At 62.7% G+C, this 53,826-nt stretch carries 60 protein-coding genes; 30 read left to right on the top strand and 30 right to left on the bottom strand.

Translation table 11 applies throughout. The features are described from left to right. The first annotated feature begins 155 nt into the window (after positions 1-155). Genes AC0L2H_RS19140 through AC0L2H_RS19130 form a run of 3 tightly spaced genes read left to right on the top strand, consistent with a single transcriptional unit; the run spans position 156 to position 2,063 of the window. Positions 156-752 carry a cold-shock protein gene (locus AC0L2H_RS19140; protein WP_097577476.1) on the top strand — a complete coding sequence of 199 codons (597 nt, stop codon included), beginning with the start codon at positions 156-158 and terminating at the stop codon, positions 750-752. 25 nt (positions 753-777) lie between these two features. Beyond that, positions 778-1,287 carry a DUF192 domain-containing protein gene (locus AC0L2H_RS19135; protein ID WP_473591676.1) on the top strand — a complete coding sequence of 170 codons (510 nt, stop codon included), beginning with the start codon at positions 778-780 and terminating at the stop codon, positions 1,285-1,287. 8 nt (positions 1,288-1,295) lie between these two features. Continuing rightward, positions 1,296-2,063 carry an alpha/beta fold hydrolase gene (locus AC0L2H_RS19130; RefSeq protein ID WP_473591675.1) on the top strand — a complete coding sequence of 256 codons (768 nt, stop codon included), beginning with the start codon at positions 1,296-1,298 and terminating at the stop codon, positions 2,061-2,063. A gap of 55 nt (positions 2,064-2,118) precedes the next feature. On the opposite strand, the gene AC0L2H_RS19125 is transcribed toward AC0L2H_RS19130, so the two are convergent. Continuing rightward, on the bottom strand, positions 2,119-2,727 hold the full coding sequence (locus AC0L2H_RS19125; protein ID WP_473591674.1) for an HD domain-containing protein: 609 nt from the start codon (positions 2,725-2,727) through the stop codon (positions 2,119-2,121). Between the two features lie 195 nt (positions 2,728-2,922). Here AC0L2H_RS19125 and cysE point away from each other — a divergent pair, with 195 nt between their 5' ends. Both cysE and AC0L2H_RS19115 read left to right on the top strand, forming a co-directional pair. Continuing rightward, entirely contained in the window at positions 2,923-3,771 is an 849-nt protein-coding gene (gene cysE / locus AC0L2H_RS19120; RefSeq protein ID WP_473591673.1) for a serine O-acetyltransferase, read from the top strand. 239 nt (positions 3,772-4,010) lie between these two features. Beyond that, positions 4,011-4,214, top strand: a complete 204-nt coding sequence (locus AC0L2H_RS19115) for a DUF3126 family protein (RefSeq protein ID WP_013531334.1) — start codon at positions 4,011-4,013, stop codon at positions 4,212-4,214. A 50-nt stretch (positions 4,215-4,264) separates the two neighbouring features. Here the strand turns inward: AC0L2H_RS19115 and AC0L2H_RS19110 are convergent, their stop codons facing one another. Then, positions 4,265-4,996 (bottom strand): hypothetical protein, encoded by a 732-nt coding sequence (locus tag AC0L2H_RS19110; RefSeq protein ID WP_473591672.1) that lies wholly within the window; start codon positions 4,994-4,996, stop codon positions 4,265-4,267. 87 nt (positions 4,997-5,083) lie between these two features. Here AC0L2H_RS19110 and AC0L2H_RS19105 point away from each other — a divergent pair, with 87 nt between their 5' ends. After that, positions 5,084-5,485 carry a DUF6949 family protein gene (locus tag AC0L2H_RS19105; RefSeq protein ID WP_473591671.1) on the top strand — a complete coding sequence of 134 codons (402 nt, stop codon included), beginning with the start codon at positions 5,084-5,086 and terminating at the stop codon, positions 5,483-5,485. Positions 5,486-5,591: 106 nt separating this feature from the next. Then, the gene (locus AC0L2H_RS19100; RefSeq protein WP_473591670.1) at positions 5,592-6,119 is read left to right on the top strand and encodes a gamma carbonic anhydrase family protein; all 528 of its coding nucleotides are present in this window, start codon (positions 5,592-5,594) and stop codon (positions 6,117-6,119) included. Positions 6,120-6,325: 206 nt separating this feature from the next. Here AC0L2H_RS19100 and AC0L2H_RS19095 read toward each other — a convergent pair whose 3' ends face one another. From AC0L2H_RS19095 to AC0L2H_RS19085, 3 genes are all read right to left on the bottom strand, one after another. Next, the gene (locus AC0L2H_RS19095; RefSeq protein ID WP_473591669.1) at positions 6,326-6,934 is read right to left on the bottom strand and encodes a transglutaminase-like cysteine peptidase; all 609 of its coding nucleotides are present in this window, start codon (positions 6,932-6,934) and stop codon (positions 6,326-6,328) included. A gap of 304 nt (positions 6,935-7,238) precedes the next feature. Then, on the bottom strand, positions 7,239-7,856 hold the full coding sequence (locus AC0L2H_RS19090; protein ID WP_473591668.1) for a PilZ domain-containing protein: 618 nt from the start codon (positions 7,854-7,856) through the stop codon (positions 7,239-7,241). A gap of 114 nt (positions 7,857-7,970) precedes the next feature. Then, positions 7,971-8,609 carry a PAS domain-containing protein gene (locus AC0L2H_RS19085; RefSeq protein WP_473591667.1) on the bottom strand — a complete coding sequence of 213 codons (639 nt, stop codon included), beginning with the start codon at positions 8,607-8,609 and terminating at the stop codon, positions 7,971-7,973. 429 nt (positions 8,610-9,038) lie between these two features. On the opposite strand from AC0L2H_RS19085, the gene AC0L2H_RS19080 reads away from it, so the two are divergent. Together AC0L2H_RS19080 and AC0L2H_RS19075 are read left to right on the top strand one after the other, a co-directional pair. Next, positions 9,039-9,785 (top strand): rhomboid family intramembrane serine protease, encoded by a 747-nt coding sequence (locus AC0L2H_RS19080; RefSeq protein WP_473591666.1) that lies wholly within the window; start codon positions 9,039-9,041, stop codon positions 9,783-9,785. 96 nt (positions 9,786-9,881) lie between these two features. Continuing rightward, on the top strand, positions 9,882-10,313 hold the full coding sequence (locus AC0L2H_RS19075; RefSeq protein ID WP_097577376.1) for a CBS domain-containing protein: 432 nt from the start codon (positions 9,882-9,884) through the stop codon (positions 10,311-10,313). 48 nt (positions 10,314-10,361) lie between these two features. On the opposite strand, the gene AC0L2H_RS19070 is transcribed toward AC0L2H_RS19075, so the two are convergent. Continuing rightward, a complete protein-coding gene (locus AC0L2H_RS19070) occupies positions 10,362-10,619 on the bottom strand; it encodes a YjhX family toxin (protein ID WP_473591665.1) in 258 nt (85 codons plus the stop codon). Positions 10,620-10,900: 281 nt separating this feature from the next. On the opposite strand from AC0L2H_RS19070, the gene gatB reads away from it, so the two are divergent. Together gatB and AC0L2H_RS19060 are read left to right on the top strand one after the other, a co-directional pair. Beyond that, a complete protein-coding gene (gatB, locus tag AC0L2H_RS19065; protein ID WP_473591664.1) occupies positions 10,901-12,400 on the top strand; it encodes an Asp-tRNA(Asn)/Glu-tRNA(Gln) amidotransferase subunit GatB in 1,500 nt (499 codons plus the stop codon). Positions 12,401-12,404: 4 nt separating this feature from the next. After that, positions 12,405-12,893 carry a GNAT family N-acetyltransferase gene (locus tag AC0L2H_RS19060; RefSeq protein WP_473591663.1) on the top strand — a complete coding sequence of 163 codons (489 nt, stop codon included), beginning with the start codon at positions 12,405-12,407 and terminating at the stop codon, positions 12,891-12,893. A 30-nt stretch (positions 12,894-12,923) separates the two neighbouring features. On the opposite strand, the gene AC0L2H_RS19055 is transcribed toward AC0L2H_RS19060, so the two are convergent. Next, complete coding sequence (locus AC0L2H_RS19055) at positions 12,924-14,324, bottom strand: ArnT family glycosyltransferase (protein WP_473591662.1); 1,401 nt, start codon at positions 14,322-14,324, stop codon at positions 12,924-12,926. Positions 14,325-14,579: 255 nt separating this feature from the next. Here AC0L2H_RS19055 and AC0L2H_RS19050 point away from each other — a divergent pair, with 255 nt between their 5' ends. Further along, positions 14,580-14,729, top strand: coding sequence for a hypothetical protein (locus AC0L2H_RS19050; protein ID WP_473591660.1), 150 nt, complete (start codon positions 14,580-14,582; stop codon positions 14,727-14,729). 37 nt (positions 14,730-14,766) lie between these two features. On the opposite strand, the gene panC is transcribed toward AC0L2H_RS19050, so the two are convergent. After that, a complete protein-coding gene (panC, locus tag AC0L2H_RS19045) occupies positions 14,767-15,618 on the bottom strand; it encodes a pantoate--beta-alanine ligase (RefSeq protein WP_473591659.1) in 852 nt (283 codons plus the stop codon). Beyond that, on the bottom strand, positions 15,615-16,478 hold the full coding sequence (gene panB, locus AC0L2H_RS19040; protein ID WP_473591658.1) for a 3-methyl-2-oxobutanoate hydroxymethyltransferase: 864 nt from the start codon (positions 16,476-16,478) through the stop codon (positions 15,615-15,617). Before panB ends, panC begins: the two co-directional genes overlap by 4 nt. A 200-nt stretch (positions 16,479-16,678) precedes the next feature. Between panB and AC0L2H_RS19035 the strand changes: the two genes are divergently transcribed. The 3 genes from AC0L2H_RS19035 to AC0L2H_RS19025 all read left to right on the top strand — a co-directional run bounded on the left by AC0L2H_RS19035 (position 16,679) and on the right by AC0L2H_RS19025 (position 18,194). After that, entirely contained in the window at positions 16,679-17,077 is a 399-nt protein-coding gene (locus tag AC0L2H_RS19035; protein WP_097577237.1) for an NADH:ubiquinone oxidoreductase subunit NDUFA12, read from the top strand. 125 nt (positions 17,078-17,202) lie between these two features. Next, a complete protein-coding gene (locus AC0L2H_RS19030) occupies positions 17,203-17,733 on the top strand; it encodes a DUF2155 domain-containing protein (RefSeq protein ID WP_473591657.1) in 531 nt (176 codons plus the stop codon). Between the two features lie 74 nt (positions 17,734-17,807). Continuing rightward, a complete protein-coding gene (locus AC0L2H_RS19025) occupies positions 17,808-18,194 on the top strand; it encodes a hypothetical protein (protein ID WP_473591655.1) in 387 nt (128 codons plus the stop codon). Between the two features lie 12 nt (positions 18,195-18,206). Here the strand turns inward: AC0L2H_RS19025 and aat are convergent, their stop codons facing one another. The 6 genes from aat to AC0L2H_RS18995 all read right to left on the bottom strand — a co-directional run bounded on the left by aat (position 18,207) and on the right by AC0L2H_RS18995 (position 23,564). Next, positions 18,207-18,824, bottom strand: a complete 618-nt coding sequence (aat, locus tag AC0L2H_RS19020) for a leucyl/phenylalanyl-tRNA--protein transferase (protein ID WP_473591654.1) — start codon at positions 18,822-18,824, stop codon at positions 18,207-18,209. Between the two features lie 26 nt (positions 18,825-18,850). Beyond that, positions 18,851-20,194 carry an acetyl-CoA carboxylase biotin carboxylase subunit gene (gene accC / locus AC0L2H_RS19015; protein WP_097577241.1) on the bottom strand — a complete coding sequence of 448 codons (1,344 nt, stop codon included), beginning with the start codon at positions 20,192-20,194 and terminating at the stop codon, positions 18,851-18,853. Between the two features lie 19 nt (positions 20,195-20,213). Continuing rightward, a complete protein-coding gene (accB, locus tag AC0L2H_RS19010; RefSeq protein ID WP_107647930.1) occupies positions 20,214-20,675 on the bottom strand; it encodes an acetyl-CoA carboxylase biotin carboxyl carrier protein in 462 nt (153 codons plus the stop codon). A gap of 26 nt (positions 20,676-20,701) precedes the next feature. Further along, positions 20,702-21,136 (bottom strand): type II 3-dehydroquinate dehydratase, encoded by a 435-nt coding sequence (aroQ, locus tag AC0L2H_RS19005; RefSeq protein WP_107647897.1) that lies wholly within the window; start codon positions 21,134-21,136, stop codon positions 20,702-20,704. A gap of 144 nt (positions 21,137-21,280) precedes the next feature. Further along, positions 21,281-22,084: a DsbA family protein gene (locus AC0L2H_RS19000; RefSeq protein ID WP_473591653.1), complete on the bottom strand. Its 804-nt coding sequence runs from the start codon at positions 22,082-22,084 to the stop codon at positions 21,281-21,283. A gap of 85 nt (positions 22,085-22,169) precedes the next feature. Beyond that, entirely contained in the window at positions 22,170-23,564 is a 1,395-nt protein-coding gene (locus tag AC0L2H_RS18995) for a M48 family metalloprotease (RefSeq protein ID WP_473591652.1), read from the bottom strand. Positions 23,565-23,708: 144 nt separating this feature from the next. On the opposite strand from AC0L2H_RS18995, the gene AC0L2H_RS18990 reads away from it, so the two are divergent. Together AC0L2H_RS18990 and AC0L2H_RS18985 are read left to right on the top strand one after the other, a co-directional pair. Next, a complete protein-coding gene (locus AC0L2H_RS18990; RefSeq protein WP_473591650.1) occupies positions 23,709-24,857 on the top strand; it encodes a pyridoxal phosphate-dependent aminotransferase in 1,149 nt (382 codons plus the stop codon). Between the two features lie 11 nt (positions 24,858-24,868). Further along, the gene (locus tag AC0L2H_RS18985; protein WP_473591649.1) at positions 24,869-25,798 is read left to right on the top strand and encodes a glutaminase; all 930 of its coding nucleotides are present in this window, start codon (positions 24,869-24,871) and stop codon (positions 25,796-25,798) included. 60 nt (positions 25,799-25,858) lie between these two features. Here the strand turns inward: AC0L2H_RS18985 and rirA are convergent, their stop codons facing one another. Continuing rightward, positions 25,859-26,320: an iron-responsive transcriptional regulator RirA gene (gene rirA, locus AC0L2H_RS18980; RefSeq protein ID WP_097577247.1), complete on the bottom strand. Its 462-nt coding sequence runs from the start codon at positions 26,318-26,320 to the stop codon at positions 25,859-25,861. Between the two features lie 293 nt (positions 26,321-26,613). Between rirA and AC0L2H_RS18975 the strand changes: the two genes are divergently transcribed. The 3 genes from AC0L2H_RS18975 to AC0L2H_RS18965 all read left to right on the top strand — a co-directional run bounded on the left by AC0L2H_RS18975 (position 26,614) and on the right by AC0L2H_RS18965 (position 29,115). Continuing rightward, positions 26,614-27,912 carry a DUF445 domain-containing protein gene (locus tag AC0L2H_RS18975; protein ID WP_473591648.1) on the top strand — a complete coding sequence of 433 codons (1,299 nt, stop codon included), beginning with the start codon at positions 26,614-26,616 and terminating at the stop codon, positions 27,910-27,912. A gap of 113 nt (positions 27,913-28,025) precedes the next feature. Beyond that, positions 28,026-28,454, top strand: a complete 429-nt coding sequence (locus AC0L2H_RS18970; RefSeq protein WP_473591647.1) for a phasin family protein — start codon at positions 28,026-28,028, stop codon at positions 28,452-28,454. Positions 28,455-28,617: 163 nt separating this feature from the next. After that, positions 28,618-29,115, top strand: coding sequence for a MaoC family dehydratase (locus tag AC0L2H_RS18965; RefSeq protein ID WP_473591646.1), 498 nt, complete (start codon positions 28,618-28,620; stop codon positions 29,113-29,115). Between the two features lie 21 nt (positions 29,116-29,136). Here AC0L2H_RS18965 and AC0L2H_RS18960 read toward each other — a convergent pair whose 3' ends face one another. Continuing rightward, complete coding sequence (locus AC0L2H_RS18960; RefSeq protein WP_473591645.1) at positions 29,137-30,546, bottom strand: aminotransferase-like domain-containing protein; 1,410 nt, start codon at positions 30,544-30,546, stop codon at positions 29,137-29,139. A gap of 107 nt (positions 30,547-30,653) precedes the next feature. Between AC0L2H_RS18960 and AC0L2H_RS18955 the strand changes: the two genes are divergently transcribed. Further along, positions 30,654-31,547, top strand: a complete 894-nt coding sequence (locus tag AC0L2H_RS18955; RefSeq protein ID WP_473591644.1) for a DMT family transporter — start codon at positions 30,654-30,656, stop codon at positions 31,545-31,547. A gap of 95 nt (positions 31,548-31,642) precedes the next feature. On the opposite strand, the gene AC0L2H_RS18950 is transcribed toward AC0L2H_RS18955, so the two are convergent. Both AC0L2H_RS18950 and maiA read right to left on the bottom strand, forming a co-directional pair. After that, the gene (locus AC0L2H_RS18950; RefSeq protein WP_473591643.1) at positions 31,643-32,683 is read right to left on the bottom strand and encodes a zinc-dependent alcohol dehydrogenase family protein; all 1,041 of its coding nucleotides are present in this window, start codon (positions 32,681-32,683) and stop codon (positions 31,643-31,645) included. Between the two features lie 44 nt (positions 32,684-32,727). Then, on the bottom strand, positions 32,728-33,378 hold the full coding sequence (gene maiA, locus AC0L2H_RS18945; protein ID WP_473591642.1) for a maleylacetoacetate isomerase: 651 nt from the start codon (positions 33,376-33,378) through the stop codon (positions 32,728-32,730). 186 nt (positions 33,379-33,564) lie between these two features. On the opposite strand from maiA, the gene AC0L2H_RS18940 reads away from it, so the two are divergent. Further along, the gene (locus tag AC0L2H_RS18940) at positions 33,565-34,248 is read left to right on the top strand and encodes a response regulator (RefSeq protein ID WP_473591640.1); all 684 of its coding nucleotides are present in this window, start codon (positions 33,565-33,567) and stop codon (positions 34,246-34,248) included. Between the two features lie 343 nt (positions 34,249-34,591). On the opposite strand, the gene AC0L2H_RS18935 is transcribed toward AC0L2H_RS18940, so the two are convergent. The 3 genes from AC0L2H_RS18935 to AC0L2H_RS18925 form a co-directional block, all read right to left on the bottom strand. Then, the gene (locus AC0L2H_RS18935) at positions 34,592-35,932 is read right to left on the bottom strand and encodes an ATP-binding response regulator (protein WP_473591639.1); all 1,341 of its coding nucleotides are present in this window, start codon (positions 35,930-35,932) and stop codon (positions 34,592-34,594) included. Between the two features lie 9 nt (positions 35,933-35,941). Beyond that, a complete protein-coding gene (locus AC0L2H_RS18930) occupies positions 35,942-37,075 on the bottom strand; it encodes an FIST N-terminal domain-containing protein (protein ID WP_473591901.1) in 1,134 nt (377 codons plus the stop codon). Positions 37,076-37,350: 275 nt separating this feature from the next. After that, positions 37,351-37,728, bottom strand: a complete 378-nt coding sequence (locus AC0L2H_RS18925; protein ID WP_473591638.1) for a hypothetical protein — start codon at positions 37,726-37,728, stop codon at positions 37,351-37,353. A 532-nt stretch (positions 37,729-38,260) separates the two neighbouring features. On the opposite strand from AC0L2H_RS18925, the gene AC0L2H_RS18920 reads away from it, so the two are divergent. From AC0L2H_RS18920 to AC0L2H_RS18905, 4 genes are all read left to right on the top strand, one after another. Next, entirely contained in the window at positions 38,261-38,761 is a 501-nt protein-coding gene (locus tag AC0L2H_RS18920; RefSeq protein WP_473591637.1) for a (2Fe-2S)-binding protein, read from the top strand. 115 nt (positions 38,762-38,876) lie between these two features. Beyond that, entirely contained in the window at positions 38,877-41,225 is a 2,349-nt protein-coding gene (locus tag AC0L2H_RS18915) for a xanthine dehydrogenase family protein molybdopterin-binding subunit (protein WP_473591636.1), read from the top strand. A 124-nt stretch (positions 41,226-41,349) separates the two neighbouring features. Further along, on the top strand, positions 41,350-42,147 hold the full coding sequence (locus tag AC0L2H_RS18910; RefSeq protein ID WP_473591635.1) for an FAD binding domain-containing protein: 798 nt from the start codon (positions 41,350-41,352) through the stop codon (positions 42,145-42,147). Positions 42,148-42,396: 249 nt separating this feature from the next. Continuing rightward, positions 42,397-43,419: an acyltransferase family protein gene (locus AC0L2H_RS18905; RefSeq protein WP_473591634.1), complete on the top strand. Its 1,023-nt coding sequence runs from the start codon at positions 42,397-42,399 to the stop codon at positions 43,417-43,419. Positions 43,420-43,432: 13 nt separating this feature from the next. Here the strand turns inward: AC0L2H_RS18905 and AC0L2H_RS18900 are convergent, their stop codons facing one another. The 3 genes from AC0L2H_RS18900 to AC0L2H_RS18890 all read right to left on the bottom strand — a co-directional run bounded on the left by AC0L2H_RS18900 (position 43,433) and on the right by AC0L2H_RS18890 (position 45,326). Next, entirely contained in the window at positions 43,433-43,930 is a 498-nt protein-coding gene (locus tag AC0L2H_RS18900; protein WP_473591632.1) for a GNAT family N-acetyltransferase, read from the bottom strand. Then, the gene (locus AC0L2H_RS18895) at positions 43,927-44,706 is read right to left on the bottom strand and encodes a copper homeostasis protein CutC (RefSeq protein WP_473591631.1); all 780 of its coding nucleotides are present in this window, start codon (positions 44,704-44,706) and stop codon (positions 43,927-43,929) included. The genes AC0L2H_RS18900 and AC0L2H_RS18895 overlap by 4 nt, the downstream gene beginning before the upstream one ends. Before the next feature lie 188 nt (positions 44,707-44,894). Next, on the bottom strand, positions 44,895-45,326 hold the full coding sequence (locus AC0L2H_RS18890; protein ID WP_473591630.1) for a cupin domain-containing protein: 432 nt from the start codon (positions 45,324-45,326) through the stop codon (positions 44,895-44,897). Between the two features lie 190 nt (positions 45,327-45,516). On the opposite strand from AC0L2H_RS18890, the gene AC0L2H_RS18885 reads away from it, so the two are divergent. Both AC0L2H_RS18885 and AC0L2H_RS18880 read left to right on the top strand, forming a co-directional pair. Beyond that, complete coding sequence (locus AC0L2H_RS18885) at positions 45,517-45,846, top strand: ArsR/SmtB family transcription factor (protein ID WP_473591629.1); 330 nt, start codon at positions 45,517-45,519, stop codon at positions 45,844-45,846. Further along, a complete protein-coding gene (locus AC0L2H_RS18880; protein ID WP_473591628.1) occupies positions 45,846-46,304 on the top strand; it encodes an SRPBCC domain-containing protein in 459 nt (152 codons plus the stop codon). The genes AC0L2H_RS18885 and AC0L2H_RS18880 overlap by 1 nt, the downstream gene beginning before the upstream one ends. Before the next feature lie 118 nt (positions 46,305-46,422). Here AC0L2H_RS18880 and AC0L2H_RS18875 read toward each other — a convergent pair whose 3' ends face one another. Then, positions 46,423-47,241 carry an AraC family transcriptional regulator gene (locus AC0L2H_RS18875; protein ID WP_473591627.1) on the bottom strand — a complete coding sequence of 273 codons (819 nt, stop codon included), beginning with the start codon at positions 47,239-47,241 and terminating at the stop codon, positions 46,423-46,425. Positions 47,242-47,355: 114 nt separating this feature from the next. Here AC0L2H_RS18875 and AC0L2H_RS18870 point away from each other — a divergent pair, with 114 nt between their 5' ends. Further along, positions 47,356-48,543, top strand: a complete 1,188-nt coding sequence (locus AC0L2H_RS18870) for an amidohydrolase (RefSeq protein ID WP_473591626.1) — start codon at positions 47,356-47,358, stop codon at positions 48,541-48,543. Positions 48,544-48,580: 37 nt separating this feature from the next. Here AC0L2H_RS18870 and AC0L2H_RS18865 read toward each other — a convergent pair whose 3' ends face one another. Further along, on the bottom strand, positions 48,581-49,474 hold the full coding sequence (locus AC0L2H_RS18865; RefSeq protein WP_473591625.1) for a LysR family transcriptional regulator: 894 nt from the start codon (positions 49,472-49,474) through the stop codon (positions 48,581-48,583). A gap of 157 nt (positions 49,475-49,631) precedes the next feature. On the opposite strand from AC0L2H_RS18865, the gene AC0L2H_RS18860 reads away from it, so the two are divergent. Further along, positions 49,632-51,086 (top strand): FAD-binding protein, encoded by a 1,455-nt coding sequence (locus tag AC0L2H_RS18860; RefSeq protein WP_473591624.1) that lies wholly within the window; start codon positions 49,632-49,634, stop codon positions 51,084-51,086. 343 nt (positions 51,087-51,429) lie between these two features. Here AC0L2H_RS18860 and AC0L2H_RS18855 read toward each other — a convergent pair whose 3' ends face one another. The 3 genes from AC0L2H_RS18855 to AC0L2H_RS18845 form a co-directional block, all read right to left on the bottom strand. Beyond that, positions 51,430-51,936 carry a hypothetical protein gene (locus AC0L2H_RS18855; protein WP_473591900.1) on the bottom strand — a complete coding sequence of 169 codons (507 nt, stop codon included), beginning with the start codon at positions 51,934-51,936 and terminating at the stop codon, positions 51,430-51,432. A 212-nt stretch (positions 51,937-52,148) separates the two neighbouring features. Next, entirely contained in the window at positions 52,149-53,213 is a 1,065-nt protein-coding gene (locus AC0L2H_RS18850; protein ID WP_473591623.1) for an Acg family FMN-binding oxidoreductase, read from the bottom strand. A gap of 288 nt (positions 53,214-53,501) precedes the next feature. Next, positions 53,502-53,801 (bottom strand): hypothetical protein, encoded by a 300-nt coding sequence (locus AC0L2H_RS18845; RefSeq protein ID WP_473591622.1) that lies wholly within the window; start codon positions 53,799-53,801, stop codon positions 53,502-53,504. Positions 53,802-53,826: the final 25 nt, after the last annotated feature.

Below are 53,826 nucleotides of genomic sequence, written 5' to 3'. Positions count from 1 at the left end.
GCCGCCCGGCCAAAGGGCAATCGCTGCAACAAATCGGGTATTCCTGTATGGAACCGTGAAAAAAGGCACGTCAGGTCTTGCACACTTGGGAAGCCGCGGTGTTAATCTCATGTCAAGAATCAGTTGTGGTGTTCTTGGCAAGAGGGGGCGTTCTTATGGGGGAAAAAGCCTCTTTCATGGGGCGGGACGGGACCGGTAGCGACGCCTTGAATCGGGACGAGAGGGGCGATGCGGCCGATCTCGTTGAGATTGCGGGCGCCATCAAATGGTTCGACGTGGCCAAGGGCTACGGTTTCATTCTCCCTGATGACGGCTCTTCAGGCGATATTCTCCTTCACGTGACCTGTCTTCGCAAGGACGGCTTCCAGACGGCGCTGGAAGGCGCGCGCGTCGTTTGCCTCGTCAAGCAGGGCGAGCGCGGCTTGCAGGCGTTCCGCGTGCTCTCGATGGATGTCAGCACGGCGATCCATCCCGCCGAAATGCAGGATCAGCGCACGCATGTCTCGGTCACGCCGGAAAGCGGCCTCGAACGGGCGCTGGTCAAATGGTTCAACCGCACCAAGGGGTTCGGTTTCCTGACAAGGGGCGAGGGCACCGAGGACATTTTCGTCCATATGGAGACGCTGCGTCGCTACGGCATCACCGAGCTCAGGCCCGGTCAGGTCGTGCTGGTCCGTTTCGGGCGCGGTGACAAAGGCCTTATGGCTGCCGAAATTCACCCTGATATGGGGACCTTGCCGGTTTCACATTAGGACGATTTCCGGCCGAGGACTTTGGATGGCTCACAGGAACTGGCTGACGGCGAGCGCGCTCTGCGCCGCAATTGCCGTCATCGTCGCCGCCGGCGCTTTCTTCTATTCGCAGCAGCCGACCTCGGCCGATGGCCGGGCGATGATCCTTCCCGTCGACCCGCAGCCGCTGATTGCGGTGACCAAGAGCGGGGAACGCTCTTTCTCCATCGAGGTCGCCGACACCTCCGCCGAGCGCGAGGCCGGCCTGATGTTTCGCGAACAGATGGCCGACGATCACGGCATGTTGTTCGTGTTCGAGGCGCCCAGGGAAGTGAATTTCTGGATGAAGAATACGCCGCTGCCGCTCGACCTGATCTTCGTCGGCCAGGACGGCAGGATACGGGCGATCAAGCAAGGTGAGCCGCAATCCGAGGCGATCATCTCGCCCGGCGTGCCCGTGCGTTTCGTGCTCGAGTTCAAGGCGGGCACGGCTGCCAGGGAGGGCATCGGGGATGGCGACCTGTTGCGCCACCCGGCAATCGGCGGGAGCAAATGATTTAGCCGATGCAGTTCTTCTCTCACGATGGCTTCGACCTTGCCTTCCTCGATCGCCAGCCGGCGTCGGGCGAGGGCGATCCGGTGCTGATGATCCACGGCTTTGCCTCCAGCCACTACGTCAACTGGGTGTCGCCTGGCTGGTTCAAGACGCTGAACGATGCGGGCTACCGCTCCATCGCCCTGGACAATCGCGGCCATGGCTCATCGTCGAAGAGCTACGAAGAGGCCGACTATACGCCGGACCGGATGGCCTCGGACGCTGCGGCCCTGCTCGACCATCTCGGCATCGAGCGCGCCCATGTCATGGGCTATTCGATGGGCGCGCGGATATCGGCGTTCCTGGCGCTTTCGGACCCGGACAAGGTGGCCACACTGGTGTTCGGCGGCCTTGGCATCGGCCTGGTCGATGGCGTTGGCGACTGGGATCCGATCGCCGACGCGCTGCTGGCCGAGGACCCGAGCACGATCAGCCATGCGCGCGGCCGCTCGTTTCGCGCCTTCGCCGACCAGACCCGAAGCGACCGGCAGGCGCTCGCCGTCTGCATCGTCGGTTCCCGGGCATCGATGAGCGAGGACGATGTCGCGCGCATTGCCCAGCCGACCCTGATTGGCGTGGGGACCAGGGATGACATCGCCGGTTCGCCGGACGAACTGGCCGCCTTGATGCCGAACGCCAGGGCATTTCACATCGAGGGTCGCGACCATATGTTGGCGGTCGGCGACAAGACCTTCAAGCAGCGGGTGCTGGAGTTTTATGCGGAGAACCCGGTGTGAGTAAGGTCCGCCTCTTCCTTCTCCCACACAAGGGGATAAGGAAGAGGACTTGCGCTCATGCTTCTAGCGCCTTGAGCGATCGCGCCATGTTTTGCCGGGCCTGCGGTTCGAACCGCCGCCGGAATTCCTCGGTGTGGAAGATATGCGGGCGGGCGAGGAAGGTCTTCAAGACCGCGCCGCGGCCGGCGCGCCACATCGGTTCCTCGACCCAGCCATACTCCTTGCGGACCGCTTGCTCATAAGCGTCGAAGGCATCTGGCGCCGCACCCAGGATCGCCAGATCCATATCGAGGAAAAGCGCTGCATCGCGGATAAAATCGCCACCGCCAGGGCTTTGAACGCCGGGCAACTCATGCGTGGCGGTGGCTGATATCATCGCCGCTATGCGCTCCATGCGCTTCGCATCGGTGCGGCCGGCGAGTTTTGCCTCGGCAAGTGCCGCGCTCCTGGCCTCATTGTCCTTGGCCCGGCTGTCATAGATGGCGTCGTGGAACCAGATCGCCGCTTCGACCGCTTCAGGGTCGTTCAGTGAAGCCCGATAATCGCCGGCCAGCGCCAGCATCGCCTCGATATGGGAGAGATTGTGATAGTGACGGCTCTCTGCCTGATACAGCGCGGAGAGCTCGCGTTTCAACGGTTCGTCGATCAAGGGTTCGTTTTCCATGGCCGCTTGATTTTCCGTGAACCAAATCCATTTGATCAAGCACTAAGGAAAATTGAGTTCACCCGTGCTATGATCTGGCTTATAGAGCATGTCGCCCAAAGGTGCGCAGCGGTTTTGGGACAACGATATGCTCATGCGCATTATGCGGCCGGAGAATAGGCAAGCCGGAGACATTCAGATGGCCGGAGAGCTTTGATGAACAGCATTACCATTGCCCGCCCCTCGATGGTGAAGCCGATCGACCCGATCTGGCGCTCGATCCGTGATGAAGCGATGGAAGCGGTCAACCGCGATCCGTTGCTGGCGGCGTTCCTCTATTCGACCATCCTCAACCAGGAAAGCCTGGAGGAAGCGGTCATCCATAGGCTGGCCGAGCGCCTCGACCACCAGGACATCGGTTCCGATCTCATCCGCCAGACATTCAAGGCGATGGCGGCCGACGACAAGGACTGGTCGGCGACGGTGCGCGTCGACATCCAGGCCTATTACGACCGCGACCCGGCCTGCGACCGCTTCATCATGCCGGTCCTATATTTCAAGGGCTTTCACGCCATCCAGACCCATCGTCTGGCGCATTGGCTGTGGAACCAGGGCCGCAAGGATTTCGCGCTCTATTTGCAGAGCCGGTCGTCCTCGGTCTTCCAGACCGACATCAACCCGGCTGCGCGCATCGGCAAGGGCATCTTCCTCGACCACGCCACCGGCTTTGTCGTCGGCGAAACCGCGGTCATCGAGGACGACGTGTCGATACTGCACGGCGTGACGTTGGGCGGAACCGGCAAGGCCGGCGGCGACCGTCATCCCAAGATCCGCCGCGGCGTGCTGATCGGCGCCGGCGCCAAGATCCTCGGCAACATCGAAATCGGCCATTGCTCGAAGGTCGCGGCGGGCTCGGTCGTGCTGTCGCCCGTGCCGCACAACAAGACGGTTGCCGGCGTGCCGGCCCGTGTCGTTGGCGAGACCGGCTGCGACCAGCCTTCGCGGCAGATGGACCAGCTTTTGCCGTCGCAGTCGATGGAGCATGTCGTCAGCTTCGACATCTGACGTAAGGCGCGGACCACAGCTGAATCCGGTTGTAGGCCCGGGGGACGTTGTTTCTCTCGCCGGCTTGCCTTTACATCGCCATTGTCGACGTGTCAGAAGCGCGTCTCTAATGCGCGTCGCCCAAAAGTGCGCAGCGGTTTTGGGACAACGACACGCATACAAAACAAGATCTGAAGCGTGTCGTATGCATCCCCTCGGACGCCACGCGCTTTCGCAAGCCCGACGATCGGAGAGAACTGTTGAAGCCGGACGAAATCAGAAAGCTGGACGCCTATTTCAAGCGTGTCTTCCAGAATCCCAAGCTCGAGGTGAAGGCGCGGCCGCGCAAGGATGATTCGGCCGAGGTCTATGTCGGCGACGAATTCCTCGGCATCGTCTTCAAGGACGAGGACGACGGCGATTACAATTTCTCGATGGCGATCCTCGACATCGACCTGGCCTGAGGGCGGAATTGGCGGCCGGACCTTCGGCCGACCTGCCCGAACGGGCCGCGCTAACGCCCGGTTTTCAGGATACGTGCGGCCTCGGCGGCGATCGCCGCGTCAAGCGCCTGCCAGTCGCCGAGAAATTCCCGGGGAAAGCGGTAGCTGAGGCTGAGATTGTCGCCGACCTGGATGTCGCGTTCGCAAGGCGCCAGCGATTCCGCCGCGCTCGGTCCGCTCAGGCAGCGCGCCACGAACGGATCTTTGCCGGGGCGCCCGGCGACCGCCAGCACCTCGTTGAGGTAACCTGATTTCTCGGTGAAACCGTAGAGCGTGGTGCCGCCCGGGCCAGGCGTGCCGGGCTGCGCGATCAAGGCGCTGTAGATCGGCGCGAAACGGCCGCTCATGTCGCGCGACATCATCTGCTGCTCGAACGACAGGAAGACGATGTTCCCGCGGGGACCGATGTGGTTGAAATCGTCGCGCGCGGCCGTGCTGTAGCCGTCCATCTCGGGATAGCGCAGATAGAGGTCGAGGCGCGAGGCGATGCCGTCGCGGCGGGCCTGCTCGAAGCGGATGAAATTGGCCGGCACGGCGATGACATTGTTGCCGATAACGATCTTATGGATCATGGTGTCGTCCGTATAGCCGGCCATGGCGATCGAGCGACCAAACCATTTGCCGCCAAGGCTGATCGCCACCGAAAGCAATGCCAGCGTTGCGAAAGCGTAGAACACCCGCTTCATCAGCGTGGAATCGACAGCGGTGAGCTGCGGGCCCTTGGCGGCGGCTACTTGCTTCATCGTGATCCCCGACGTCGACCATCCGTCACAAAATGTTCCCCCTGGGTGTGGCCCTCGGGTGTCCCAGGGCGGCACATCAGGCGCGGCATGGCCCTTGCAGCGCTCGTGTCGAATGCGACTGTGCGATTTCATGGTAAACGGATGGTAAAGATGGGTCCGGTCGAACACACACTCTTCGCTTTTATGTTTGGGCTGACGGCGTGCGGCCTGGTCGGAGCGGCAATGGAGTTGATGTCGGGCCGCCGGCTCGCTTTTGCCGAACCCTATGTGTCGCCGAAGCACATGCTGCGCACGCTGCTGGCGACGGCATGCGCCGGTCCGCTGATGTTCATCAACGACGCCCTGGATTCCTGGCGGGAAGGCCATATTTCGACACTGGCGCTCATCTCTTGCGGCTGCACCGCGACGATCTGGGCGTTGGCTTTGGGCATCGCGCTGATCGACATTGCATCCCGGGCGGGTGCGCTTCTAGTCTCTGCAAGCTTTTAGTGCATGTCGCGCAAAAGCATGCCCTTGGGCTTGACCCGAGGGTGTGCAGCGGTTTTGCGGTAACGACATGCATAAGACGTAGTGTGAGACGATTCGGAGGCAAAAAGTGCCGCTCTATGCGATCGACGGAAAGACGCCCGGTTTCGAGGATGCCGACAGCAACTGGATCGCGCCCGACGCCACGCTGATCGGCGATATCAGGGTCGGCCGCAACGCGGGCTTCTGGTTCGGCGTCGTCATTCGCGGCGACAACGAGCCGATCGTCATCGGCGCCGACACCAATGTGCAGGAACACACGGTCATGCACACCGATCCAGGCTTTCCCCTGACCATCGGGCAAGGCTGCACCATCGGCCACCGCGCGCTGCTGCATGGCTGCACGATCGGCGACAACAGCCTGATCGGCATGGGCGCCATTGTGCTCAACGGCGCCAAGATCGGCAGGAATTCGCTGATCGGCGCCGGGGCATTGGTCACCGAAGGCAAGGAATTCCCCGACAATTCGCTGATCGTCGGCTCGCCCGCGCGCGTGGTGCGGGAACTGGATGAGGCGGCAGTGGCCAGGCTGCGCGCCTCGGCCGCGCACTACGTCGCCAACGCCAAGCGCTTCAAGGCGGGGTTGAAGAAGGCGTAGGCCAGAGCCGCTGCCGATCTTAAAAACGGCGGAGCCGGCCCGGGGACGGGGCCGGCTCCTAAAACCCGGTCGTTGGGGACGGGGAGGGTGGGGACTCGACCGGGTTTTCTCCTTAAGCGCGTCGCGCGACGCGCTTAACCTCTGTTTTATGCATCTCGTTGTCCCAAACCGCCGCGCACGTTTGGGCGATATGCATTGGCGTCCTTTTAGCGGACGCTGGCGACCGCGTCGGAGCGGCCGTTGTTGATCGTTACCCAAACGCCCGAATTCTGGGTCGATTGGCGCTTGAGGTAGGTGTAGTCGGTGGCGGTCCAGGGCAGCACCTTGGACTTCAGATTGTCGAGGACGAATTCGCCGAGGCTGGTGCGCACGGTCAGCACCGCGTGGCCGTCGCCATTCGACTGGCGCGCCACTGTCATCAACAGGTCGCCGGCCGGAACGCCGATAGCCATTAGTTCGCGGCGCTTCTCCAGCGCATAATCCTCGCAGTCGCCAAACCCGCTGTCGGGATAGGACCAGACTTCTTCCTTGCCCCACAGTTCCATGTCGGTGCGCGGCTCGATCCTGGTGTTGACCGAATTGTTGATGCTCACGATCCTCGCCCACAGCTTGCGGGTCAATTCGACCGGCGCCTGCTTCGGCGTCCTCTCGCTGCATTCCCGCGGCAGCTTCTGGCAGAATTCGTAATGGCCAACCGGCTGTGTGGTGCGGCCGCCGGTATGCATGAAGGCAGGTCCCGCTGCCTCTGCTGTCCCCCAGGCGGAAAGCTGCATCGCCATTGCCAAGAGCAACAGCTTGCCCCTCGTCCTCTTCATTCTTCAGTCTCCCCGTTTGAGGAGACAATGACACAAGTGGATTTATTCGGCGCAAAAGAGCGGAGTAGATATTAAGTAAAACGCCAGTAGAATAAACATAAAATTTGAGGTATTTGAGTATAGGATTGTTGAGGCATTCCTGGCTGGCCCGCGCTCGCTGCCGTCTACCCAAATCCGGCCCGATCAGGAAAGTCTCCTAAAATTAGGGAACGACTGAGTGCAAAGCGGGCGCGTCGGCCGGCGCGGGCCAATAAAAAAACCGGCCGAAATGGGCCAGTTCGGTTTGCGCATATGTTGCCGTCCGTCATACGCCGGGAGCGTTGAACTCGGAATCGAGTGTTTCCGGCCGCTGGATGACCGCGAACTCGATGGCGACACCGTCCTCGAAATGCCGCACCACCTGGCCGCGCATCGTGCCCAGCGTCACCTGGACGCCGATCGCCGGCTTGACGTCGATCTCGATCGCCGCACCTGAAAGCGACAGGTCGATAATGCGGCACTGGTACTGGCGCCCGTCGGTAAGCTGCAGCACGCTTGTCGGATTGCGCGGGGCGACGCGTTCGTGACGACGGTCTTCCGGCAGGTCGAGTTCGTGCTTGTTGGCGAGCCAGGTCAATTGCGCCGCCAGCTTGTCCTTCTTGCGCTCGGACGCGATGACCGTCATCGCGAAGCCGTCCTGAATGGTGCGGGTGACGACGCCCTCGATGCGGCCGATATGGTCGATATAGGCGATGACTTTCTCACCGGGCATGCCAATGCGCTCGCAGCGGAACGACACATTGCCAGGCGACATGTCGACGACCTGGCAAGGATACTCGGTGCGATCCTCCAGCATGAAGCGTCCGTAGATCTTCACGCGGACGCGCTGAAAGTTACGCCTTTCAGCTTGGGACGGCGCGGATTCGACCGCCGCTGACCTCATGACTGCCTGCACCCCGTTTGGCATTCCGCGCGTGATGCGGGAATTTCACGGAAAACTACAGCAAAGCAGGTTAATAAAGGGGAAAGCCTGCCCCCGTTGCTTCAGGATTTGGTGTTATTCCTCGCGTCCGCCGTCGAACACGACGAGATGACGGATGCGGCGCGCTTGGCCGAGCGCCGAAATCGTCTCTGGCGGATCGAACTCCAGGGGAACGAGCGAGGGGACGTCGATAGCCGGCCTGTTGTTCAGGAACATCGGTTCCTTCTCCGGATCGACGACCCGGACCGAATCGATCAAGGCGTCGGCGATCGGATCGGCGCCCAGCCAGAACGGTTTTTCCGCGGCACTTATGACGCCGAGGCAGCGCGGATTTTCGATACCGCCGTCGAGCGGCAGGGCGAGCAGCTCGAATTTGTTGGAGCGGCCGTTTCGGCTGAAGCCTTCATAGGTGACGAGCACCACCGATTTCTGATCGAAGACGCCATCGATCAGCCTTGCAACGAGCCGCTGGTCCTTGTCGCGCCACAGCGAGGGAAAGGAAAACCCTTTCAGTTCACGGCCATAGACCGCGCAAAGCCTGGTGCCGGCGAGCCGGAATACCGCTTCGCCGCGCGTATCCTTTTCCAGGATGAATGTGTCGGCCAGCAGCGACTTGATGTCGGCGGGCTCGACTTCCGAGCGCTTCGGGGCAGGGCGTCCGTCACGCAGCCGGTTCCAATAATGGAACAGCGTGATCGATCCGTTCTGGTTCATGCTATGCAGCTCCGCGCATTCTGTCGTCTGATGTCCCATCGGTGAACAGAAGGGCGCCCTCCGATGACCTACATGCGTTGCGGAGCAGGATGCGTGCCAGCGTCGTTAACACTTGTTCACGGGTCGGGGCCGTTAAGGTTAACAAGTGGTTTACGTTGCGTCCGACGGGGCCCTGTGGCACACCAAAACCACTCCAGAAGCGGTCGTTTTGCGACGATCGGCAGCAACTTCAGTCAAGAGTTTGGGGGTCGGGGGACTCGACCAGCCGTTCAAGGGAAACCTTGGACGGCTTCTTTTTGATTCGCGTCCGATTTTGATTCGCCCGACTTGATTCGCACCCCACTTTGACCCGCAGGGACGATTCGCCGTTTGTGATTCTGCCGGCCGTGGCCTAGATGCTCGCAATGTCGAATCTGGGACTGCGTGCAAATGAGTGAACCAGTAAGCCCGTCGGACATCGAACAGGGCGAACCGCGCGAGCCGGAGGAGCGGCGCCGTGAGCCGGTGTTCAATCTGCCGCCTGTCGTGCTGGCGGTGATCGGCATTTGCGTCGCCGTCCACCTGATCCGGGTCTATGGGCTGACCGAAGAGCAGGACCTTTCCCTGCTGATCCGGGCTGCCTTCATTCCGATCCGCTATTCCGGCCGCTTCGACCTCGATTTCTATGCATTTTCAAGTCCGTTCACCTATGCCTTCCTGCATGGCGGCTTTGCCCATCTTGCCATCAACATGGTGTGGCTGGCGGCTTTCGGCTCGCCATTGGCAAACCGGTTCGGCGCGTTTCGCTTCAGCCTGTTCTTCGCCGCGACGGGATTGGCGGCGGTGGTGCTGTTCTGGGCCGTGTATCCACTCGGCCAGGCGCCGCTGGTCGGTGCGTCGGGCGCGATATCGGGCATGATGGGAGCCGCCGCACGCTTTGGCTTCCGCATCGACCGCTCGCACGGCAAGGCCGCTTTCGCCGGCGCGCCATTGCCGATGGCCGAGGTGTTCCGCTCGCGCGGCGTTGTGACCTTTCTTGCGGTGTGGATGGTGATCAACCTCGTCACCGGCATTATCGGCGCACCCGGCGTCGAGGGCCAGATTGCCTGGGAGGCGCATATTGGCGGTTTTGTCGCCGGCTTCTTCGGGCTGCGGTTTTTTGATCGGCGCCAGCAGGCGGACGAGTTCATGGTCTGAGATCGCGGACTTGAAATGCAAGCGATCGCGGCGCACCATGTTCGCTCTTATGTGAAAGCCGGCCAGGGCAGGAGCCGGCAAGCTGAGGAGGACGCCATGACAGTTAAGGCAATTCTCGAGAAAAAAGGCCATGACGTGTTGACGTGCGGGCCGAACGACAAGCTGAGCGAGGCCATTCGCATCCTGACCGACCACAGGATCGGCGCGCTGGTCATTACCAATGGCGACCACAAGATCGTCGGCATTCTGTCCGAGCGCGACGTCGTGCGGGTGCTTGCCAAGGAAGGGGCCGCCGCACTCGATATCGCGGTGCGTTCGGCGATGACGCCCAAGGTGAAGATCTGCAATGAGAACCACACCGTCAACGAGGTCATGGAGATCATGACCAGGGGCCGTTTCCGCCATCTGCCGGTGGAAAAGGACGGTCTGCTCGATGGCATCGTCTCCATCGGCGACGTGGTGAAGCGGCGCATCGAGGATGTCGAGCGCGAGGCCGAAGAGATCAGAGCCTATATCGCCACGGCCTGAGCCCGGCGGAAAAAACCGCCGACCGGAGGCCGGCCGGCGGATTTGCCTTTACCTGTTGTCGAGTTCGGCGCGGACGAGTTCGAGCCCGCGCCGGGTGATGCGGTAAGGTCCGCCGCCCGCCGAGGAGACCGCTCTCTTCCGCTTCAGTTTGCGAAACAGATCGAGATCGACGCCAGGATAGTGCCAGCCATCGCGGGTCAGGCATTTGACGGAGGCGATCCGCTTCTTCTCGTTCTTTTCGATTTCTATGCGCCCGCCCTGCGCGAGCAGGTGCAGGATGCGCTGTTCAATACGCGAAATATCCATCTGGAGAATTCCCGGGAAAACGAAAAAAAGCCGCCGCCGCGAAAGTTCGCGGCACGGGGTTCAGGTTTTTTCTGCCCTGCCTCGCTGGGAGGTCAGGGCCTTACCGGGACTGAGCGTAAGTGGACATCCACTCTCCATTGGGATGAGCGGCATGTAGGCGAAAACGGCGGAAAAGACCAGTCAGCGGCTTTGCACTTGTCTCTTTTGGCGGTTTGCACTAGCGAGAACACACATCAAAATATGCGTTTGCGCATATTCCGCACTTCCAATTGCAGGCCCTCATGACCCTCATCGACACCCGCACGCCCGACGCCAAGCGCCTGATATCAGGCGCCACCGGCGACTGGGAAATCATCATCGGCCTCGAGGTGCACGCGCAGGTGACCTCGGAGGCAAAACTGTTTTCCGGCGCCTCGACGACGTTCGGCGCCGCGCCCAACGCCAATGTCAGCCTGGTCGACGCGGCGATGCCCGGCATGCTGCCGGTGATCAACGAGGAATGCGTCAAGCAGGCGATCCGCACCGGGCTGGGGCTCAAGGCTGAGATCAACCACAAGTCGGTCTTCGACCGGAAGAACTATTTCTATCCCGATCTGCCGCAGGGCTATCAGATCTCGCAGTTCAAGCAGCCGATCGTGGGCGAGGGCAAGGTGACCGTTTCGGTCGGCCCCGACCGGCAGGGCGAGTTCGAGGACATCGAGGTCGGCATCGAGCGCCTGCACCTGGAGCAGGACGCCGGCAAGTCGATGCACGACCAGCATGCGACGATGTCCTATGTCGATCTCAACCGCTCGGGCGTGGCGCTGATGGAGATCGTCTCGAAGCCCGACATGCGCTCCGCCGACGAGGCCAAGGCCTATGTCACCAAGCTGCGCACCATCGTGCGCTATCTCGGCACTTGCGACGGCAACATGGACGAAGGCTCGCTGCGCGCCGACGTCAACGTCTCGGTGCGCAGGCCCGGCCGCGAGTTCGGCACGCGCTGCGAGATCAAGAACGTCAACTCGATCCGCTTCATCGGCCAGGCCATCGACTACGAGGCGCGCCGCCAGATCGCCATTCTCGAGGACGGCGGCAAGATCGACCAGGAAACGCGGCTGTTCGACGCCGTCAAGGGCGAGACGCGCTCCATGCGCAGCAAGGAAGAGGCGCATGACTATCGCTATTTCCCCGATCCGGATCTTTTGCCGCTGGAGTTCGACCAGGCCTATGTCGACGCGCTGGCGAAGGACCTGCCGGAGCTCCCGGACGACAAGAAGGCACGGCTGATCTCATCGCTGGGGCTTTCGACCTATGACGCCTCGATCCTGGTCTCGGAAAAGGCGATCGCCGACTATTTCGAGAAGGTGGCCACCGGCCGCGATGGCAAGCTCGCCGCCAACTGGGTCATCAACGATTTTCTGGGTGCTCTGAACAAGGCCGGAAAAGACATTGAAAACGCACCGGTTTCACCCGATCAGCTCGGCGCTGTCATCGACCTGATCAAGGAAGGCACCATCTCCGGCAAGATCGCCAAGGATCTGTTCGAGATCGTCTGGAACGAGGGCGGCGACCCGCGCCAGCTCGTCGAGAGCCGCGGCATGAAGCAGGTCACCGATACCGGCGCCATCGAGAAGGCGGTGGACGAGGTGATATCTGCCAACCCGGACAAGGTCGAGCAGGCGCGCGCCAAGCCGACCATGGCCGGCTGGTTCGTCGGCCAGGTGATGAAGGCGACGGGCGGCAAGGCCAATCCGCAGGCGGTCAACGACCTGGTCAAGGCCAAGCTCGGCATCGAATAGGAAAATGTTCGTCCGCACTGCCAGCGAACGCGATCTAATTGCCATCCGGGCACTGCTGGTCGAGACATGGCACGCCACCTATGACGCCATCTACGGTGCCGCCAAGGTCACCGAGATATCAGACGAGTGGCATTCGATCGCCTCGCTCAAGGCGCGGCTTGCGCGGCCGAACTCCGAATTCCTGGTGGCCGACGATGGCAAGCGCCTCGGCGGCATGGCCTTCGCGGCAGCCACCACGGATCCGAAGATCATCCTGTTGAACCAGCTCTACGTGCATCCGGACTGCCAGAGGCGAGGGATCGGCCAGTCGTTGCTGGAAGAGGTCGAGGCCAGCTTTCCGGAGGCGCGCACGCTGCGTGTCGAGGTGGAAGAGGCGAATGCTCCTGCCGTCGCCTTCTACCGCGCGGAAGGGTTTCTGCCCGCCGGAAGCACTGCCGATTGCGGCGGCGGCTCCGGGCTGCCAGCGCTCATTTTCGAGAAGGTGATCGGGTAACAGCCGGCAGCAGCGGTGCGTGCCACGCCGTCAATGTTGTCCCTTGAGGACGACAAGATAGTCACGGTCCACGCGAAGGCGGAATGCGGTCTGCTCCGTTGTGCCGGGATCCTTGCGGGATTGCTCGATGACATAACCGCCCGGATGGGAGCGAAGCCATTCCTGGGCATTGTCGATCCGTTCCAGCGGCTTCTCGAGCCGGGCGAGGAAGCCGACTTGGGCCTGGTAGTCGAAGTCGACTGCCCAGTCCGCATCCTTCCGCTGGCTGATGAAATTCGCCAGCGGCATAAGATCGTAACGTTTGAAGGCGGTGGCGGATGCGATTGCATGCCCGACGCCGAATATGGCGAGCATGGAAAAGGCTGCTCCCTTGATCCTGGCGAGCGGCACTTCCGCCATGAAATATCCGAACATGATCGTTGCCAGCGGCAGGACCGGAACGAGGTAATGCGGCTGCTTGCCGGATATGGCGCTGAAGATCAGCACGATGGCGACGAACGACATCGATAACAGCCGCAGCGCCGGCAGGTCCCTTGACCGTGTCTTTATCAGGCCGCGTATTCGGGTCGGCAGTCGCAAGCGCCAGACATGCGGTACGAAAATCCACGGGATGAACAGCAGTGGCATCAGCAGGATGTAGAAATAGAACGGCCGGCTATGGGAATCATGCAACTTGCCGGTGATACGCCCGGCCGACTGGTTCCAGACGAGATCGTAGACGAAGTTGCCTTTCGTCAGGATGGTCGCCGGCACCAGCCAGACCGCTACTGGTATCAATGCGACGAGAATGGCCAGGCCTGCCCCCGCCAGGAATTTCGGGATCGTCAGCCCTGCCTGGCGATCGCGCCAGAATGGATAGAAGAGAACGGGCACGCCGACATGGATGAGCACGACAGGGCCTTTCGCCAAGATACCCAGCCCGATGAACAGTCCCGCCAAAACCGCCTGCCAATTGTTGCCGCTCCTGGCAAACGCCAGCAGCGACAACAGTGCAGCGATCACGCAGGCCGTCAGCAGCATGTCGAACAGGATCAACGTCGAATAAATGACGAAGACCGTACTTCCGGCGACCAGCCAGGGGATGCGGCTTGCGATGTCGTCGCGACCGGGAAACAACGTCCTTGCAAGCAATGTCGTCAGCCAGATGACGAGCGACGACGCGGCGAAGATGACGAGCATCGCGGCGACCCGGCTGGCGCCGAAAACGGTCCAGGCCAGGTCGATGAGCCAGAACAGCAGCGGCGGTTTCTGCAGATAGGGCGCGAAATTCATCGTCGGAACGAAGATCTGTCCGCTTTGGTACATTTCCCAGGTGACGCTGAGATATCGCGTTTCATCGACAGGCAGCAGCGGCCGAAAGGCGACCGCGATGCAGATCAATGCAAGCAGGAACAGATAGGGAAGCAGCCGCTCGACATATGCCGGTATCAAGATTGAGGATCCGCGCCAGAAATCATTCTTTCCAGCCGAGCTCTATGCGCTTCTGGAGCGCGCACGACCGCACCATGATTTTGGCCGAATTGTAACGAAGCCGGCTCAGTGTTGCAGATTTTGGCAATGAGGTCCGCAAAGGCTGCAAAACAAGCCGCCTGGATCCGGTCCCCGGCGCAAGATCAGTTCGAGCGCAGCGGTGGCGACAGCTCGCGCGTCAGGAGTTCGAGCCCGCGCTGATCGCCGGTGCCGCTCTTGTCGAAGATCGTCGCAAGTTGCGACTTGATGGTGCCGTCCGAGACGCCGCCGGCGGCGGCGATTTCCTTGCGTCAGACCGGCGGCAACGTGCCCGGCGACGCGCTGCGACAAAACGGCACTATGCAAGGCAGTCTATGCCTGCCGTGATGCAAGCTGGAACAAAGGCTGGTTGAAGCTCGCCGGATCAGACGGAGGGAACTTCCACATTGTCGATCAGTCTGGTCTTGCCAAGCCAGGCCGCGGCGAGCAGGCGGCCGTCGCGGCCGAGCCGCCACGGGGCAAGCGTCAGGCTCTCACGCGCCGCGACATAGTCGACCTTGTCGAAGCCGGCCTTGACCAGCGCGCGACGGGCCTCGGCGGTTGCGCTGTCTTCATTCGTGCCGGCCGCAAGCGCCACCGCCGCCCGGCGCAATATGGCGTTGAGCTGGCGCGCCACCTCGAGCTCGGCGTCGCCGAGATAGGCATTGCGCGACGACATGGCGAGGCCATGCGCATCGCGCACGGTCGGCGCGCCGATGATTTCCACCGGCAGGTCGAGGTCGCGGCAGAGCTGCCGGACCACGCAAAGCTGCTGGTAGTCCTTCTCGCCAAAGACCGCGAAGTCGGGCGACGCCTGCAGGAAGAGCTTCGCCACGACAGTCGCGACGCCGTCGAAGAAGGTCGGCCGGAAATCCGACTCCAGCCCGGCGGCAGGCCCGCCGACCGAGATTTTCGTGGCGAAACCGGCTGGATACATCTGCTTCACATCGGGCGTGAAGGCGAGCTGCGCACCGGCTTGTCGTAGCCGCTCGAGGTCGCGGGCGAGCTGGCGCGGGTATTTGTCGAGATCTTCGCTCGGCGCGAACTGCGCCGGATTGACGAAGATCGAAACCACGCAGCGATCGGCTTTTTCGAGCGCGATCTCGACCAGCGAGATGTGGCCGTCATGCAGCGCCCCCATGGTCGGCACCATCGCAACGCTGAGGCCGTCGCGGCGCCAGTCGCGGATTTGCGCGCGAAGCGCGGCGACGCTGTCGACGACGAGGGAACGGCTCATGCTTTGTCGCCTGCGTTGCTCTTGTTGGTAGCGGCGCGAAAGACATGGTCCGGGCCGGGAAACGTCCGGTTTCGCACCTCCGTCGCATAGCTGGCGGCGGCACCGGAGATGACGCTGCGCAGATCTGCGTATTGCTTGACGAATTTCGGCACGCGGTCGACGGTCAGGCCCACCATGTCGTCGATGACCAGGATCTGCCCGTCGCAGTCGCCGCTGGCGCCGATGCCGATGGTGGGGATGGAGATGTGCCGGGTGAGGTCGGCCGCGACGGTCTCGACAGTGCCTTCGATGACCACCGAGAACGCACCGGCCTTTTCGACCGCGTCCGCATCGCGAAAAAGTGCTGCCACATTCTCCTCGCTGCGGCCCTTGATCTTGTAGCCGCCGTCGCTTTCCACCGATTGCGGCAGCAAGCCGATATGCCCCATGACCGGAATGCCGGCCGCAACGATCGCCGCGATCTGCCGGGCAACAGCGACGCCGCCCTCCAGCTTGACGGCCTGGCAGCCGGTCTCCTTGACGATCCGCAGCGCCGAGGCAACGGCCTGGCGCGGCGAGTCCTCATAGCTGCCGGCCGGCATGTCGACCACAACGCAGGCCCTGGCGGAACCCCGCATCACTGCTTGCCCGTGGGCGATCATCATCTCCAGCGAAGCGCCGAGCGTGGTCTCGTGGCCATGCAGGACCATGGCGACGCTGTCACCGACCAGAAGCAGGTCGACATACTCGTCGAGCAGGCGCGCGACCGGATAGGTGTAGGCGGTGAGGCAGACGATCGGTACGCCGCCCTTGCGCTGGCGAATGGAGTTGGCGCTGATCCGCTGATCCGCGTCGGATGCGTCTGGGGCCAAAAGCGTCATCTCCCTCAAGACCAGTGACCATTGCCCACACCGGGCGCGCAGAGCTTTAGGAAGACGAGACAAGCTTGGCAAGCATGCGTCGGAACGAAGATTTGCATTGGCCACTGACGACCATTTGTACGGCACCTCAGGCAAAAGTCTTGCCTTCGCGATGGCCTGACGCCATAAGCAGGCAACGGGCGCCCGCCGCGAGGATTTGGATGAAAACTTTCCTTCTGCAGTTTTTCACCTGGTGGAACGGCCAGACGCTGGGAACGCGCTTCCACACCTGGCGGCACGGCAAGGAAGTCGGGCAGGATGAGACTGGCAACGTCTACTACGAGGGCGGGGTCGATTCGGAAGGCCGCACGCGCCGCTGGGTCATCTATCGCAACTATTCGGAAGCCTCGGAAATCCCGCCGGGCTGGCATGGCTGGATCCATCATCGCGTCGACGTCGCGCCGCCGAGCGAAAGCTACAAGCCACGCGATTGGCAGAAATCGCATCAGCCGAACCTCACCGGCAGTGCCGCCGCCTACCGCCCCAAGGGTTCCGTGCTGACCAATCAGCACCGCCCGCAGGTGACGGGCGACTACGACGCCTGGACGCCGGGGTCATAACCTTCGTCAACGCGGATCGATCCTTTATCGCCACAATTGGCGTTTAGCTGCTTGCTGATCCCGCAGCAGCGAATAGCCTTGGCGATCGACAGAATCACCCGGGCGCAAACAACCGGTATCCCCGTATGAGCATTTTCGGCCGAATCTCGATGGGCGCACTGACTGCGACCACTGTCGCTTTTGGTGCCTTTGGCGTGGCCGCCGCGCAGACCCCGGCGGCGCCGGAGGCGCCAGCCCCGCCCGCGACATCGGATCGCATCACCAATCCCGTCGCCGAGTTCGCCGGCATCGACAAGATTACCGGCCGCATCATCACCTTCGATGTCTATATCGACGAGACGGTGCAGTTCGGCGCTTTGCAGGTGACGCCGCGCGTCTGCTATTCGCGGCCGCAGGACGACCAGCCGAAGACCGATTCCTTCGTCGAGGTCGATGAGATCACGCTCGATCGCAAGATCCGCCGCATCTTCACCGGCTGGATGTTTGCCGAAAGCCCCGGCCTCAATGCCGTCGAGCACGCCGTCTACGACGTCTGGCTCAAGGGCTGCAAGCAGAAGTCGGACGTGCCGGCGCCCGACTCGGCCAAGGCCGATACCGAGAAAAAGGCCACGGCCAACCCCGATACCGCCGAACCGGATACCAGCAAGACCAACTGATCCTCCGGAACCGCCATATGCGCCATGCGTTAGGCCACGGACGGCCGCGCATCGATGCGCATGGAGGATCTTCGATGTCAGACAGCAAGCGGATCACGGCGAGCAAGAAAGAGCTCCTGGAACTCGAAAAGGGGTTCTGGACGGGCGACGCGGCCTACTATGCGGCCAATGCCGACACCGAATGCTTGGTGGCATTTCCGCAGATGGCGCAGGCGATGGACAATGCCGATCTCGCCAAGACCGTAACCAATCCAAATCGTTGGCGCGACCTCGACATCGAGCTCAAGGGAATAATCGAGCCGGGCAGCGATATTATCTTGTTGACCTACGAGGCGCGTGCGACGCGGGAGAACGGCGAACCGTATGCGGCGCTGGTCAGCACCGGCTATGTTCATCGCGTCAATGGCTGGAAGATGATGTTTCATTCGCAAATGCCAATGGAGGCGGCTGCGAAGGATTGACTGAGCGGCTCGTCAGGGGAAAAATACCGCTTCGCCTTTCAGCGCCTCGGCCAGCATCTTTTCGTATTTGCCGCGCGGCACATCGACGGCGCCGAAGCGCTTGAGGTGCTCGGTGGTGAATTGCGTATCAAGCAGCGCGAAGCCGCGTGCCTTCAACCGCTCGACCAGGCGCACGAGGCAGGCCTTCGAGGCGTCCGTTTCCCTGGCGAACATGCTTTCGCCAAAGAACACCCGCCCAAGCGAGACGCCGTAGAGGCCGCCGACCAGCCGGTCCGCGCGCCAGGCCTCGACCGAATGGCAATGACCCATGCGATGGAGCTCGACATAGGCTTCGCGGATCGGCGCATTGATCCAGGTCGAACGGCGCTCCTCACGCTTCTCGGCGCAGCCGTCGATCGTCGCCTCGAAATCGAAATCGAAACGGATGTCGAACAGGTTTTTCCGCAGCGTCTTGCCCAGGCTTTTGGGCGTATGGAACCCGTCGAGCGGAATGATGCCGCGTGTCTCCGGCCGCACCCAGAAAACTTCCGGGTCGCTGGCGCTTTCGGCCATCGGGAAAACGCCCGAGGCATAGGCCTTGAGCAGAAGATCTGTCGGGATGCGATAGCCTGGCGCGTAGGGACGGGTCATCGCGTCATCATACTAGAAGTTGATGGCTATTCCTCTTTGGCCAGGTATTTTTCCAGCCAGTGGATGTCGTAGTCGCCATTGGCGATGTCGGCGTTGCCGACAAGGTCACGGAACAGCGGCAGCGTCGTCTTGATGCCGTCGACGACGAACTCGTCGAGCGCGCGGCGCAGCCGCATCATGCATTCGACGCGGTTGCGGCCGTGCACGATCAGCTTGCCGATCAGGCTGTCATAGTAGGGCGGGATCTTGTAGCCGGAATAGACGCCGGAATCGACGCGAATGCCGAGGCCGCCCGGCGTGTGGAAATGCGTGATCGTGCCGGGCGAGGGGGTGAAGGTGCGAGGATCCTCTGCATTGATGCGGCATTCGATGGCGTGGCCGTTGAATTTGATGTCCTCCTGCCGCACCGAAAGCCCGCCGCCCGAGGCGACGCGGATCTGCTCATGCACCAGGTCGATGCCGGTGATCGCCTCCGTCACCGGATGCTCGACCTGCAGGCGGGTGTTCATCTCGATGAAATAGAACTCGCCGTTCTCGTAGAGGAATTCGATGGTGCCGGCGCCGGAATAACCGAGATCGGCGATGGCCTTGGCGCAGACGCCGCCGATATGCGCGCGCTCCTCGGCATTGAGCGCCGGCGAGGGCGCTTCTTCCCAGACCTTCTGGTGGCGGCGTTGCAGCGAGCAGTCGCGCTCGCCGAAATGCACGCCGCGGCCAGCGCCGTCGCCGAACACCTGGACCTCGATGTGGCGCGGCTTTTCCAGATATTTCTCGATATAGACGGCGTCGTCGCCGAAGGCGGCGCCCGCTTCCGAGCGGGCCGTCTGCAAGGCAATTTCAAGCTCGGCTTCGCTATGCGCCACCTTCATGCCGCGTCCGCCACCGCCGGCCGAAGCCTTGATGATCACGGGGTAGCCGATCTCGGCGGCGATGCGCCTGGCTTCCTTTTCCTCGGTGACCGCGCCGTCGGAGCCGGGCACGACCGGAATGCCAAGGCGTTTTGCCGTGCGCTTGGCCTCGATCTTGTCGCCCATGATGCGGATATGGTCGCCGGTCGGGCCGATGAAGGTGATGTTGTGCGCGGCGAGGATATCGGCGAACTTGGCATTTTCCGACAGGAAGCCGTAGCCCGGATGCACGGCATCGGCGCCGGTGATCTCGCAGGCCGCGACGATCTGGTGGATGTTGAGATAGCTGTCGCGCGACGGCGGCGGGCCGATGCAGACGCTCTCGTCGGCGAGCCTGACATGCATGGCGTCGGCGTCGGCGGTCGAATGGACCACCACGGTCTGGATGCCGAGCTCCTTGCAGGCGCGCAGCACCCTCAGGGCAATTTCGCCGCGATTGGCGATGAGGATTTTCTGGAACATGTCTTGCCTGTTCCCGGCTCTACTCGATCACGACGAGCGGCATGCCATATTCGACCGGCTGCGCATCCTCGAACAGGATCGCTGTCACCGTGCCGCCGCGAGGCGAGGGGATCTGGTTCATCGTCTTCATCGCCTCGATGATCAGCAGCGTCTGGCCTTCCTTGACCGTCTGGCCGACCTCGATGAACGGCTTGGCGTCGGGTGACGGCGCCAGATAGGCGGTGCCGACCATGGGTGAAGCGACCGCGTTCTTTGATATTTCGGCTGCCGCCGGCCCGGCCGCTGCGGCCGCGGGCTGGGCCGCCGCCGGCGCATAAGCGGGCTGCGGCGCGGCAATCGCGTGCACGGCCGGCGCCTGTCGCGACACGCGCACCTTCAAGTCGCCCAGCTCGACCTCGATCTCGGTGAGGTTGGTGTCGTTCAGTATGCCCGCCAGATCGCGGATCAGCTGCTGGTCAACACCGGTCTTCTTTATCGACATTTTCGAGCCTTCTGTTTGTTGGCCGGTCATAGGCGTGCGGCCAGCGCCTGCAGCGCCAGCGTGTAGCCGAGCGGCCCGAACCCGCAGATCATGCCGACGGCGACCGGCGAGACCATGGAGACGTGGCGGAATGGTTCCCGCGCATGGATGTTGGAAAGATGAACTTCGGCGACGGGCAATGGTGCTACGGCGCGTATGGCGTCGTGAATGGCGATCGAGGTGTGGCTGTAGGCGCCCGGATTGATGACGATTCCGGCAGCCTTGTCGCCGGCTTCCTGGATCCAGTCGACGAGATCGCCCTCATGGTTCGACTGGCGGAAATCGATATCGAGCCCCAACGCCGCGCCCGCCTGCTTGCAATCTTCGGCGATCGCGGCAAGCGTCTTGCCGCCATAGATGCCCGGCTCGCGCTTGCCGAGCGCGTTGAGGTTGGGACCGTTCAGGACGAAAACAGTTTTCAAGAATGCCGACCTTTCCCGGCACCGGCCTCAAGCCGGCGCACCGGGCCTCTATAATGGGCTTAGACGCCTGCGAAAAGAGCGCAAGTGCGTTCTTTCGCTGTCCACAACAGGCGGGAAACGGCCTGTGGCGAAAACCGGTGCCGATCAGAGCGCGGCCTTGGCCGCCTCGATCTTCTCCGCCAGCACTTCCTGGCCGAGTGCCCCGAACACCACCTCGTTGCCGACCACATAGGAAGGCGTTCCGGTGATGGCCAGCTTGTTGGCAAGGTCGAAGGTCTTGGAGAAGGCCTCGGTGATGGACGGATCCTTCATCTTCTCGCGCAATGTCGCTTCGTCGGCGCCGAGCGAAAGCGCCACCTTCATGGCCGTGGCCTCGGTGGCGCGCCCCTGGCCGCCGAGCAGCGCGTTGTGGAACTCGCCATATTTCTCCGGATGCATCAGATGGAACGCCATCGAGACGACGCTTGCCTTTTGCGAATCCGGGCCGAGGATCGGGAACTCCTTGAGCACGAAGCGCAGGTCCGGATCGGCTTTCGTCAGAGCCTGCATGTCCTCGACGGCGCGTTTGCAGAAGCCGCAATTGTAATCATAGAACTCGACGATGGTGACCTTGCCGTTCGGGTTGCCGACAACGCCGTCGAAGGCCGAGTTGAAGATCTGGTCCTTGGCATTGCTGATGACGCCGAGACTGGCGATGCGCTGCTCTTCCTTTTGCTTGGCCTCAAGTGCGTCCTGGACTTCAAGCAGCACTTCGGGGTTCTTCAGGAGATAGTCGCGAATGATGCCCTCGACTTCCGCGCGGTCGATCTTGCTGTCGCCGGACACCGCCTGGGCGAGTTGAGCCGTATCGGCCTTTGCCGTCTGCGGATTTCCGGCCACGAATCCGAACGCCAGCATGGCGAGAGCAGCCGCCACTCCCGTGGTGCCGAGCAGAATTGCCTTTTTCATCATCCGTAGTCCTCTTGCCTGGTTTCCGGCCCGATTGGTCTGACCTGACCGGCCTGACTATAGGTCGCCACGGTTGCCGGAAGGTTCACTTCTTCTTGCCTGATGGTGCGTAGTTTATGATGTCCTGCGCGCGAAGCCAGCCTGGCTCGCCGCGCTTCAACTTTTGTTGCGCGCGCATGGCGAAGATCTTGGCATTCCTGTAGTCGCCGGAATAGAAATGGCCTTCAGCGGTGGCAAGATCGGCGGCAGGGATTTTGCCGAGCTCGCCATTGGCCTGCGCCAGATAGCGGTAGCCGGCGACGTTTTCGCGATCGCGCCCGAGGCCCTTGTTGATCTGCACCACCGCCTTCTCCAGCGAATCAGGCGTGCCGATGGCCATCAGCGCCTGCCCGTAGGAAACCAGCAGCAGTCCCGATCGCACCGGGTCGAGGCTGACCGCCTTGGCATAGGCCTGCGAAGCATCCTTCGGCTTGTTCGCCTTCATCAGGATGTCGCCGCGCAATTCCTGGAAATAGGGGTTTTTCGGCTGCGCCTTGATCAATGCGTTGGTCTTGCTGAGCGCGGCAGCCAGATTGCCGTAGAGATAGGTCGTCTGCGCAAGGCCATATTGCGAGGCCAGGCTGCCCGGATTCTTGCGCATCAGCCGCACCGCGGCGGCCTGGCCTCCCATATAGGCGGCGATCTTGATGCGCATCATGTCATGTCGCTGCTGCAGCGCCGGGGGGTCGACCTTGTCGACATAGGGGCTCTGCTTCACCAGGACTTCGAGATTGGCGATACGCTCCCGCGGCATCGGATGGCTGATCCGGTAGGGATCGACCTGCGCGCCCGACAGCGAAAGCGCGCTCTGGAAGCGGCCGAACGTCTTCAGCATGCCCTTGCCGGACTGGCCGGTCGCGTTGAGATAGGTGATTGCCGAGCGGTCGGCGGTCATCTCTTCGGTGCGCTGATAGGCAAGGATGCTGCGTTGCGCCATCTCGCCACCGCCCGCCGCAACGCCCATGCCGGCGCCGGCGAGGCCACGGCTGTTGGTCGTGGCGCCGGCGACGATGGCGCCGGCGCCAAGCAGCGTTGCGATGATGGCCATCGTCTTGGCGCGCTCGAGTTGCTCGCGCAATTTCTGCTGGTGACCGCCGGCGATGTGGCCGGCCTCATGGGCAATGACGCCGATGATCTCGTTGGGCGTTTCCGCTTCCATCAAGGCGCCCGTGTTGATGAACAGACGGCGCCCGGTGACGAAGGCGTTGAAACTCTGATCGTTGACCAGGACGATGTCCACGCCGTCCTCCGGCAGGCCCGCGGCTCTGAAGATCGGCCGCGCATAGTCGCGCACCAGGGCTTCGATCTCGGCGTCGCGCACCACCGGCACGTTTTGCGCGAAGGCATTGACCGAGCCGGCGACAGTGACCATCACGGCAAGCCAAAGCGTCGCGAAAACGCGCGCTGCCCTGGCAATCGTCAATCTGGGTCGGCTCAACATGGCAGGTCCACTGGTAGACGAGCGGGCGAAGGATGAAAAGTCGGCACCGAAAACTTACTGAACTTGTGATCCTCACATCAATCGGGCATTTGTGCGGCGCGGCCGCCAGGGCCGGCGGCTTCGGACGGCAGGATGTGAGGTCAAATGGTTGTTTCGCTTTCACGCCGCGGCGAGGTCGAGCCGTTCCACGCCATGGACATTCTGGCGGAGGCGAATCGGCTGAAGGCCTCCGGCGTTCCGGTCGTTTCCATGGCCGTCGGCCAGCCGTCCGACCCGGCGCCGGCCGGGGTCAGGCAAGCGGCGGCCCACGCCTTGAAGATGGGGCTCATCGGCTATACCGATGCACTGGGCCTGGCCGGCCTGCGCAAGGCAATCGCCGAGCACTATGGCGATCACTACGGGCTCGATGTCCCGCCCAGCCGGATCGCCGTCACCACCGGATCGTCGGCAGCCTTCAACCTCGCCTTCCTGGCGATGTTCGATCCGGGCGACCGCGTCGCCATTGCGGCCCCTGGCTACCCGGCCTATCGCAACATCATGGCGGCGCTCGGCATCGAGATCGTCGAGATCGAGCTTGATGGCGCCGCCTATCTCCATGCCGGGCATCTGGAAGCTGCGCACCGCCAAAAGCCGCTGAAGGGCGTTCTGTTCGCCAGTCCGGCCAACCCGACCGGTGCGGTTATCCCTGCCGCCGAGCTGTCGGCACTGGTCAAGACGGCGCAGGAACTGGGCATCGCCGTGATCTCCGACGAAATCTATCACCGGCTGGCCTATACGGCGCCCGACACGACGGCGCTGGCCAATGGTCCGGATGTGACGGTGATCAATTCCTTCTCGAAATACTATTGCATGACCGGCTGGCGCATCGGCTGGATGGTGCTGCCGGAAGACCTGGTGCGGCCCGTCGAGCGCATCGCCCAGAGCCTTTACATCTCGCCGCCCGAGCTTTCCCAGATCGCGGCGATAGAGGCATTCAAGGCGACCGGTGAACTGGAAGTGGTGAAGGCGCGCTATGCCGGCAATCGCGAGCTTCTGATGCAGCGTCTGCCGGAGCTCGGCTTCGCGCTGGCGGCGCCGATGGACGGCGCCTTCTATGCGTTTTGCGATGTCACCAGGCATACCAACGACAGCATGGTTTTCGCGCGCCGGATGCTGGCCGAGGCGCATGTGGCCGCGACGCCCGGCCGCGATTTCGATCCGCTCCAGGGCCATCGAACCATGCGCTTTTCCTACGCCGGCAGCCATGACGACATGCTCGAGGCGCTGGCGCGCATCGAGCGCTGGCTGAAGTAGCGGGGACGCCAATGCCGGAACTCGAACAGGCTTTGGCCGAAGTCGCCGCCGAGATGGCGGAGCGGACGGATAGGGGTGAGGTCGCCACCTACATTCCGCAGCTCGGCAAGGTCGATCCGAAGAAGTTCGGCATCGCCGCCGTGACCAATGACGGTCGCGTGCTCATGGCGGGCGACGCCGATGAGCCGTTTTCCATCCAGAGCATTTCCAAGGTGTTCACGCTGACGCTGGCGCTCGGCAATGTCGGCGATGCGCTCTGGCAGCGCGTCGGGCGCGAGCCCTCGGGCAATCCGTTCAACTCGATCGTCCAGCTCGAGCATGAGAACGGCATTCCGCGAAATCCGTTCATCAATGCCGGCGCCATCGTCATTTCCGACATTCTACTCGCCGGCCACCAGCCGCGCGAGGCGATCGGCGAGATCCTGCGCTTCATCCAGTTCCTGGCCGACGACGAGACTGTCATCATCGACCGCGAGGTCGCGGCCTCTGAGCGCGCCACCGGCTACCGCAATTTTGCGCTTGCCAACTACATGAAATCCTTCGGCAATCTCCATCATGCGCCCGAGCTGGCGCTCGGCGTCTATTTCCATCACTGCGCCATCGCCATGAACTGCCGGCAGCTGGCGCTGGCCGGCCGCTTCCTCGCCAATGGCGGCAAGAATCCGGCAACCGGCCATTCCGTCGTGTCGGCCGAACGCGCGCGACGCATTGGCGCGATGATGCTGACCTGCGGCCACTATGACGGCTCTGGCGACTTTGCTTTCCGCGTCGGCATTCCGGGCAAGAGCGGCGTCGGCGGTGGCATATTGGGCATCGTGCCGGGCGTCGCCTCGCTTGCCGTGTGGTCACCGGGCCTCAACGCCAACGGCAATTCCAGGCTGGGCTCGATCGCGCTGGAGAAACTGGCCCGGATGATGAACTGGTCGATTTTCGCGCCATAGTCGGCTGCAGCGGTCGTGAGCGATTCTGTTGGGAGGGTGCCGATGGTCGGCCAACCAGGATCAGGCGGCCGGCGCCCGCTGTTCCAGCATGTCGATGCCGAGCAGGTGTCGCACATTCGGCCGTGCCGCCACCATGTCGGCGATCGTATAGCGCGCAAGCACGGCGAAGAAGGCGTTGAGCGCCTCGCGCAGCGCCGAATTCAGCGCGCAACTGTCGATCAGCGGGCATTCGGCGGCATCGTTTTCGAAGCATTCGGCCATGGCGAAGCTTTCTTCCGTCACCCGCACCACGTCGAACAGGTTGATCTGCTCGGCTGGGCGCCCAAGCCTGACGCCACCGTTCCTGCCGCGCACTGTCTCGACCAGGCCATGCTCGACCAGCGGCTGCAGGATCTTGAACAGAAAAAGCTCGGATACCGAATAGGCGGCGGCAATCTCGGGGATTCGGCTCAGCCGATCGGTGTTCGCGGCGCAATACATCAAGATGCGCATGGCGTAGTTGGTCTGGCGTGTCAGGCGCATTTTGTCCTCGCGAAGCAGTGGCTTGACCCCAAAACGCGTCGAGTCAAACGAGCGACGCGCTTCGGGCCCTTGTCTTTGTCCATGCTGTCGTCCCCAATCGCTGGCGCGGTTTTGGGCGACATCAGTGAATATGGCCTATACCTTGGAATAATTCCAGACAAGCACGGCATAATAGTTGAATATTATCGTCAACTTTGTGTGCGGTCGCGCAAATCGGGCTGGGACGAAATGTGGCGCGCATTCGGCTGGGCAGGTTACTAAGTAAGTCCGCGAGATCCATCAGGAGCGGTTCCATGTCACAACCAGCCCCGGCTTTGGCGCCCGTCGCCCGGTTCGACGCCGACGCGGACGCCAAGCTTTCGGCGCTTCGGCGCACCAAGTTCGTCGCCACCGCGGCGCTGGCGCTCTGCGTCCTCATCTTTGCCGTGGCCAAGTCGTTCGAGGGCCGTTTTGCCTGGCTGGGTTTCGTCGCTGCCTTTGCCGAGGCGGCGACGATCGGCGGGCTGGCCGACTGGTATGCGGTGGTGGCGCTGTTCAAGCGGCCGCTTGGCCTGCCGATCCCGCACACCGCCATCATTCCCGAGAATCAGCACCGCATCGCCGACAATCTCGGCCGCTTCATCGAGGTCAATTTCCTGGCGCCGGAACCGGTGCGCGAAAAGCTCGCCGAGGTCGACTTTTCCGCGCTTGTCGCCGACTGGCTGTCGGACGCCGACCGGGCGGCCGGCCTGTCGCGGTTCGTCGGCCGTCTGGTGCCGCAGACGTTGTCGGCAATCGAGCAGTCCGGCCTGCGCGGTTTCGTCACCAGCCGTATGCTGGAGCAGGTCGAAAAGGTGCCGCTGGCGCCGCTCGCCGCCGAATTGCTGTCGGCGCTGACCGACGATCGCCGCCACCAGAAACTGTTCGACGAATTCACCAAGGTCGTCGGCCGGTTCCTGAGCGATGAAGAGGCATTGGCGACGATGCGCGAGAAGATCCGCGAGGAATTGCCGTCGCTGTTCAACCTTTTTCGCGCCGATGCCTATCTCCTGAAGAAGATCGTCGCCTCAGCCGGATCGCTGCTCGATGAGGTCAGGGCCGATCCCGATCACCCGATGCGCGCCGAATTCGACCGCTTCGTGGAAAGCTTCATCGAGCGGCTCAGAACATCCAGGCAATATGCTAGGCGGGCCGAGAAATTGAAGCGCGATTTCCTCGCCCGGCCGGAACTCAAGGCGCTGGCCGGAGACATGTGGGACAGCCTGCGCCTGTTCATCGAGCAGGACGCCAAGGCGGAGAATTCGATGATCCGCGCTCATCTGGCCAACATGTTCGTCGAGGTCGGCCGCCATCTTGCCGGCGATCCGCAGATCAGGGCCGATATGAACCAGGGCTTTGTCGTGGCGCTGTCCTCTTTCGTCGAAAGCCAGAAGAGCGGCGTGTCGAAATTCATCGCCGACCAGGTCAAGCGCTGGGATCTTGCCCAGCTCACCAGGCTGATCGAGATGAACATCGGCAGGGACCTGCAATATATCCGCTTCAACGGCATGGTCATCGGCGGCCTTGCCGGTGTCGTGCTCTATACGGCGGAGCGGCTGTTTCTCGTCAACTGAGGCGCCGCGTACGCTCTGAAACGTTCCTTGCCCGTCCGAATGGACCGCGAAGCCCCGGTGCTCTATTCTCTTCTTCGGGTGCCGCATTCGCGGCAACAGGGGAGAGAACCATCATGGCAAAGCAACCCGATTCCGACTCCTTCATGGACATGTTCGGCAGGTTCGGCCGCGACCTCAAGTTGCCGAACGTCGATGTCGAGGCGATCCTCAGCCATCACCGCAAGAACCTCGAAGCCCTGGAAAAGTCGGCCAGGGCCAGTGCCGCCGGTGCGCAGTCGCTTAAGTCCAGGCAGCGCGAGATGCTGCAGGACACGCTGCGCGAGGTCACCGACATGGCGCAGAGTTACAGGGCGCCGGGCAATCCGCAGGAGTTGATGACGAAACAGACGGAGTTCGCCAGGAAATCCTTCGAAACCGCGCTGAAGAATGCCGGCGAGGTCGCCGAGCTGTTCAAGAAGTCCGGCGCCGAATCGGTCGAGATCCTGCGCGACCGCATCAAGGAGGCGATGGCGGAGATCCGCGCCGGCTACGAGAAGAAGTAATCGGCCGCTGTCGGTCGAGCCGGTTCTCCTGGCTGGGCAACCGCTTCCGGTTCGTGGAGCAGGGCGATTCGGGCCGAACAGGCGGAACGGAATCGCACAGAGCGAATTGACAGGGGCGGCCGGTTCGTGGTCCGGAGGCAGGCCAGCGATCGGGAAAGCAGGAATGACGCAAACACGGCCGAGGACGCCGCCGACCTATGAGCAGCTCAGGGCCATGGCCGGGCAGGAACTTGGCGTGTCCGACTGGACGACGGTCGACCAGAACCGCATCGACCAGTTTGCCGAATGCACGGGCGACCACCAGTGGATCCATGTCGATCCGGAACGGGCAAGGCGGCAAAGCCCGTTCCGGACCACCATCGCGCATGGCTATCTGACGCTGTCGATCATCGGCGCGCTGGCGCTCGACATGGGCATCGTGCCGGAAAACACGCAAGCCGCCTTCAACTACGGCTTCGACAGAGTGCGTTTCCTGTCGCCTGTCCGGGTCGGCGCCCGCATCAGGCTGCGCACGACGCTCCTGTCGATGGAAGACAGGGGGCCTGGTCAGTACCTGATGAAGGCGGCCAACACAGTCGAGATCGAAGGCGAGCAGAAGGCGGCGCTGACGGCCGAAACGCTGGTCATGCTGTATGAGCGACGGAGGCGGGCAGGGGCGTGAGGCAGCACCAGGCCCGGGCCGTCAGTCACGACGCGCCATCGCCTCTTCAAGCACTCTGAAAATCCGCTCATCGCCCGATTGCGCGACGTTGAAGCGCATGAAGCGGCTTGCCGATCGAGACAGGCTGAACGCATTGCCGGGCGCCAGAACGATATTGGCGGACAGGGCGCGGCGGGCGATATCGGCGGCATCCATGCCTTCCGGCAGGCTGCACCACAGGAACATGCCTGCCGGCTGGTCGATCCATGGGGTGATGCCGATGGCTCTCAGGCGGGCGCTCGTGTCGACCATGGCGCGCGACAGACGCGCCCGCAACAAATCCATGTGCTTGCGATAGAGACCGTCCCTGAGCAACGTCAGCACCAGTTCGGACGCCAGTCGCCCGCCGCCGAAGGTTGTGGCGATCTTGAGATCGGTCAAACCCTCCACCCAGCGCCGCGGCGCGGCGATGAAACCGCAGCGTATCGAGGCTGAAAGCGTCTTTGAGAAGCTGCCGATATGAATGACCCGATTGAGGCCGTCGAACGCCGCCAGCCTGGGGGCGGGTGTGTGCTCGAAATCGGCAAAGATATCGTCTTCGATGATGGCCAGGTCCGACTGGTCGGCGAGCTTGAGTAAGCGGTGCGCGGTGACCGGCGACAGAATGGCCCCTGTTGGATTGTGCAGGGCGGAATTGGTGATGTAGAGGCGCGGCCGGTGCTCGGCTAGCGCCTGCGCGAACTCTGCGATATCCGGTCCCGACGGGCTGTAGGGGACGCTGACGACCTTGGCCCTGTGCGCGCGCAACAGCGCGTGGAAGTTAAAGTAGCAGGGGTCGTCGACCAGTACCGGGTCACCGGGTTCGATAAGGAAGCGACAAAGCAGATCGATGGCCTGCGTTCCCGATTCCGTCAGCACGATCTGGTCGGGAGAGGCCTCGATGCCGTGCCCGGCCATGCGCCGCGACAGCAGGTGACGCAACGCCGGCAATCCGAGTGGGGTGCCATAATCGGTCAGGGAGACATTGTCGGCTCGCGCCAGCGTCCGTAGCGCACGGCGTAGGCCGGTCTCCGGCATCCACGAGGCCGGCAGCCAGCCGCAACCTGGCTTCAGAACGTCCTCGCCCGCTTCCAGGGACTGGCGCGAAACCCACAGCGGATCGACGGCCCGGTCAAGTCGGGGGCCGATCTCGGCCAATGACAAAGGCGCAATTGGTCCGGCGGCATAATAACCCGAACCCGGCCGCGAACGGATATCCCCTTCGGCGGCAAGACGCTCATAGGCGTCGACCACGGTGGATTTGGAAACCCGCATGGTCTTGGCAAAGGCGCGGATCGACGGCAGCCGTGCTCCCGGTGTCAGGATCCGTGCGGCGATCCTGTGCCTGATCGTTGCCATGACGCTTTCGACAAGCGTCCCGTTGCCTTGGCTTTCCGCCGTCAGTTCATCCATCTGTGCTGCTCTCTAGACCATAACAGTTTCTTGGAATTGTACTGCATTGTCTCTGGCGATGCCACATGTCTTGGCCCGATAGAGAGCGAGAGCATCGGGAGCGTTGAATGGACAAGACGGCGAGCGGTTGGGTGAGCGGATTCGTCGGCGTGCTGATTTTCAGCGGCTCGCTTCCGGCTACCCGCGTGGCCGTGATGGATTTCGACCCGATCTTCTTGACCGCGGCCCGCGCCGCGATAGCCGGTATCCTCGGCCTTGTGCTGCTCATCGTTTTGCGCGCCGAGCGTCCGCGGCGTGGTGACCTGTTTTCCCTGGTCATCGTGGCGCTCGGTGTCGTGGTCGGCTTCCCCTTGCTCACCGCGCTGGCGCTGAAACACGTGACCTCGGCTCATTCCATCATCTTCGTCGGCCTGTTGCCGCTTGCGACCGCGATCTTTGGCGTCATTCGCGGCGGTGATCGCCCAAGGCCGGCTTTCTGGCTGTTTTCGTGCCTTGGCAGCGCCCTCGTCGCCGGCTTTGCGCTGGCGCAGGGCGGTTCGGCCTCGCCGCTGGGCGACAGTTTGATGCTTGCGGCCATCATCGCATGCGGTCTTGGCTATGCCGAGGGAGCCGCACTATCGCGCCGGCTCGGCGGCTGGCAGGTGATCTGCTGGGCGCTGGTGCTGTCATTGCCGGTGATGCTCATATTGACGCTGATGACCAGGCCGGCGTCGTTTGACGACATCGGGATCAACGCCTGGATCGGCCTGGCCTATGTTTCGCTGTTCAGCATGCTGATCGGTTTCGTGTTCTGGTATCGCGGGCTGGCGCTGGGCGGCATTGCCGCCGTGGGGCAGTTGCAGCTTCTCCAGCCCTTCTTCGGCCTCGCGCTGGCGGCGACGCTGCTGCACGAGCAGGTCAGCCCGCTAATGATCGCCGTCACGGTCGCCGTGGTGCTTTGCGTCGTCGGCGCCAAGCGGTTCGCCAGGCAGAGTGTGCCGCAAGAGGTGGCGGCGGAGTGACTGCGCCGTTCACTAAAGCGCGTGATGCGCTTTAGATTCTTGTTTTCATGCATGTCGTTATCGCAAAACCGCTGCGCACTTTTGCGCGACATGCATTAGAACTTCGTCACCACACCGATGCCGATGCCTTCGAAACCGCCCATCGCCATCAGCGCGGCCGGCGCTTCCTCGAGGCTGATCCTCTTGCCGACCAGGAGTTCGGGCTTGAGCTTGCCGGTGCGGATCATCTCCATCATCGCCTGATAGCGGTAGGCCTGCATGCCATGGCTGCCGCGGATTTCGAGCTCGAAGGCAATCACCTTGTCCATCGGTATCTGCGGCCTGGCGTGATCGCCGAGCATCAGGCCGACCTGCACATGGCGGCCGCGCCGGCGCAGATTGGCGATCGAGTTGAACGAGGTAGTGGGGTGGCCGAGCGCGTCCATCGACATATGCGCGCCGCCATTGGTGATCTGCTTGACCGCCTTGACCACATTCGGTGTTTTCGCGGCATTGATCGTCGCCACGGCGCCTATCTTGCTGGCGAAATCGAGCTTCTCGTCGGTCAGGTCGATGGCAATGACGTTGGCGCCCATGGCGCTGGCGATCATGATGGCCGACAGGCCGACGCCGCCGCAGCCGTGCACGGCCACCCATTCGCCCGGCGTCACCCGGCCCTGGTCTACGATGGCGCGGAACGACGTCACGAAACGACAACCGAGGCTGGCGGCAGTGGCGAACTCCATCTCATCGGGCAGGCGCACCAGATTGGTGTCGGCATGGTCGATGGCGACATATTCAGCAAACGAACCCCAGGCGCTGAAGCCGGGCTGGAACTGATGCTCGCAGACCTGATGGTTGCCGGACGTGCATTCGAAGCAGCGGCCGCAACCGACGGCGAACGGCACGGTGACGCGCTCACCGGCCTTCCAGCGGGTCACTCCTGAGCCGGCGGCCACCACGACGCCGGCAAGCTCGTGGCCCGGCACATGCGGCAGGCGAATGCCGTCGTCGTGGCCCATCCAGCCGTGCCAGTCGCTGCGGCAGAGCCCCGTCGCCTCGACCTTGATGACGACGCCCTCCGGCGCCGGCGTCGGATCGGCGACGGTCTGGATGGTCGGCGCCTCGCCGAATTTTTCGAAGACGACGGCTTTCATTGGCAATACCTCATAGTCATGCTCGTCATAATTGGATTGCGCCGTTACTCGGCATCGATCTGGTTCTCGGGCGCCGCCTTTTGGAAGGCCGGCAGCGCCATGCAGGCGGCGTGGATGCGCGCAATCGTCGGGTAGGGCGTCATGTCGACGCCGAAACGCGCGTTGCTGGTGACCTGGGCGACCAGGCAGATGTCGGCCAGCCCCGGCGTGTCGCCGTGGCAGAATATCCTCGTCTCGGACGAAGAAGCCAGTATCTTTTCAAGTGGCTGGAAACCTTCGCTCACCCAGTGCCGGAACCAGTTGACGACGTCCTCGTCGCCGGCGCCGAACAGCGTGCGCAGCGAGGTCAGCACGCGCAGATTGTTCACGGGATGGATGTCACAGGCGATCATCTGGGCCAACATCCTGACATGGGCCCGGCCAAGCGCCTCCTTCGGCAGCAGCGGCGGCGCGGGCTTGGTCTCGTTCAGAAATTCGATGATCGCCAGCGATTGGGTTAGAAGCGTGCCGTCGCCCAGGATCAGCGCAGGGACCAGCCCTTGCGGGTTGACCGAGAGATAGGCGGGCTCCAGATGCTCGCCGTGGCGCAGGTGGTGCGGCACGTATCGATAGGTCAGGCCCTTCATCTCCAGCGCGATCCGCACGCGGTAGGAGGTGGAGGAGCGGTGGTAATTGTGAAGGACGATGTCGCTCATCAGGTCATGGCTTCGATTGCTGGCGGCACATTCGACCGATTTGGGTGGTCGGGCAAGCTGTCGCAGAAAGCGCTGGCTTTGCTGGCACGGCAAGACAGCGATGTACTATTTGGCAATAATCTGGCCATGGTCGCAGGATTATCCTGCGCCAGAACAGGTCGACCAGACCGAACCGAAACGAGCCCCATGACCGCAGTCAACGATCGCGCCCGGTTTCTGATCATCGACGACCATCCGCTGTTTCGCGAGGCGCTGCACAGCGCCGTACAGATGGCCTATCCGGAAGTCGACACGGTGGAGGCGCGCACCATCGCCGAGGCGCTCGAGCTTCTGGCTGATGCCAAGCCCTTCGATCTTGCCTTGCTCGACCTCAGCATGCCTGACGTGCATGGGTTCGAGGGGCTGCTGCAGCTTCGGACCCGTTATCCGCGCCTGCCGGTGGTCATCGTCTCGGGCTATGAGGAGCCCAGGATCATTTCCGAGGCGCTGTCCTATGGTGCTGCCGGTTTCATCCCGAAATCGGTGCGCAAGAGCGATCTGGCCGCCGCCATCCGCTCGGTGATGGAAGGCGCGATCTATGTGCCCGAAACCTATGAAGGCCAGCCGCCGGACGCAGAGAGCGCCGACCGCGCCGAGATGGTGCAGCGCCTTGCCAAGTTGACGCCGCAGCAGCTCAGGGTGTTGCAGATGCTGCGCCAGGGCCTGCTCAACAAGCAGATCGCCTACGAGCTGCAGGTCGGCGAGACCACGGTGAAGGCGCATGTCTCCGAGATCCTGCGCAAGCTCAATGTGTATAGCCGCACGCAAGCAGTGATCGAGGTGTCGAAGCTGGATAATGCGGAGCTGTTTCGGGATCAGGCGGGATTTTAGCTTCGGCCGCGGACAGGTGTTTTCGCTACAGGACGTCGAGCGCGCCTGCCGTGTTGGCCACGCAAACGTTGGGGATTGGCCGAGGTCTCCCCAACTTCGTCATCCCTGGGCGAAGCAGGAGCGAAGCTCCGTCGCGGAGACCCTGGGATCCATGCCGTAACCTTAGCCGAAGAGTGCAGCGGGGCAGAATTTCTGCACCGCAGCAGCGCTCTGACATCGCGGCATGGATCCTAGGGTCTGCGCCGCGTCGCTTCGCTCCTTGCTGCGCCCCAGGATGACGAAGCGATGGGCGTTTCGGCCAATCTCCAAAGCACGCGATCTGCGACCCGCGTCTTTCGGGACATCAAGCCAGCAGATGCGCCAGCAGCGCGCGCAGTTGCGCCGGCTTCAGCGGCTTGCGCATCAGCTCGATGCCGGCGGCGCGGGCGGCTTTTGCGACGGCCTCCGAACCGTCCGCGGTGACGATCAATGCCGGCACGGCGCGGCCGAGATAGTCGCGAACCTCGGCGATCGTGGCGGTGCCGAGATCACCAGCGTCGAGATGCTGGTCGGCAATGACGATGTCCGGCACCCAGTCCGTGTCGCCAAGCATGTCGAGCGCTTCGCCGGTCGAGGTGGCGGCGCGCACCAGACATTGCCAGCGTTCGAGCAGGAACGTCATCGCCTGCAGCACCTCGGCGTCGTTCTCGACCAGCAGCACCTTTGTGCCGAACAGGCCGTAGCCACGCGGCCGCTCCATGTCGGCGGCGTTGGCAATGGCGTCGGCCGTGGCGCCAATGCCGACGGGAACGTCGATGTGGAAGATCGTGCCGTGGCCGACTTTGGACGAAAACGTCACGGGATGGCCGAGCGCGGCCGCAATGCGGCGCACGATGGCCAGGCCCAGACCGAGCCCGCCGCCGGCGAGCCCGGCATCGGCCGGGATCGTGCCGCGGTGGAATTCCTCGAATACCGCCTCGCGCTGGTCGTCGGGAATGCCGCAGCCGGTATCGGCGACATCGATGCGGATCGTGTCGCCGCGATGCCTGGTGCCGACCAGCACGCCGCCGGAGCGTGTGTAGCGCAGCGCGTTGGACAGGATGTTCTGCAGGACGCGGCGCAGCAAGGTGCGGTCCGAACGCACGACCGCATTGACCGGCCGGAACTTCAGCGTCAGCCCCTTCATCTCGGCGACCGGCAGGAAATCCGAGCGCAGCGACGAAAACAGCGTTTCCAGATTGACGTCGCCGATGTCGGGCTGCACGACGCCGGCATCAAGCTTGGAAATGTCGAGCAGGGTGCGCAGCAGGTCCTCCATCGTCTCCAGCGACCGCTCGACCTGCCGCACCAGCTTCCTGCCCTCGTCGGAGGTCTGCACCTCGGCTAGCGCCGAGACGGACAGATGCGCGGCGTTCAGCGGTTGCAGCACGTCGTGGCTGGCGGCCGCCAGGAACCTGGTCTTGGACAGGTTCGCCAGCTCGGCGTTTTCCTTGGCGGCGCTGAGATCGATGTTCGACTGCTCCAGCCGGCGCAAGGTTGAATGCAACTCCTCGGTGCGCGTGCGCACTCGATTCTCGAGCGAAATCGCGGTCTGGAAGAGCGAGAAGGCGTTGCCTTGCTGGTCCATCGACCGCTCGACGCGGCTGACCAAGGCGGCGTTGATCTTCTTCAATTTCTCCAGGTCGGTGATGTCCCTGAGCGGCATGGAAAAATCCTATTCCGCCGCCTGGCGTTCGCCGAAGGCGATGCCGGTAAAAGTCTGGTTCAGATGCATCGACCGGTATTGTTCGCCATAGGTGCCGAAGCCGATGACATTGTTGACCCGGTAGAGTTCCGAAATGTCGCGAAAGACCTGGCGGTTGCGGGCGTCGAGCCGGCGCAGCACGCAGTCGAAGCCAAGGATCACGTCGATGCCGCCCAACCTGTTCTCGACATCCCTCAAGGCGGAACGCGTTGCCTCCACCATATCCTTGGGCTGGGCGATGGAAAGGACGACGCCATCGTCGATGGCGCAGAAGAACGACAATGAACCGTCCGGATGCATCTTCTGGATCGAGCGGCAGTAATATTCGCCGCCCACCTTCACCACCACCGGATGCGAGGCGAAACTCAGCGGCGTCAGGGTCTGCGCCACGATGCCGACCGAAGCGGCATATTCCTCGGCCGCATTGATTGCGTTGAATTCGCGCACGATGCGATGATCGGGGTCGGACGCCGTCACCACCAGCTTCTCGTCGGTGGGAACGAAATTGTCGGTCTTGAAGACGTGGAAAGGAATTTCGGTGGCGATCAGCACGATGATGGCGCTGTCGGAGGCGACCTTGCCGTTCGAGATCAGCCGCGTCGTCTCGAATTTCAGGTCATCGCCCGCCGACCCGCCAATCAGCGGAATGTCGTCGAGGCCCCAATGGATGGCCGAGGTCACCGCTTCCTCGGCATAGGACAGGCCGTCGATGAGGCAGAGCGCGAAGGTGCTTTTGGCCCGCTCGGGCCTGTTCCCGCGCAACGAACGCCTGAGCATCTCGACTTCGCCGGTGATCTTGTCCATGCCCGACGAGGACAGATTTTCGACCATGGCGCTGGCCGCCAAGAACGATGCGGAGGGGAGCAGCATCGCCAGGATATGGCCGTCCTCCAGACCCTGCGGCGTGATCTCGCCGGCGGTCGAGCAGCCGGCATAGCGCAGCGTCGGCGCATGGGTCTTCAGCGCATCCGTCAGGGCGGTCGCCTCGACAAGGCTTTGCGAGAAGAAGAGCAGGGCGAAGCCGGCATCAATGGCGGCGGCTTCCAGTGCCACCGCACGGGCGAAGGCATCCGTGTCGGGTTCGTCGGTGGTAAGCGCCGACAGGCCGCATGCATAGCGCGTCCGTGAACTGGCCAGCGGCTTCCTCCTGTCGTTTCCTCCGACGCTCTCTCTTGTTCGCGGCTCTTTAGTTGGCCTTGCGCGGGGGCGTCAAAACCATTGTTGTCTTCAAGTCGCGCTTTGGCAATGGCCGATCCTGCACCCTGGACTTACTCGCATATAAAGCGGCGCGCGCGATCCTGGCATAGAATTCAAGTACAAAGGGAACCAGAAGGCCAGAATACGCGCGGGCCCCTAAACAGTGCTGGCGCTGCGCTCGATCACGATAGCTGCCGCGCCTCTTCCAGCTTCCAAACATGAGCATGCAGCCGGTGCGCATGGTTCCGCGCCTCGCAGCCCAACAAGTGAATGTCCAGTGAGATGGTTTTAAGGTCGAAGGCGTTCAGATAAATCATCCAGTTCCGGTTTTGCTCTGACAAACCGGCCTCCTGCTCCACGCTGCGGATATTCTCGATAAAACGGCGGGCGTGCCCGATGCGGGCTTGCAGCTCGTCAAGACGGGCCGAAAGATCGTCCGTACTCGACGGGGGCAAAGGTGCCGGTGCGGCCTCGGCTGCAACAACGGCGGGAACGGTCGCGGGCAGGATCGCCGCTGCGCCTATCATCTTCAATGCATCACGGCGTGGCCAGTCGGTCATGATGGAATCCCCTGTTGATATGTCGCGGCAAGGGCGAGGTAGTGCGCCCGAACGTGCGGTTTATCTGCCAGCTCGGCCCGCCCGATGAATTGCCGGATACGGTCGCGCCTCCGGTCGGGTATCTCGGCCTTGACCGGCACAATGGGCAAGCTCGCGGCTGCGATACCTGCCAAAACTGCGCGTCTGGTTATCATCTGCAAAATCTCCGCTCTGCGTCATCGCAGACAATACGCCGGATCGGCTGGGCCGTGAATCCATCGGAGAGTGTGATTCCAACACTCCAAAGTTCTTAAAGTTGGTCTCGCCAGCCACGGCGGTGGCTCATATCGATCGAAGTTCTCGGTTCATGTCGCCGTTTTCTCCGGCGTGACCGAAAGTACAATATGCGGATTTTCGGGCGAACTGCATTCTCACGACTTCGGAATTCAGGCCGCTTTTCCGTGTGCTGCACGGGTGGAGGAAGAGCGGACAGCCGGAGCGCATGCGCCGCATCGGCGACGGAACGACCAAGGTATTTGCCCAGGGAGGTTTCATGTCGGAAGTATCGTTGACGGTCAACGGGAAGCGGGTCAGCGGCGTCGCCGAAGACCGAACGCTGCTGGTTCATTTCCTGCGGGAGAATCTCGGCCTTACCGGCACGCATGTCGGGTGCGACACCTCGCAATGCGGCGCCTGCGTGGTTCATGTCGACGGCAAGGCGGTAAAGTCCTGCACGATGCTGGCGGTGCAAGCCTCCGGGTCGACCGTGCTGACGATCGAAGGTCTGGCCAACGGCGCCGACCTGCATCCGGTGCAGGCGGCATTCAAGGAGCATCACGGGCTGCAATGCGGCTTCTGCACGCCAGGCATGATCATGGCGGCGACCGACATCATCAAGCGTCATCCCGAGGGCCTTGACGAGGCCACGGTGCGCATCGAGCTCGAAGGCAATATCTGCCGCTGCACCGGTTACCACAACATCGTCAAGGCGATCCTGGCCGCATCGGAGACGATGTCCGAAGGGGCGAAGGACAAGGCGAAACAAGCAGCTTAGGGAGTAGGCAGTAGGCAATAGGGAGTAGGGCAAAAACGGCGATACGGAATCGCGAGCTCTTTCCCTACTGCCTAACTTCCTACTGCCTATTCCCTTAAATTCCGGAGGAATTCTTATGGGCATTGAAGGCGTCGGCGCTCGGGTGGCGCGTAAGGAAGACAAGAGGTTCATCACCGGCGCCGGCCGCTATGTCGACGACATGGTGGTTCCAGGCATGAAGCATGCGGCCTTCGTGCGCAGCCCGCATGCGCACGCGCAGATCAAAAACATCGACGTCGGCAAAGCCCAGGCGATGCCCGGCGTCATCGGCGTTTTGACCGGCAAGGAGCTCAAGGCCGACGGCATCGGCAATCTCATCTGCGGCTGGATGATCCATTCCAAGGACGGCACGCCGATGAAGATGGGTGCATGGTCGCCGCTTGCCTTCGACAGGGTCCGCTATGTCGGCGACGCGGTGGTCGTGGTCGTTGCCGAAACCAAGGGCCAGGCGCGCGACGCGGCCGAAGCGGTCGAGATAAGCTACGAGGAGTTGGAGGCGGTCGTCGATGCGCCGAAGGCGCTCGAAAAGGGGGCGCCGCAGATCCATCCGGAAGCCGAGGACAATCTGATTTTCGACTGGGAGCTCGGCGACGCCAAGGCGACCGACGCGGCGATCCAGGGCGCAGCCCATGTCACCCGCATGAAGATCGTCAACAACCGGCTGGTGCCCAACGCGATGGAACCGCGCGCGGCGCTTGGCCACTACGACAAGGCCGAGGACCACTACACCTGCTGGACGACCTCGCAGAACCCGCATCTGGCGCGGCTGGTGATGAGCGCTTTCTACAATATCGCGCCGGAAAACAAGCTGCGCGTCATCGCGCCGGATGTCGGCGGCGGCTTCGGCTCGAAGATCTACATCTATCCCGAAGAGATCGTCTGCCTGTGGGCCTCGAAGAAGACCGGCGTGCCGGTCAAGTGGGTGGCCGACCGCACCGAGAGCTTTCTCACCGATGCTCATGGCCGCGACCATGTCTCGACGGTGGAAATGGCCTTCGACAAGAATAACCGGATCACCGGACTGAAGGTCGACACCATCGCCAATCTCGGCGCTTACATGTCGCTGTTTTCGTCCTGCGTGCCGACCTATCTCTACGCCACACTGTTGTCGGGCCAGTACGACATTCCGGCGATCCACGCCAATGTGCGCGCGGTCTACACCAACACCGCGCCGGTCGACGCCTATCGCGGGGCAGGGCGGCCGGAGGCCACCTATCTGCTCGAACGCACGATGGAAACCGCTGCCCGCGAACTGGGCGTGTCGCCGGCGGAGCTTCGCCGCGCGAATTTCGTCACCTCGTTTCCGCACCAGACGCCGGTGATCATGAACTACGACGCCGGCAACTATGCCGCTTCGCTCGACGCGGCGATGGGGGCTGCCGATTATGCCGGCTTTGCCACGCGCAAGGCCGATGCCGCCAAGAGAGGCAGGCTGCGCGGCATTGGCATGAGCAACTACATCGAGGCCTGCGGCCTCGCGCCTTCGGCGGCGGTCGGCAGCCTTGGAGCTGGCGTTGGCCTTTGGGAAAGTGCCGAAGTGCGCGTCAATGCGGTCGGCACCATCGAGGTGCTGACCGGTTCGCACAGCCATGGCCAGGGCCATGAGACGACCTTCGCGCAACTGGTCAACCAGCGTTTCGGAGTGCCGATAGACAGTGTCTCGATCGTCCATGGTGACACCGACAAGGTGCAGATGGGCATGGGCACCTACGGTTCGCGCTCGGGCGCGGTCGGCATGTCGGCCGTCGCCAAGGCGCTCGACAAGGTCGAGGCAAAGGCCAAGAAGATCGCCGCGCATCTGCTTGAGGCCGACGAGGGCGACATCGTCATCGACAATGGCGCGCTGAAGGTGGCCGGCACCGACAAGAGCGTGCCGTGGTTCCAGATGGCGTTGGCCGCCTACACCGCCCATAATCTGCCGGGCGGCATGGAACCCGGGCTGAAGGAGACGGCGTTCTACGATCCGTCGAACTTCACCTTTCCGGCCGGCTGCTATGTCTGCGAGGTCGAGATCGATCCGGAAACCGGCACCACCGAGATCGTCCAGTTCGTCGCCGCCGACGATTTCGGCAATATCATCAACCCGATGATCGTCGAGGGCCAGGTGCATGGCGGCATCGCGCAAGGCATCGGCCAGGCGCTGCTGGAAGGCGCCTTCTACGATGCCAGCGGCCAGCTTCTGACGGCGAGCTACATGGACTACACCATGCCGCGCGCCAGCGACCTGCCGTCGTTCAAGGTCTCGACCTCGAACACGCCATGCCCGGGCAATCCGCTCGGCATCAAGGGCTGCGGCGAGGCCGGCGCCATCGGTTCGCCGCCGGCGGTCATCAACGCCATCACCGACGCCATTGGTATCGTCGATATCGCCATGCCGGCATCGCCGTCCACGGTGTGGGCAGCGATCCGGGCGGCGAAGCACTGAAAGAGAGGAGTAGTGAGTGGTCAGTAGTGAATAGTTCCGGTTGAGGCAGACGGCCTGCTTATCAGCTTCATCACTACTCACTACTCACTACTCACTGCCGACTATTATTTCACGGGAGAATCCCATGTACGCAGTCAACTATCACCGCGCCGCCTCGGTCTCTGATGCCGTCAAGCTGCTGGAGAGCGGCGATGCGAAATTGCTGTCGGGCGGCATGACGCTGATCCCGGCCATGAAGACGCGGCTTGCCGCACCGTCCGATCTCGTCGACGTCTCGAACATCGAGGAGCTGAAAGGCATCGAGGTGTCGGGCAGCACCATCACCATCGGCGCCGCCACCACGCATTACGACGTCGCCCGCGACGAGAAACTGAAGAGCGCCTGCCCGGCCTTAGCCCACATGGCCTCTTTGATCGGCGATCCGGCGGTGCGCTACAAGGGCACGATCGGCGGCTCGGTCGCCAACAACGACCCGGCGGCCGACTATCCGGCGGCACTTCTTGCGCTCGACGCCAAAATCGTGACCAGCAAGCGCGAGATCGCCGCCGCCGCATTTTTCAAGGGCCTGTTCGAGACGGCGCTGGAGGATGGCGAGATCATCACGGCTGTGACCTTCACCGCGCCAGCCAAGGCGGCTTATGAAAAGTTCCGCAATCCGGCATCGCGCTATGCGATCGTTGGCGTGTTCGTGGCCAAGGGCGTGGACGGCGTCCGGGTTGCCGTCACCGGGGCTGGCGATAACGGTGTGTTCCGTTCGAAGGAGATCGAGGCGGCACTTGCCTCGAATTTCGACGCCGCCGCGCTCGGCGGGGTGACAGTGACGGCGAATAACCTGATGACCGACATGCACGCCTCGGCTGATTACCGCGCCAATCTGATCGCGGTGATGGCCAGGCGCGCGGTGGCTGCCGCCAACGCCTGACGTCAGCCAGATATTGGCGCAGGAAGGGGCTTTGCGGCCCTATCGCATCTTTGTTTATGCAATTCCCTGGGGGAAAGCGCTATGCGCTTTTCCGGAAAACCGCTCTGCGCTTTTCCTGGAATTGCGTCGGCGACGATCTCGCACTTGCACAAGGTGATATTGCACTGCAATATGCCGACCAAACGCGAGCCGGGTTGGAAGTATTCACCTGCAGCCCTTTTCGCATCATTCAATGCGAAGGGAGCCGGTATGACGGACATCTCCGCGACGCATGTCGTTCCGTCCCGGTCCGCCGTCGACACTGCGTCGAGGACAAGGCTGGCCTATCTCGACGGATGGCGCGGCCTGTCGATAGCACTGGTGCTGATCGGCCATTTCTTTCCCGTTCCCGGCATAAATCTCGGCGTCATGGGCGTCGAGTTCTTCTTTGTGCTCAGCGGCCGGCTGATGGCTGAAATCCTGTTTATCGAGCGTTATCCGCTGAAGAAATTCTTCAAGCGCCGGTTCTCGCGCATCTACCCGGCGCTGCTAGTTTTCGTCGTCGTCTCGATGATTGCCTTGTCCGGCACCTTCATCGCCTTCAAATGGAAGGCGGCGCTGACGGCACTGACGTTTACCTATAATTATGCTGGAATTCTCTTCACCCGGGCCGGCGCGCTGGACCATATCTGGTCGCTCTGCGTCGAAGAACATGCCTATGTCATCCTGGCGCTGATCAGCTTCGTCGTTTCGGGGCGTAGCCGCGTCATCGCGCTGCTCGGCGCACTCTCTCTGCTCGCCATGGCGAATGGCGCCATTTCCTACTGGGTCTTCGGCATGGCTTACGAAGCCACCTACTGGCGAACCGACGTCCACATCGCCTCGATCCTGCTGTCGGCGGTGATCTGCCTCATCAAGGCCGACGACAGGCTGCCGGCCTTGTTCAGGGGTCCGCATGTGGCCCTTGTGGCATCCGCTGCGGCGGTCCTTCTGTTCATCGACCCGGTGCCGACGCCGATCCACTATCTTGTCGCCGTGCCGCTGCTGGCGCTTGCGGTCAATTCGCTCGACTTCAGCGCTCGTTACCTGACCGGATTCTTGTCCTCCCCGCCGATGGCGATGCTCGGGCTGTGGTCGTATTCGCTCTATCTGTGGCAGCAGCCCTTCTATAAATTCGTCTATGAGCAAGGCAGTGCGCCGCTGCTCATGCTGGCCGGCGTGTTCGCCTGCGCGCTGTGCAGCTATTACATCGTCGAAAAGCCGGCGCGGGGCTGGCTGAACCGCAACTGGTAGCGCCGGCGCCGGCTCAGGCCGTCATCTTTCGCTCGTAGTAGCGTACGGCCTTCTTGCCGCCGTGGATCAACGCGTCGCCGACCTCGACAAAGCCGAGTGCCGCGTGAAAGGCGTCCGAGGCGGGATTGGGCGGCTCGGCATTGACCTCGCAAGTGACGATGGTCTGGCCGGCACGCGCAACCTGGTCGAACAGATCCTCATACAGCCGGCGGGCGTGGCCTCGGCCGCGCGCGTGGCCAGCGACGACGACACGGTCGACATAGACGAAGCGCTTGTAGCGTTCGCGGAACCACAGGAAATTCGGGCTGTCGTATTTGGCGTCCTGGTCGAAGGTCATGATGAAGGCTTCGAGCGCGCCGATGCGGCGCGCATAGAATGCCTCGCCGAGAAGGAAGGACAGGCGCGCTGCTTCGAGCCATGACAATTCGGCTGCGTGCTCGTTGTTGAGGGCGAGGATGGCGGGTTCGTCCTCAGGCGCAACCCTGACGATCGGCGAGAGTGTGTTCGTCATCGGGCCCGAACCGCCGCGATCGTCGCTGCCACCAGCGCTCCGTCGGTGACGGTGGTGCGGTACTCGCGATCAAGGTCGTCACCGCCCATGCCGACATGAGGATTTCGGTAGCGCATGGCGCTCGGCACGTCCTTGAGCGCGGCGAAATGCATTTCCGTCAGTCCGGTCTTTTCCGCCACCTCGGCAATGTTGTCGGGACCAAGCGCGCCGCAGCCGAGAATGATGATGCGGTCGCCGGCCTGCCGCACGAGATCCGCCAGCAGCGCCACTCCTTGCGCCGCCGTGTCGCGCTGGCCGCTGGTCAGCACCCGGCCGACCTTGCAGCGGATCAGCGCTTCCAGCGCCTCGGCCGGATCGCGCGTCATGTCGAAGGCGCGATGGCAGGTGACGTTCAAGGGCCCGGCCGCCCGCACCAGTTCGCTCATGCGTTTTTCGTCGATCGTGCCGTCCGCGTCCAGACAGCCGACGACGACACCGGCTACGCCGAACTCGCGGAGCGCGCTCACATCGGCAAGCATCGAGCCGTACTCGGTGTCGCTATAAAGGAAATCGCCACCACGCGGCCGCACGATGACATGGAACGGGATCGTCGCCAGTTCTAGGGCCGCCCGTACCGTGCCGAGGCTTGGCGTGATGCCGCCTTCGACAAGGCTGGCGCACAACTCAACCCGGTCGGCGCCGGCTGCTTGCGCGGCGAGCAGCCCATCTATGCCTTCGACGCAGATTTCGATCAAGGGCAGGCGAGGGCGTTCGATGTCGGTCACGGGGCGGTCCACTGATGGTTAGACATCGCGCAGCCCTAGCATCGGGTCCACCGTCGCGAAAGTCGGAACCGTTGGCTCAGTGCGCAAGTCGTCGCTCATTGCTATCACGAGGCGGCTGATCGGCGCGTCTTGGGGTGAGGAGGGCATGCTTTCGAGCGAGCGGCGAGTGGCCCCGTGCATGACGATTTCAGAAGTGCCGACTATTGCCGCAACACGGTGTTCTTGGTGCCCTGTTCGACCTGGTCGATCACCAGCAGCTTGACCGGATCGGGCCCGACATTGGTGGCCTGGTGCCACTGGCCGATCATCTCCACGATGAAATCGCCAGTCTTGTAGGTGTTGCTCTTGCCGGTCTCGACATTGGTGACCCGAAGCGTCCCGGCCTGGACATAGGCATAGCGGGGGAAGGGGTGCCTGTGGACCGGCAAGGTTGCACCCGCCGCGATGTCGTAAGTCGAAACCAGGACCTCGACGTTCTTCTGCGGCAGCGTTATCGGCTGGCCGGATGCTGTCTCCGTGCGTGAGGCAAGCGGAGTTACGACGACCGGCATTCCGCTGCTGTCCAGCGCCTGAGCAGCGTTTGCGAATAGCGCTGCCGCCAGCAGCGTCATCGATGTCAGAATCTTTCGCATGGTTCCTCCCAAGCCTGGTGACACCATCGCGCAGGCAACATCCGCGCGCAAGCACCGGGATGGCCACCATGGCGTGTGGACGATTTCCGGGCTTGATCCCAAGCCCGCGACCGGGTGGGCGCCCCAGTCAAAAACATAGCCAATTAGCTTCCTGTATTGACCTGCGCCAGGTTTCGCGATAGATAGCCATATGGCTAACTTTAATGCGCAACTGCCAACGATTTTCGGAGCGCTCTCGGACCCGACGAGGCTTGCCGTGGTGGAGCGGCTGGTGACCGGACCGGCCTCTGTTTCCGAGTTGGCAAAGCCTTTCGATATGGCCGGGCCATCCTTTCTCAAGCACTTGAAAGTCCTTGAGGACGCAGGTCTTGCTCGCAGCGAGAAGAAGGGCCGGGTGCGAACGGTAACACTCAGCCCCGATGCGCTGCATTGGGTCGAGGAGTGGGCTCTGCGGCATCGCCGGCTTTGGGAGCACCGCTTGGATAATCTTGGCAACTTCCTGGTGAAAGGTAACAACTGATGGAGAGCAGGTCGCAATACCACGACAGCTTTACGATCGAGCGCGTGTATCCAAATCGCAAGGCTGAAGTCTGGGCCGCTTGGAGCATTCGAGAGAAGAAAGCCGAGTGGCTGGGAAATTCCGCGCTCGAAATGGATTTCCGCCCCGGCGGATTCGAACGTGGCGCCTATCGCCACGACACGGATGATCATGTCAACGAGACGCGGTATTTCGAGATCGTCGAAGGCGAGCGTATCGTCCTGGCCTATTCCATGGCCGTGAATGGCCGAATCCACACGGTTTCTCTGGCGACCATTACGTTCACGGATGAGAATGGCCAGACGCGCCTGCGCTATACGGAGCAGATGTGCATTATCCCGCCGAGCGATGGTCTCCGAGGCCGGGAACACGGTTGGAGCGCGTTGCTCGACGCCTTGGGTTCCTGCCTCGCCGGGAAAATTCGCAACGATGCGAAATAGCTCTGAAGCCCCACGCGGCACAAACAAAGCTTGTGGCTGCCTATCTTGACTTGCGTTGGGGTTCAAAACGACGTGCCTTGAGTTGTGTCTCATGCATGTCGCGCCTCGGTTCCATGCTTCAACGGGCTCTGCGGAACATGCCGGGCGACATGCCGTGCGCGGCGCGGAAAGAGCGTGTGAGATGGCTCTGGTCGGCAAAACCCGCTGCAAGGGCGGCATCGGCGAGGCCGAGCCCTTCTTCGATCAGGAGGCAAGCGCGGCGTAATCTCCGATCGCGGATATAGGCCGCGGGCGTCAGGCCAATCGTCTTCTTGAAATCCCGGATGACCTGGAACCGGGTGACGCGCGCGGCGTCGGCAAGCCGCTGGAGATCGAGCGGCGAGCCAAGCCTGCTTTCGATCAGTTCCTCATAGACAGGGAATCGCCGCCGCCATCCGGCGCTTTCGACCTCGTCGACCCGCCCGTTCCAGTCGCCGTGCCGAACGACGAGACACCCCAGCGCGGCGAGCAGGGACGCCTCGGCTTTCGTCGCGTCCTGGGATGTCGAGCCTTCATGCGCCGCGGCCAGCGCCGAGGCGAGATAATGGTCTTCGATGATCGCGCGCGAAAAGACCGGGGCGCGATCCCGGCCCAACTCGCGGGCGAGCGCCGTCATCAGCGGCACGGTGGGGTAAAAGGTCCGGTAGGCCCAGCCCTCATCCGCGCCCTGTTCCCCGTCATGCCACTCCTCGGGATTGACAATGGCAACGGTGCCGGCGGGGGCGATGACATTGCGGCGCCCGATGCGGATGCGCTCGCAGCCAGCGGTGATCAGGGCGATCACATAGGTCGGGTGCGTGTGCAACTCGTATCGATGCCGTGTGAAGCGCGCCTTGAACAGGCCAAGGTCGGGGAAGCAGGGATGGCGCCAGTATCTGCTGGTTTCGGTCGCGTGCACGTCTTTCGCCCTGCGGTCAATCCGGTTCAAGACGCCCCTTGTCCGGCCTTCTATTCCAGGGCGATGCCAAGGAGCGGACCATGAACGCCCTTTGCCGCCAATGGGGAGAACATCGTGCTGCACAATGACCCGATCGCCGCGCTGACGCCAGAGGTCATCGAATGGCGACGCCATATCCATGCCAATCCAGAACTCGGATTCCAAGAGCACGAAACGGCACGTTTCGTCGCCGAGAAACTACGCGCCTTCGGCTTCGACGAGGTGCATGAGGGGATCGGCGGCACCGGGGTTGTCGGCGTCTTGCGCAGCGGCACCGGCGCACGCGCCATCGGTCTTCGCGCCGAACTCGACGCGCTTCCGGTCGTGGAGAGGACCGACTTGCCCCATGCCTCCAGGAATCCGGGCGTGATGCACGCCTGCGGCCATGACGGCCACACCGCCATGCTGCTCGGCGCCGCCAGGCTGCTCAGCCAATCGCGCGCCTTCGACGGTACCGTCTGCTTCGTCTTCCAGCCGGCCGAGGAGAACGAAGGTGGCAGTATGCGCATGATCGAGGACGGCCTGTTCAAGCGTTTCCCGGTCGAGGCGATCTATGCCGTTCACAATTGGCCGGGCGTCAGGCTGGGGGCGATCGCCGCGCGCGTCGGACCGCAGATGGCGGCCGTCGACACTTTCGAACTGACCTTCGAAGGTCTCGGCGCGCATGCCGCCATGCCGCAACTCGGCGACGATCCGATTCTCGCGGCCGGCGCCTTTGTCCAGGCCGTCCAGCGCATCGTCAGCCGCTCGGTCGATCCGCAAAGCGCGCTTGTCGTCAGTCTCACGCAGATCCATGGCGGCAATGTCGGCAACATCGTGCCGGGCAAGGTCTGGCTGCAAGGCACCTGCCGCTTTTTCGAGCCCGGCCATTCCGATCACTGCGAGCGGCTGATCGGAGAGATCGCCCGGGGCATTGCCGCGGCCCATTCGCTCAACGCCACGCTCGATTACAAAAAGGGCTATCCGCCGCTGATCAACACGGCGGCTGCGACGGCCCGCGCTGTCGAGGCGGCTGCCGCCACCGTCGGCAGGGACAACGTCTTGACGGAGTTCAGCCCGAGCCTCGGTTGCGAGGATTTCGCCTTCATGGTTCGCGAGGCAGGCGGCTGCTACGCCTGGATCGGGGTCGGCGATGTCGGCCCCGGCGAGGGGCTGCATGGCGATCGCTACGTCTTCAACGACGAGATCGTGCCGACCGTGCTGCGCTACTACCTCAATCTGGTCGAGCTGACGCTTCCCGGCAAATCGGGACAACCTTGTTAAGCCCGCGTCCGTTCGTAAGGTTGCCTTGCGATATGCGTCAGAGGCGCTCGTTTCGCAACCGGTCAGCCAGGACATCTATGAACGCGCGCGTCTTGGCGATGGGCATGCGCGTCGGCGGAAAGACCGCATGGATGGGTAGCTTGGCTGCCTCGAATTCTTCGAGGATGAGCTTGACCAGGCCTTGGTCGACAAGGTCCCGGATCTGCCATAGCGGTGCCAGGCCCAGACCCATGCCACGCAGCACGGCGGCCGTCGTCGCGGCAACGCTGTCCGTCCGCAAGCGCCCGCTCACCCGCACCAGCCGGCGCTGGCCGCCGATGTGGAACGGCCACGGTTCGGGTTGCCGATCGACGACGCGGACTATGCATTCGTGCCGGGCGAGATCGAGAGGGTGCGCGGGTCGGCCGTTGCCGGCAAAATATGCCGGCGCGCCGAACGCGACGATGCGAAGCTCGCCGAGCCGCCTGACCTTCAGGGTCGAGTCGGCCAGTTCCCTGATGCGCACCGCCACGTCGAGTTCGTCATCGACAAAATCCACTTCGCGATCGGACGGAAGCAACTCGACCTCGACGCGGGGATGGCGTTCCATGAAATCGCAGACCGCGGGCGCTACCTGGGCGGCGGCGAACTGAACGGGTGCGGCTATTCGAATAAGGCCCGAAAAATCGGCGCGCTTGTTGGCCGCCTCACGCCTGGCGTCGGTGATGTCGGCCAACGCCGGCTTGATCCGCCGATAGAAAGCAAGGCCCGCTTCGGTAGGGCTCGACTGGCGCGTGGTGCGCCGGACGAGTTCGACCCCGACGCTTCGCTCCAGCGCCATCAGCGAGCGATTGACCGACTGCAGAGACCGGCCGAGGTGGCGAGCGGCGGCTGTTTGGCCGCCCTTGTCCACGACCGCCACGAAGGTTGCGAGATCGTCCAGTCGATCCATGGTACTCTCCCAAATTGCGGAAGAGTGTATCGCTTTTCGGGTCAATTGTCTCGCTGGGAGATAGGCCCAATCTTCGTGAAGCGTGTCCGCTTCGTGGTAATGGCGTCGCCGTTTCCCGACGGATATCGAACCCGCATATCCCAATGAGGAGGAACTCATGGACTCCAACCGCCGGGCAATCCTGATTGCTGGCCTGGCCGCAACGACGGGAAGCGGTCGTCCAGGCAGAGCCGAAGGGCCGTCTGCGGCCCAATCCGGGAAAGAGGCGCTGCCGCCTATGGACGGAACTCTGCGCTTCGACGACGAAGCGCGGACCGCAGCCGCGGAGGATTTCGGGCACATCATGCACCGAACACCGGAGGGCGTTCTGCTTCCCGGGTCGGATCAGGATGTCGCAGCAATAATCCGCTGGGCCGGTAATACGAGCCGCAAGATCGTGCCACGAGGACAAGGCCACTCGGTGTATGGTCGCGCGCAGATCCGCGACGGCATAGTGATCGACATGACGCCGCTGCGCGCCATCCACGAGATCCACAACGACCGGATTGTCGTCGGCGCCGGGGCGAAGTGGAGTGAGGTGCTCGCTGCGACCCTGCCGAGCGGGCTCACGCCGCCCGTGCTCACCGACTACCTCGAACTGTCGGTTGGCGGCACTTTGGCGGTCGGCGGCATCGGCGGTGCGACCTCGCGGTATGGGATGCAGAGCGACAATGTCCTTGAACTGGATGTCGTTACCGGCAGGGGCGAGAAGATCACCTGTTCGCTGCACAGCAACGCCGACCTGTTCCACACGGTGCGAGCGGGCCTTGGACAGATTGGCGTCATCACTCGAGCGACTCTGAAGCTCATTCCAGCGCCGAAGAAGGCACGTCGCTACGTTCTCACCTACCCAGATCTGCTGACGCTGCTGGCCGACGAACGTTTGCTTGCCGCTGAAAGCAGGTTTGACGCTGCCCAAGGGTCGATACTGCCCACACCGACCGGCTGGACGTTTAGACTGGAAGCGATGCGCAGCTTTTCCGGGGATGAGCCGCCGGACGACAATGCCCTGCTCGCAGGCTTGTCCGACGATCGATCCGCAGCACAGCTGAGCACACAATCCTATTTCGATTATCTCAACCGGCTTGCCGCACTCGAGCAGCTTCTGCGATCCAACGGCCAGTGGTTCACCCCCCACCCGTGGCTCATGACATTCGTAGGCGACTCGAGGATCGAGTCAGTGGTCAGGGGCGAGCTGGACAGGCTGACGCCAGCGGATCTGGGAAATTTCGGCCAGGCGACGCTCTCGGCGTTCCGCCGGCCGGCGGCCATCAGCCCGCTGCTGCGGCTGCCGGCGGATCGTCTGATATACGCGTTCAATCTGGTGCGGATTCCCACAACCGACGCCGTTGCCGAGACCAATCGGCTCGTAAAGGCCAACCGGGCCATTTACGAACGGATTCTTGCAGCCGGCGGCGCTCTGTACCCGGTCAGCGCTTTCCCGATGTCTCCTGACGATTGGCGCCGGCACTTCGGCGCAGCCTGGACACAACTACACGCTGCCAAGCAAAATTTCGACCCGGGGCATGTCCTCAAATCCGGCTACGAGGTTTTCTGCTCCGGCCAGCTTTGAGTTTCTGCCTTATGCATGTCGTCGCAAAACCGCGGCACACTTTTGCGCGACATGCATTGAGGCGGCGCATCGTGCGGCGCCTGATCACTGGGCCTGGACAGCCGGCCGAGGTGCAATGCTGGGAAGGTGGCCGGCGCCACTGTGGGGGGCGTTGGGGTAGGTTGCCTGGTGGGCGCCGGCCAGGCGGAAATCAAATCCGCACGGAAAGGAAGGTAGCAAATGTCACAGGTCAGGGTATTGCGTGATCGCGGAAGGTGGCGGTCCTGTCCCAACCGGCGACATGTCCGATGGAGCCAGTCATGCTCCACCCGCACAGGTTGCGCCGGGTTGAAAATGCCTGGGATCACCCGGTGCGTCGCTGAGCCGAAACATTGCTTCCTTCATCGCCTGCCTCCTGAATGCTGATCCGCTTTTCGGAAGCTGCCGGTGGCAGTTCGAACAGGCTGGCGCCGCCCACCGGCTCTCGCTCGACATAGCCGATTATTCGAAACCATTTTGCGACGTCAGGTCTGCGGAGCCAACTGGTTGAGTGAATGGGGAGGTTGCCGGCAAGCGCCTGGATTTGGCGAATGTGCCGCTTGCAGAAGCGGATGGTCGCGGCGCTGAAGAAATCCTCGCGCGCGGCGAACAATGTAACCGCGGCGTCGCTATGCTCATGCCAGGCGATGATCGCGACGGTCTTGTCATCCTGAACAAGCGCGTGGGCGCGACCTTCCTTGAGATTCATCATCAGATTGTCGTAGGCGATCTTGGGATCCTTGCCGGCCGCGACATACTCGTCGGACATGCGCTTCGACAGATCACGAAAAACGTCTTCCAGATCGCCGACCGTGGCGGTGCGTGATTTCATCTCTCCTCCTGAAGCCCGCCAGGGAGTTTGCCCTATGGATGCCGGATCACCAAGCAAATCCAGTTCACATCTGCCCGAACGCGAGCAATCTCGTTTCGCTGGCACAACGCACTCGGGGCGACGTGATAGCCACGGCATGGCGGACGTTCGATGGTCGAAGCCGGTAGGCAGGCGCTTTTATCAGCTCAGTCGCCCCATGGATTTTGGCTTCCTTACGCCAAAACCATGTTGACCGGCCGTCGAGGCGAATAGGGCAGGGTTGGTGCGTAGCCAAAGCGTATAATCATGTCGGGCCGCCCTGTTGCGCCAACCAGTCCTGCCATTTCAGCACGCCGACGGGTGACCTCGACCGGCTGGTTGATGAACGCAAGCTTCAGCCCGAGGCTTGTCGCCATGAGCGCGAAGCGCTGGCATGCTTGCCCCACCCCGATCCAATGCTCTCGATCCTCCTGATCGCCAACGAAGACCGCGATTCCAGCGGAGGAGTCGATGTGACGCGCGTATTTCTCCCCTTCAGATCTTGCATCGAAGAAGTTGTCGAATGCCAGCCTTCCCAAGGCCGCGGGTAGCGAGGGGTTGCCGGTTGCGGCCGAGAAGAGCCCATCGCCCGAAGCCATGGCACTGCGGGGGTTGAAACGAAGCCAGTGCTTGAGTTCGGCCATGAAGGCGGGATCGGCCATCTGGTCGTCGTTGCCGGCCACAACCAGATCGCGTATTCTGCCGATCCTCGCGCGATCGAGGACGAGGATCAGCTTGACGCCCGGAATGGCGGCGGCTCGTTCGAGCAACGCCAGGTCGGCGGTCGAAACGGAGCGGCGGTCATATTCGCTGCGGGTCGACTGGCGCTTCGCAATGGCGGGGAGCAGCGGCTCCTGTCTCGCCGGGCCAGTGACGAACTCGTAGCGGATGCTGCCGTCCGGCGCGACGGCGATTTCACCGAGGCGCCCCGACGAGGCGGCCGCAACAGCGAGATTTGCCGCCGCGCAGCCGAGGCTGACGAATAGGTGGTGGTCATCAGGATCGACCGCAGGCGTTCTTCTCGATAAATCCGGCAGGATTTCGATTACGCGATCCTTCGCGCGGAAGTACCAAGGCTGCGTATTGTGGCTGTTGGCGGCGAGACTGGCGTAGCGCACGACATCGCCGATGTCAGGGGGCGTCAAGTCGCTTCGAAGGCGAGCGGTGTAGGCTTCATACTCGGCTGCCGAGCCGACCGAGGCCTTCCAGGCCACCGCACCAGCGCCAGCCACCACAAACGTGGCGCCTACACCCACCATCAAGCTCCGCCTGTTCATCGCCCACCCGTGCCGGTAGATGGGAGAAGAAGAGCCATGCCTTGCCGCGGCGATCATTGATCCCGGTCAATTGAACACGTCGACCCCGCGCCAGGGCGGCAACGCGCGGCGGCGTCCAGATGATCTCCGCCGCTAGAACGTACAGTTCGCGCAATGTGTCGCACGCCGTCCAAAGCGGTCAACGCAACGTGGCGAGCATGTGCGCCAAATGTCGCTTCCGTCGTCGCGTTCTCACGCGGTGTGGTGTCCAGGCAATCGACGTGGATTGGGTCAGGGTTGAGCAGGTGCGTTTGTAGGCACCTGCTTCTTCCCCGACATCCAACTCAGAAAAGTCTTGCCAAGCCGATGGCCTGGCAATTCGATTAGAACGAAGCTTGGCCATGCGACGCCAGTCACGACGACAATGGTCACCACGACCGAGGCATCAAGCTTTAATCCACGTGGCATCGGCAACGCCGCGACGGCAAAACCGGCTTGGCTTGCGCTTACCCCCAACGCATTGCCGCCGTTAAGATTCCGGTAACGGCGTACAATCAAATCGCAAGACAATTGGTATCCATCGAAGATCAATGATTCTATCAACGCGTGTTGCTAA

The sequence above is a fragment of the Mesorhizobium sp. WSM4871 genome, from assembly GCF_055811295.1.
The sequence above is the reverse complement of the archived record's forward strand: the minus strand, read 5'-3'. Positions and strand labels throughout refer to the sequence as shown.

What these genes read in the sequence shown, in the direction of transcription:
- AC0L2H_RS19140 (WP_097577476.1), top strand. Translation starts at nt 156, where the DNA reads ATGGGGGAAAAAGCCTCTTTCATGGGGCGGGACGGGACCGGTAGCGAC.
- AC0L2H_RS19135 (WP_473591676.1), top strand. Translation starts at nt 778, where the DNA reads ATGGCTCACAGGAACTGGCTGACGGCGAGCGCGCTCTGCGCCGCAATT.
- AC0L2H_RS19130 (WP_473591675.1), top strand. Translation starts at nt 1,296, where the DNA reads ATGCAGTTCTTCTCTCACGATGGCTTCGACCTTGCCTTCCTCGATCGC.
- AC0L2H_RS19125 (WP_473591674.1), bottom strand. Translation starts at nt 2,727, where the DNA reads ATGGAAAACGAACCCTTGATCGACGAACCGTTGAAACGCGAGCTCTCC.
- cysE (WP_473591673.1), top strand. Translation starts at nt 2,923, where the DNA reads ATGAACAGCATTACCATTGCCCGCCCCTCGATGGTGAAGCCGATCGAC.
- AC0L2H_RS19110 (WP_473591672.1), bottom strand. Translation starts at nt 4,996, where the DNA reads ATGAAGCAAGTAGCCGCCGCCAAGGGCCCGCAGCTCACCGCTGTCGAT.
- AC0L2H_RS19105 (WP_473591671.1), top strand. Translation starts at nt 5,084, where the DNA reads ATGGCCCTTGCAGCGCTCGTGTCGAATGCGACTGTGCGATTTCATGGT.
- AC0L2H_RS19095 (WP_473591669.1), bottom strand. Translation starts at nt 6,934, where the DNA reads ATGAAGAGGACGAGGGGCAAGCTGTTGCTCTTGGCAATGGCGATGCAG.
- AC0L2H_RS19090 (WP_473591668.1), bottom strand. Translation starts at nt 7,856, where the DNA reads ATGAGGTCAGCGGCGGTCGAATCCGCGCCGTCCCAAGCTGAAAGGCGT.
- AC0L2H_RS19085 (WP_473591667.1), bottom strand. Translation starts at nt 8,609, where the DNA reads ATGAACCAGAACGGATCGATCACGCTGTTCCATTATTGGAACCGGCTG.
- AC0L2H_RS19080 (WP_473591666.1), top strand. Translation starts at nt 9,039, where the DNA reads ATGAGTGAACCAGTAAGCCCGTCGGACATCGAACAGGGCGAACCGCGC.
- AC0L2H_RS19075 (WP_097577376.1), top strand. Translation starts at nt 9,882, where the DNA reads ATGACAGTTAAGGCAATTCTCGAGAAAAAAGGCCATGACGTGTTGACG.
- AC0L2H_RS19070 (WP_473591665.1), bottom strand. Translation starts at nt 10,619, where the DNA reads ATGGATATTTCGCGTATTGAACAGCGCATCCTGCACCTGCTCGCGCAG.
- gatB (WP_473591664.1), top strand. Translation starts at nt 10,901, where the DNA reads ATGACCCTCATCGACACCCGCACGCCCGACGCCAAGCGCCTGATATCA.
- AC0L2H_RS19060 (WP_473591663.1), top strand. Translation starts at nt 12,405, where the DNA reads ATGTTCGTCCGCACTGCCAGCGAACGCGATCTAATTGCCATCCGGGCA.
- panC (WP_473591659.1), bottom strand. Translation starts at nt 15,618, where the DNA reads ATGAGCCGTTCCCTCGTCGTCGACAGCGTCGCCGCGCTTCGCGCGCAA.
- panB (WP_473591658.1), bottom strand. Translation starts at nt 16,478, where the DNA reads ATGACGCTTTTGGCCCCAGACGCATCCGACGCGGATCAGCGGATCAGC.
- AC0L2H_RS19035 (WP_097577237.1), top strand. Translation starts at nt 16,679, where the DNA reads ATGAAAACTTTCCTTCTGCAGTTTTTCACCTGGTGGAACGGCCAGACG.
- AC0L2H_RS19030 (WP_473591657.1), top strand. Translation starts at nt 17,203, where the DNA reads ATGAGCATTTTCGGCCGAATCTCGATGGGCGCACTGACTGCGACCACT.
- AC0L2H_RS19025 (WP_473591655.1), top strand. Translation starts at nt 17,808, where the DNA reads ATGTCAGACAGCAAGCGGATCACGGCGAGCAAGAAAGAGCTCCTGGAA.
- aat (WP_473591654.1), bottom strand. Translation starts at nt 18,824, where the DNA reads ATGACCCGTCCCTACGCGCCAGGCTATCGCATCCCGACAGATCTTCTG.
- accC (WP_097577241.1), bottom strand. Translation starts at nt 20,194, where the DNA reads ATGTTCCAGAAAATCCTCATCGCCAATCGCGGCGAAATTGCCCTGAGG.
- accB (WP_107647930.1), bottom strand. Translation starts at nt 20,675, where the DNA reads ATGTCGATAAAGAAGACCGGTGTTGACCAGCAGCTGATCCGCGATCTG.
- AC0L2H_RS19000 (WP_473591653.1), bottom strand. Translation starts at nt 22,084, where the DNA reads ATGAAAAAGGCAATTCTGCTCGGCACCACGGGAGTGGCGGCTGCTCTC.
- AC0L2H_RS18995 (WP_473591652.1), bottom strand. Translation starts at nt 23,564, where the DNA reads ATGTTGAGCCGACCCAGATTGACGATTGCCAGGGCAGCGCGCGTTTTC.
- AC0L2H_RS18990 (WP_473591650.1), top strand. Translation starts at nt 23,709, where the DNA reads ATGGTTGTTTCGCTTTCACGCCGCGGCGAGGTCGAGCCGTTCCACGCC.
- AC0L2H_RS18985 (WP_473591649.1), top strand. Translation starts at nt 24,869, where the DNA reads ATGCCGGAACTCGAACAGGCTTTGGCCGAAGTCGCCGCCGAGATGGCG.
- rirA (WP_097577247.1), bottom strand. Translation starts at nt 26,320, where the DNA reads ATGCGCCTGACACGCCAGACCAACTACGCCATGCGCATCTTGATGTAT.
- AC0L2H_RS18975 (WP_473591648.1), top strand. Translation starts at nt 26,614, where the DNA reads ATGTCACAACCAGCCCCGGCTTTGGCGCCCGTCGCCCGGTTCGACGCC.
- AC0L2H_RS18970 (WP_473591647.1), top strand. Translation starts at nt 28,026, where the DNA reads ATGGCAAAGCAACCCGATTCCGACTCCTTCATGGACATGTTCGGCAGG.
- AC0L2H_RS18965 (WP_473591646.1), top strand. Translation starts at nt 28,618, where the DNA reads ATGACGCAAACACGGCCGAGGACGCCGCCGACCTATGAGCAGCTCAGG.
- AC0L2H_RS18960 (WP_473591645.1), bottom strand. Translation starts at nt 30,546, where the DNA reads ATGGATGAACTGACGGCGGAAAGCCAAGGCAACGGGACGCTTGTCGAA.
- AC0L2H_RS18955 (WP_473591644.1), top strand. Translation starts at nt 30,654, where the DNA reads ATGGACAAGACGGCGAGCGGTTGGGTGAGCGGATTCGTCGGCGTGCTG.
- AC0L2H_RS18950 (WP_473591643.1), bottom strand. Translation starts at nt 32,683, where the DNA reads ATGAAAGCCGTCGTCTTCGAAAAATTCGGCGAGGCGCCGACCATCCAG.
- maiA (WP_473591642.1), bottom strand. Translation starts at nt 33,378, where the DNA reads ATGAGCGACATCGTCCTTCACAATTACCACCGCTCCTCCACCTCCTAC.
- AC0L2H_RS18940 (WP_473591640.1), top strand. Translation starts at nt 33,565, where the DNA reads ATGACCGCAGTCAACGATCGCGCCCGGTTTCTGATCATCGACGACCAT.
- AC0L2H_RS18935 (WP_473591639.1), bottom strand. Translation starts at nt 35,932, where the DNA reads ATGCCGCTCAGGGACATCACCGACCTGGAGAAATTGAAGAAGATCAAC.
- AC0L2H_RS18925 (WP_473591638.1), bottom strand. Translation starts at nt 37,728, where the DNA reads ATGACCGACTGGCCACGCCGTGATGCATTGAAGATGATAGGCGCAGCG.
- AC0L2H_RS18920 (WP_473591637.1), top strand. Translation starts at nt 38,261, where the DNA reads ATGTCGGAAGTATCGTTGACGGTCAACGGGAAGCGGGTCAGCGGCGTC.
- AC0L2H_RS18915 (WP_473591636.1), top strand. Translation starts at nt 38,877, where the DNA reads ATGGGCATTGAAGGCGTCGGCGCTCGGGTGGCGCGTAAGGAAGACAAG.
- AC0L2H_RS18910 (WP_473591635.1), top strand. Translation starts at nt 41,350, where the DNA reads ATGTACGCAGTCAACTATCACCGCGCCGCCTCGGTCTCTGATGCCGTC.
- AC0L2H_RS18905 (WP_473591634.1), top strand. Translation starts at nt 42,397, where the DNA reads ATGACGGACATCTCCGCGACGCATGTCGTTCCGTCCCGGTCCGCCGTC.
- AC0L2H_RS18900 (WP_473591632.1), bottom strand. Translation starts at nt 43,930, where the DNA reads ATGACGAACACACTCTCGCCGATCGTCAGGGTTGCGCCTGAGGACGAA.
- AC0L2H_RS18890 (WP_473591630.1), bottom strand. Translation starts at nt 45,326, where the DNA reads ATGCGAAAGATTCTGACATCGATGACGCTGCTGGCGGCAGCGCTATTC.
- AC0L2H_RS18885 (WP_473591629.1), top strand. Translation starts at nt 45,517, where the DNA reads ATGGCTAACTTTAATGCGCAACTGCCAACGATTTTCGGAGCGCTCTCG.
- AC0L2H_RS18880 (WP_473591628.1), top strand. Translation starts at nt 45,846, where the DNA reads ATGGAGAGCAGGTCGCAATACCACGACAGCTTTACGATCGAGCGCGTG.
- AC0L2H_RS18865 (WP_473591625.1), bottom strand. Translation starts at nt 49,474, where the DNA reads ATGGATCGACTGGACGATCTCGCAACCTTCGTGGCGGTCGTGGACAAG.
- AC0L2H_RS18860 (WP_473591624.1), top strand. Translation starts at nt 49,632, where the DNA reads ATGGACTCCAACCGCCGGGCAATCCTGATTGCTGGCCTGGCCGCAACG.
- AC0L2H_RS18855 (WP_473591900.1), bottom strand. Translation starts at nt 51,936, where the DNA reads ATGAAATCACGCACCGCCACGGTCGGCGATCTGGAAGACGTTTTTCGT.
- AC0L2H_RS18850 (WP_473591623.1), bottom strand. Translation starts at nt 53,213, where the DNA reads ATGGTGGGTGTAGGCGCCACGTTTGTGGTGGCTGGCGCTGGTGCGGTG.